A 56932-nucleotide genomic window follows, 5' to 3' on the forward strand; every position below is an offset into this window, starting at 1 on the left:
CAGCAGCGCTCCACCGCCTTCTCCAAGTCGGCTACGGCTCTCCAGCTCCTGATGAAATGCCTTCAGCCGCTGCGCGTCAAAAACAGGAGGAAGGCCCATGCGGTGCTGGATTCCCTGGGATGGATGGAAGTCCACTTCCGCCCGGAAAGACACCTCATCCTGACAGGACTAAATGAGGGAACCGTGCCGGAAGGCGGCGTTTCCGACCAGTTCATGCCGGAGGAACTGAGGGAAGCCCTGGGCATCGATTCCTTCAACCGGAAAAAAGCACGGGACAGCTTTCTGCTGACCGCCCTGCTCCACTCCCGGAAACGGGAGGGCAGCCTGACCATCATCCTCTCCCGGACCAGCAGCAAAAACGACCCGCTGACGCCTTCCTCCCTGCTCATGCGCTGTCCGGATGAAGAACTACCGCACCGCGTGGAACAGCTTTTCCGGGAAATCAGCGACCCGCCGGCTCCTCTTCCCTACAGGCGCGGACGCTGGTACCTTCAGCCCGAGGAAGGCTGGAAGGCCGCCACGGACATCGGCACGATGGCGCCTGGCTATAAAAACCCATGGAAGGAGAAGGGGCTGCCTTTTTCCCCCTCCGTCCTCAAAAGATTTCTTGCCTGCCCCATGCGCTTCTGGATGAGGGAAGCCCTGCACATGAATGAGGAAGAATTCCTTCCGGACAAGGAGGACATGGCCGTCAACGAATTGGGAACCATGCTGCACGACGTGCTGGAATGCTTCTGCCGGGAACACGCCGTCCTGAAAGACGGCATGGAGGCCGCCGCCCTTCAGGATACGATCACGGAAGTACTGGAAGAAACTTTCCGGAAGCAATACGGTTCCACTCCCCTCATGCCGTTGCAGCTGCAAAAACGCTCCATGGAGCAGAGGCTTTCCGTTTACGCCGTCCAGCATTTGCAAGACCTTCAGGACGGGTGGTCCTGCATCGCCTTTGAACATCAGGTGGAAGGCTGGTCACTGGACGGATTCCCCATGAAATTCCGCATTGACCGCATTGACCGCCATGAGGACGGGCGCATGCGGGTCATTGACTATAAAACCGGAGCAGCGGCCTCATGTGAGAAAAAGCATCTGGAAACGATCGGGCGTCCGGACGCCTTGTCCCTGCTTTCCCCCGGCCTGCGCCCCTATACCAGGCGCCAGAAAAACGGCAAGCTGGCGCATGCGCGCTGGAAGGACCTGCAACTGCCCGTCTACGTGCTGTGGGCCATGGAAACCTATGGAGGCCACCCTGCAGCAGCCTATTACTCCCTCCCAGCCAACCCGCTGGACATCGGCATCTCCTGTTGGGACACGCTTCATGATCCCCTGCCCGGCTATGAGGAATGCGCGCTGGACAGCGCACGCTCCTGGACGGTGGAACTGATGAAGCTCCTTCATGAAGGCCGCGGCCTTATCACCGCGGAGGAACTGGGGTGGAACCCACCCTCCTATGACGTATTCAAGGACCTCATGGCCTCCCGCCGGGAAAGCCTGCAGGACCTGCTGGGCCTCCATGTTACCCCCCATCTGCCTTTCTGAAATGTCCCGCCTGACCAACATGCTGATCTCCGCATCCGCCGGAACGGGAAAAACCTACCAGCTTTCCCTGCGCTTCCTGGGGCTGCTGGCCCTGAACCACGGCAACCATCCTGAGCGGCTCATCGCCATCACGTTCACCCGGAAAGCGGCCGGGGAGTTCAAGGACCGCATCCTGACGGACCTGGCGGCGGGGGCCACGGATGAGGCGGGAGCGGACCGGCTGAAAGAACAGCTCTGGACGGTTATCCGGGGAACTCCGGAGGAACCCGGCATCTGGCCCGGAGCGACGGAGGCATGGAAAGAGGAGAACCTGCACCGGGAACGTTTTCGCCAGCTGCTCCGCATTCTGGTGCAGAATCTGGCGCGCCTCAACCTCTGCACCATTGACAGCCTGTTTGCCCGGATCGCCTCCACCAGTACCTTTGAACTGGGCGTCAGCGGCTTCAGCATGATTGATACCACGGCGGAAAAACTGGCGCGCCGTGAAGCCCTGCTCTCCTTGTACCGGGAATGCTCCACAGACAAAGAACGGAGGCGGAGTTTTGAAGACGCTTTCCTCTCCGGAGCGGATTCCGACGCAGAAGCCGCAGAGGCGGAGGATTCCATGATGCGGCGGCTCAACACTTACCACGAACTTTTTCTGGATCAGCCGGACGCCGGAACATGGGGAAACCCCGTTACGCTGGGCTTTACGCCGGAAGACCTTTCCCCACCCATTCCTCTGGAACAGTTTGACGCCGTGCTGCGCACGCTGGCGTACCGGGCGCAGGAAGCCCCCGCGCCGGAAGGAAAAAACGGTGCTAAGAATAAGGAATTGTTCCTGCGTTTCCTGAACGGTTTTTCCCGGTACGCCCGGCTGGGCCGCGTGCGCTTCCGCACGGACGGAGGCTTCCCGTGGAACATTACCGTGGAAGAGGCGCGGGAAAAATTCCAGGATTTCTGGTCCCCTGCCCTGGATGAACTCATCCAGAGCTGGCTGAGGATGGAGGTATTGCAGGCGCTGCACCGCACCCGAGCCACGCACGGGCTGATAAGCCTTTTTGAAAGCAACTATTCCTCCCTGGTCCGCAGCAAGGGCAGATTCCTGTTCCACGACGTCACGCGCATGCTGGGGAACGGTGCCATTACGCCGGAACTCAAGCGGGACCTGCAATACCGCATGTACTGCCGCTATGACCACTGGATGCTGGATGAATTCCAGGATACGTCCCAGTCCCAGTGGCACGTCATCAAGCCTTTTCTGGATGACCTGACGGAATCCAAGGCCGGGAACGAAGGCAGCATCTTCGTCGTGGGGGACATCAAGCAGAGCGTGTACCAGTGGCGCGGCGGAGACCCGGAACTTTTCCGCTCCGTTTCCTCCCAGCTTCAGCTGGAAGAGCGTGGCATGTCCACCTCCTACCGTTCCGTCCAGCCCGTGCTGGATTTGGTGAATGACATTTGCGACTATGCCCGTACAGCGCCGGACTGCGAACCTACCGCCCTGGAACAATGGGGGGAATACCCGGAGCACCGGTGCGCTCCCCATCTGGAAAACCGGGCCGGCGTTTCCCAAATCTGGCAGACGCCCAAGGCGGAAGACTTCACGGCCAATGACCTGGTGTGCCAGACGGCGGCCGACATTCTGGAACGCACGGGAGCCCTGCGGCGCGGCCTGGAAACCGCCATTCTGGTCAGCACGAAAAACCAGGCCCTTGCCATCAAGACCTGGCTGGCGGATCACGGCATTCCCGCGGAAGTGTGTGACGACGTTCCGGTAGGCGTGGATTCCCCCCTGGGGAAAAACCTGCTGTACTTTTTCCGCTGGCTACTCATGCCGGGAGATCCTTTCACCGCCGGGCTCCTCACCCACTCCCCCCTTCAGCCCCTCATCACGCCGGAACGTCCGGAAGGCATGGATTGGAAAGGCTGGCGCCTTCTGCTGGAACGGGACGGCTATGCCGCCGTCATGGAGGAACTGGAACGGCGGCTGGCCCGGAGAGGAACGGAACTGACGGAATTCCACCGGGACCGCCTGGCCGTCTGGCAGAATGAGGCGGAACAAGTGGATGAAAAAGGCGTGTCCCTGGATGAATGGATTAAGCACATGGAAGACCTGACCCGCCGGGAAGACCCCGCCGGCGGCATCGTCCGCATCATGACCATTCATAAATCCAAGGGACTCGGGTTTGACATCGTCATTCTGCCCCAGATCGGCAGGGATGCTCCTTTTGCGGATGGAAGGCACCTGACCCACTTTGTCAAAAAGAACCGGGAAGGAGAAATAGAAGGCATCGTACTAGCCCCTTCCAAGCACGTCTACACGAACGTTCCGCAACTCCGGGAACTTTACACGGAATGGCGCGCCCGGCAGCAGTTTGACGGATTCTGCAAGCTGTACGTGGCGCTCACCCGTGCCAAGCGCGCCACCTACGTCATCCTGCCCTACCGGGAGGACAAGGGAGAAATAACTGCGGATTCCATGTGGAAAATCATCCGTTCCGCAGCCCAATCCAGCGGAAAAGGTACGGAAGACACGCTTCCGGAATCCGGAGCGGAATGCCTGTATTCCTGCGGCCAGGCCGGATGGTACGGAGAATTTCCCGAATCCGTACGGGAACGGACGGAGGAAGACATGCCGGAATGGCCCCTACGGCAACCGGTGATCAGGGAACGGCTCTCCCCCTCCGGACTGGCGGCAACGGGAGAAGCGGGCCATGAAGGAGAGCACGCGGCTGACGCGGAATCCGTTGCGTTCGGATCAGCCGTGCACGCCGTCTTTGAACGGATCACCCGCTGGAATGAAGCGCACAAGCCGGAATGGGCCCTTCATCCTGCCACGGAGGCGGAACGCACCGTGGCCGCCTGCATGGAAGAGCCCTCCATCCGGGAGCTCTTCACTCCCCCTGAAAAGGCATGCGTCATGAAGGAACAGCGCATTGAAGCCATTGACGGGAACAACTGGATTTCCGGCGTGATTGACAGGCTGGTCATCCATGACGGAAGCGTCTGCATCGTGGACTTCAAGACGGATCACGCGGATTCTCCGGAACAATTGCGGGAACGCCATTCAAATCAGTTGAACGCCTACGCCCGCATCGTGTCCAGAATCACCGGAATACCGCAGGAGCGCATTACAAGCATCATCGTTTCCACCCATTTGAAAGAAACTATCACCGTCTAAAAACCTGCTTCATGAAGGCCTGGGCCGTGCCGTTCCCCACACTGCTTTCCCAACCCCTCCGTCAGCATGATCATCAAGGCCAGCGCATTCCTGAATTGAAACGTTCCTGCAGAAGACGGCAAGCCGGAAACGAATCATTCTTTTCCAACCCCTCGGAATAGAGGAAACGGCTGAAAAAAAGCTGCCTCACACGAATGCGAGGCAGCCTGGAATAAAAACAGTTGAAATTTCCCGGATCAGGCCCTGCGCCGGCGCAGGCACAGAGAGGCCAGGCCAAGCAGGCTCAGCGTAGCCGTGGCAGGTTCCGGAACCTGCGTCAGGGAAAGGTAATTGAGGGCTGTACGGCCAAAACTGCTGGAACCATCCCCTTGAAGCGTGAGCGTGAGTGTGCCGTCTTCCCCTACCGTGATGTGTTCCACCGTGGAATAAAGTCCTTTGTTGGCGGAAGAGTTAGAGCTGTTTCCAGCATTTCCGGGAGTCAGGACTCCGGAACTGTCTCCCGTCGTCATGGAAAGCTGATTCCACTCTCCGGAGGCGTCCGTTCCAAAATTTGACCATGTCGCATTGGAAGCGTCGGCGCCTCCGATCGTCCAAGTCTGGCTGGCAAAAACATCCTTGCCCGTGAAGCCGCCAAAAATGGCCAGAGAGTATTCCCCGGCGGCAAGACCGGTGAATGTCACCGTAAAGGAACCGGAACCATTCGTCGTTTGTGTTAAAAGCCCATCCCGGAAGCTGTCTCCCAGGGAAAAAGGCAGGCTGCCGCCAAAAGCGTTCTTCCAGCCGTTTTCTTCCCCGGTCGTCTTGGTCGTGGTATGACCGTCATCCCCCACAGGGTATCCGGCAGTGCTCCATCCCAGAGTGACGCTGCCCGGCATCGTGCCCAGAGCATCGGTGGAATGATCGTAATTCATATTGAGAGCTCCGGATGTCGTGGCGTCATCACGCCCGAAATCAATTTGCACAGTCGCCGCCTGCACTGCCAGCAGGGAACTTGAGATCAGAGCTAATGAAAAAAGAGTTTTCTTCATGGCAAGACACAGTAAACCGGATCAATAATCCGGTGAAGGTGCATGCTTTTCAGATTAAAATATATATTATTTATAATAAATATATTACATGTATTCGTTCTCTCATAAATATTTTTCAATACAGGAAAAATAAAAAAGATATGTTATTTAATTTTCAGTATTTTCATTGACACCGGATTATTGATCCGCAAGCCCCCGTATCTTCATCAGTATTCAAGTAAAGAAAAACATTCCTAATCTAACGATTCCTGGGGCCTTCTTTCAGCCTCCCGGTTTTGCCGGAACACGGCCGTTTCAAGAAAACGGCCTCTTCCCAACGAGGCCAATCAACTCTCCGGCACAGCCACCCGGATGCTTTCAATTCCCAGATAACGGGCTATGGAGTAATTGATGAATTCATCCGGATCCCCGCTGCCCATGCGCCACATGACGGAAACATAGGGCGCCAGGGGAACGGGATCATAAGGAGGGACCACAATATTCCTTTTTCCCCGGGCCAATTCATGAAGGATCAACACTTTACGTTCCTCGCACTGGCGGTGAATGCGTGGAAAAGCATCCAGATACCCGGCGCATACCCACAAGGCCGGCCCGGCCGCCGCAGCCAGCAGGCAGGCAGGAATCCAGCGTTTCTGGGTGGAGTCCATCCACACGCCGTACAACCCCAGCATGCCTGTCATCAACAGCACCGTGGCGGAAAACATGGCATGCCACGCGGGAATCACGCGCACAAAAAAGCAGACTGCCATGGCATGAGATACCAGAATGAACAACAGGGAAACACACAAGCGCCTTCCGGAAACTCCCTCCCAGTTTCGCCACCCTCTTTTCCACGTCAATACAAGCAGAACGGCCGCCACCACAGCCAGCAGGACTTTAGGCAGCAGCATGAACTCGTAAAAGGCATTCATCAGTTCCGGAATAGCGCCCAAACGTTCCGCCCAGGTGTGAAGAACGGCAGCGCCTCCCGCCGTTTCCGAATGAAGGCGCACTTCGTTGCCGGGAGCCAGCAGCAGACAGACTGCGCCCAACGCATGGAAACCCCAGCCAATCAGGAACCAACGGGGAAGAAGCACCCCCTTGTAACGCGCATGCAGCCAGTACAGAAACAGCATGCCCAGGGAAGCGGGCGCCTGGTTTTCATTCGTCATGCCGGCGGCAAAACCCAGAATGCCGATCCAAAGCCAGGAAAGGGGCCTGTCCTGAATCCGGGACGTTCCGGCCCACAAGCCGCGGTACAGGCACAGAAATCCCAGCCAGACGGCGGCGGACCAGGCGTAATTCGTTCCGCCGGACAGCCAGAACATCGTGATGCCCGGCCGGGAGGAGGAGGTAAGCAGGAGGAGGGCGCCTACGGAAAACAGCAGGACGTCCCGCCAATCACCCTCATTCACCCTTTTTCCCCGCGCCAGGTAAAACATCATCAGGGCCAGGGCGAGAATCACGAAAGGATTGATTGCCAGGAAAAGCCACTTTCCCGCCGTGGCCGTAAAAATAGCCAGGAATTCCCCCAGGCGCGGATTCCAGTTCATGTACGACCACCAGCACCGTTCCAGTACCGGCTGGAAGGAAAGACGGTGGTCCGCCCCGAATACGGAATGCATGAAACTGTCCCCAGTGAAGGGAGTCCACCAGGTGAGCAGCATGGCGTAAACGAGGAGCGCCAACACCACCGTCCGGAACAGGAACCGCACCGTCAGTGACTGCTTCATGGAATCAAGCCGGAGATGAAAAGCGGCACCGCGTTTAATCCGTCACGGCCTTAAACACCGGGGCAGGAAGCTTATCCGGCTTCTTGCCGAAGAAATCCCCTACGTCCTTGAACGTCACGAACAGGAAGAAACCCATCAGCAGGAAGACAAAGCCGAACTGGACGAATTCCAGCACCTTCACGTTCAGGGGACGCCGGAATACCAGCTCAATGGTGTTCATCACCACATGGCCGCCGTCCACCACCGGAAGAGGCAGGATATTCAGGATAGCCAGGTTCACGTTCAACACCACGGAAAACCACAGGGCCAGCTTCCACCCGTCTTCCAGGGAAAACATCTTGTAAAACTGGTTGGCAATTCCCACGGGGCCGGAGAGGTGCTCCACTCCCACACTGCTGCCGGGAGCCGCCACCTTGGCCAGGGTGTCCCCCATCCATTTCAAGCTCTGTTTAATCTGCGCCCACGGAGTGGGGTGAACAGTGACGTCACGGCCTGCGGAACTCAGGTCCCAGGTCACCCCCAGGATGGGCTGGGCTCCCTGGAGAAGAGAGCCGTCCGCGCCGTTGTGCCAGTTTTCCGGAAGCCTCCCCTGGAGGCTCACCTGCCTGGCGCCCCCGTCAGCGCCCGTCACGTCCAGAAGAAGGGGTTCATTCTTCTTTAACAGGACATCCAGCGCCGCAGGGCTCCAGATGCGTGCTCCATTGGCGGCCGTCACCACATCGCCCGGCTTCAATCCGGCCAGGGCCGCCGGAGAATTGGGAAGCACCTCCCCGATGACGCAGGGCATGGCCTGCATCAGCCCCACCTGGCGCATGCCGGAACGCTGCCACCAGGATGTTTCCGGAATACGGAAACCGCAGGGAATATCCATTTCTCCTTCATGCCCGGGCCTCTGCACGGTAAAAACAATTTTATCATGCTCGCCCAGCATGATCAGCTCCCGTACGCCCTCCATATTGCCCGCCCATTTATTCACGGAGCGGCCGTCCACCTTCACAATCCTGTCACCGGGCAGGATGCCGCATTGAGCCGCGGGGCTGTCCGGAGCGACGAAGCCAACGGTCGTCACCGCCATTTCCACATCCGGCTTGCCTACCAGCCAGACGGCTACGGCAAAAAACACGGCCAGCAGGAAAGAGGAAATGGGACCGGCGGCGGCCACAATGATCTTGTCCAGGGGAGTCACGGGCTTTAAATCCTTGGGAAGCTCCACTTCCCCTTCTATGGCTTCCATCGGAGCCATCTGCGGCAGGGAAACGAAGCCCCCGGCGGGAATCCAGCCCAATCCCCACTGCACGCCGTTAATGGTCTTTTTCCAAATGGGACGGCCAAACCAGATCTGGAACCTGTCCACATACAAGCCGCGCCAACGGGCGGCGAAAAAGTGGCCCAGTTCATGAACGAAGATCATGAAATTAAACAACAGCACCACGCCAAAAATGATGCCGATGGTAGTAAGAACGGAAAGAATGTTATCCATGGTAATGATTGGGAAGAAGTTTATATCAACACGACCTGACGCTCAAGCTTCGACCGTGCCATATGGAAAACAGGCAAGTCCGTCTGCCGGCGGCTCAAGGCTGTTTTACACCGGTCTTGCGGGGAAGCGGCCCTCCAAGCCCGATCTTGCAGTCTACGGGAACAATCGCCGTTTCCACATTGGTCTTGTACCTTAAACGTACCCGCACCTTCTTCCAATCCGCGGCGTTCCCGATGGTGAACATCTGGTCCCAGGACCGCTCCGTCCCTTCGGGATTAAACAAACTTCCACTCCCGGAAGAACAGACGTTTTTCAAAGGGATTCCCTGTTCATCCACCAGTTCAAAACAATCCAGCTCAAACGGAGTTCCCTCCACTTCCAGAGAAATCCTCATCCCTTTATCACCCCTTAAATCCTTTATGATCAACCGGCAGAATGGAATATCCCCGGCTTCTGACACGTCAATACCGTCTCCTCCTGAGGGAGGGGCTCCCGGCACGGGAATTTGCAGTTCAGCCCCCTTCTCCAAGGGCAATTCATACACGGGACTTTCCCGTATGGTCGCCACAGGTATGCGCAGCGTTCCATGGATACGCAGCCATGTCGCGCCAGGAGAAGCGGATTCAGCTCCCTTCCCCTGGAGCAGAAGGGAGGTCACTCCCTCCCTCAGGGAAAACGACGGCAGCCACGTCAAATCAAACGCGACCGGAGACAAAACGCGCCCCGTGGAATCCTCCACTTCCAGCGTCTGTTTTCGCATATCGGCCGCACCTCCGAAAACAGCAGGTTTATTTACTGACAGCTCAACATCAAACAACATTCGTGCAGGATTAATCTTTTCCTCCTCCCGGTTTTCGTTTTCAATCCTCAAGCGGATCAATTCCGCCATAATACCCCGGTTGGTATTCCCATTGATCCTCTCGCAAACGGAAAAGGACGTACCGGCGGACCTGGAAGCAGACTTGGCGACTCTGACATTTTCCTTCATGAAGCAACCTGCCAGTGAAACCTTCCCGTCCATCACAGCCTTGCACTTCTTCAAGCCCTGTGAATACCTGATCCATGCATGAAGCTCCCCATCCTTCACCTTCTCTATCTCCCAAGACCTGCTCTGCTTTCCCCCCCCCCAATCTCTCACAATCACCGGATCACCATCCTTTGTTTTCAATTCAATGTTACGGATGCCCACGGGAGCCTTCGTCTTCACTTCAAGCTCCAACACCTTCTTACCTTCCCCACCACTATCTTCAGCATAGGAAACGTCCCTGTATTCCGTCACCACCAGCACAGCCTCTACATCCTCCGGGGAGCCGTCCTTCCCCAGAGTCGCTTCTTTCAACACAAGAGGCACGGAAAACCCTTTAAGAATCTTTACTACAGCAGGTTCCGTCACAGCTTCCCGCTTGGAAACAACAAACGGAACTTCCCCCTTTACCCTCACCCATTGTGATCCGGCGGCGGGCAGCCAGCCGAGCGGAGATAAGTACACACGGTTTGTTTCCTGGTCAACCACCCAGGATTGGAAGTGCACTTTCGCGGCTTTTCGACCCACGGAGTCTTCCACCGTCACACAGGCAGCAGTATCTTCACACCAGTCAATATTCCAGCCGGGAATTCCGTGCCCGACTCCGTTTACCCTGATCATCCATTCCCCATTTTCCATCAAAGTTTTTTTCTGCAATTCCAGATTTTCCACATCCAGAACATAGTCAGGTGGTGACAGTTCATCATCAACCGGAGAGGAACACAAACCGGAAAAACCGGTCAGGGCAGACAATAACAGCAGCGCGGAATTTTTCATCACAGGATATGTTGAAGATAAAAATTAAAAAAACGTAATACAAATAGCAACAATATACTTTATCAAGGAGGAAGCCGCGGTTTTCCAGAATCCTCAGGCAGTCCGGAACTTTGAAGCAAAAGCCACCAAAATCATTCAATCTTAATGTATTACATCTGCTTTACAGCAGAAGGCCTCCAAGTCCGATCTTGCAATCCACGGGCACATCCACCGTTTCCATATTGGCCTTGTATTTGAGCCGCACCCGAAGTTTCTCCATGCCGCCAGTATTCCCGATTTTAAAAACCTGATGCCAGGAGTATTCCTGACGATGAAGACTGAATGAGGATCCGGCTCCGGCAGACTCGATGTTTTTCAGGGGAACACCGTTGCCGTCCACCACTTCGAAACACTCCAGGTCAAACGGCACGCCCTCCACTTCCAGGGCAACTGTTACCTGCACGCCTCCATGTTCCTTCTCTTCCACGTTTTTCAAACTCAACTGGCAGGTAGGGATATCTCCTACAACCGCTACATCATGGCTATCCTCACCGGCATCAGCCATCCCCGGCACGGGAATCAGCAATTCAGCCTTTGGCCGCAACGGCAATTCATAAACGGGGCTATTCCGCAGAATGGCCACAGGCACACGCAAGGTTCCTTTGACACGTAGCCATTCCGCTCCCGGGGAAGCCAATCCATGACATTCGCCGGAAAGTCTGCTCCATGTCATGCCCTCCTCTCCGGTCCGGGAAGACAGCCATGCCAGGTCAAACACGGCCGGGGGCATGACATGACCCATGGAATCAATTATTTCCAAATTTTGTTCCCTCATATCGGGATGACTTCCAAAAACAGCAGGCGCCTTTACTGCCAGATCAAGATCCATCCATATGGAATCAGCACCGGAAGCCAACGCATCCCGGTTTCCAACACTTAAAAGGGACAGCCCTGCCGAAACCCTTTTTCCATCCTTGTTCACCATATCGGAAAAAGGCTTGGCGGCATCATCCGTAACTGGCGTTCTTTGAGCGGGAGACTCGCATTTGTCATTGAATTCCGAGCCATCCTTCCCCTCAAAAAATCCGGACAGAGATGCTTTATGGTCAATTGAAATCCTATGACGCCGCAGGTCCTGAGAGTATCTGACCGACACTTGCAATTCCCCCTCCTCCACAGGATCAATAGCCCATGTCCGGATCACCATGTTGGGCCCCCAGCTCACCGGCTCCGGCTGTTCCGGGAGTATTTCGTCACGGTTTATATCAAAATCCATCAAAAAATCAATAATCCTGCCAAACCCCAACATTTCTCTTATACCTGGAACACTCTCCCCCGTCATTACCGGCATTCCTTCCAATGTCTGCAATTCAAAATCACAAATGCCTACCGGCACATCCGATACTAATTTCAGAATCAATTTCTTTCTTTCCCGCCCCTTTCTGGAATACTCGTCGCCACAGTAATCCTCCACCACCAGCTCCGCCTTCACCTCCTCCGCCCGGCCATCCTTTCCCATTCCCGCATCTTTAAGCACCAGAGGTACGGAAGCACCTTTTACAAGCTTTACCTTCACGGGCTCCGTCACAGCCTCCCGACAGGAAATGACAACCGGAACCTCCCCCTTCACGTCCACCCACTGTGCCTTGGCGGACGGCAGCCATCCCCGGGTATCCATACGCCCGAAAATCCTGCTCTCAAGATCCAGAACCATACACTTCACCTCAGGGGCCTTCCGGCCCTCGGAATCCTTCAGGGTCACATGGACAGGCTCATCATGGCAGCAATAAATCTCCCAACCGGGTGCCTGCGGCACCAGCCATCCCAGCAGCATGTTCCACTTTTGCTTTTGATCCTCCGGGCGGCGTTCCCCCTTCAAAACCATCTGCTTCAACTCCATGCGCAATGGAGGCGGTGCAATTTCTTCCCCGGGAGGAAGGGCACCCAAACTGGAAAAACCGGAAGCAAGAGACAGCAGCAATAACAAAAAAGGAATTCTCATGAGAGGAAAAACAATACGATAATTCATCAACAACATTTAATCAACAATACAATAAAGCATATATTATCCAGGACACGATACATCACTTTTTCATTATCTGAAGCGTCCCAGATCCCAATAGCCACCCCCTCATGCTGGACTAAGGTTTCTTTACGGGAACCGCCGCAGGCAGGGGGCCTCCCAGGCCAACCATGAAATCCACGGGCACGTTCACCGGTTCCTTATGGGCCTTATACTTCAGGATAACCCGGAGTTTTTCCGTTCCCGAGGCGTTCCTGATCTTAAAATTCTGATCCCACCACCATTTGTTTTTTTTCGATTGAAGCAAGAGACGGATTGGGAAAGATTCAACATCCTTCAAAGGTATTCCGTTTCCATCCACCAATTCAAAACAATCCAGGTCAACCGGCCTCCCCTCCATTTCCAGGGAAACCATCACATGGATATCTCCGTTTTCCTGTTCTTCCACATCTTTCACACTCAACAGACAGGCAGGCAGGGCTCCGGAAGCTGTCACATCATGGCCGTTCTTATCGGCATCAGGCATTCCCGGCACGGATATTTGCAATTCAGCCTTTTTCCGCAACGGCAATTCATAGACGCGGCTATCTTGAACGACAGCTACAGGCACGCGCAAAGTACCTTTGACACGCAGCCATTCTGCTTCGGAAGAGGCCGGTTTCGGCCCCTCTCCGCTAACGAAAACCAAATCCGTTCCTTTCTCTGTAGGCCGGACACTCAGCCGTGCCAAATCAAACACGGCTGGCTCCAGAACATGCCCCATGGAATCCGTCACTTCCAGACTCTGTTCCCTCATATCCGCACTCTCTTCGAAAACAGCAGGCCTTTTTACTTCCAGCTTTACCTTAAACCTGATCCGTGCAGGTCCGGAACCATCCCACGGCATAGCGCCGCTTTCAATACTCATGCCGGCCAGTTTCGCCATAACGGATTCCCCTCCCTTTACTGCCGGAACAGTGCCCCCGGGAGAAAGTCCCGACGGAATAGCGCGGGCAGAATGCACCGCTTCACAGGGCTTCACTCCATCATGTGGATCACAACCGTCTCCGCCGCAGGAAAAACCGGCCAGTGACACCTTGTCATCAATTACAGCACTGTACCGTTGTAAATTCTGTGAATACCTGACTGAAACCTGAAGTTTTTCATCCTTTACAGGATTCATCACCCATATCCTGTCCATCATTCCCATATCATACTCATTCGTCGCACCTACGGGTATGCCGTCCATGGTCTGCAGCTTAACACCGCGAATACCTGCAGGCCCGGGCGCCTCTACTCTAAGACCCAGCATCTTTTTACTCTGTACCCCGCTTTTCCAGCTTGATCCGACGTTCGTAACCTCTTCCACCGTCAAAGTTGCCTTCACGTCCTCTGCCCCGCCGTCCTTCCCAATACCAGCGCTTTTCAATACTACAGGAACGGAAGCACCCTTCTCAAGTTTCACCGTCACGGGATCCGTCACAGCCTCCTGGCGGGATACGACAAACGGAATCTCTCCTTTCACTCTTATCCACTGCACGCCAGGCGCCGGAAGCCAACTTCCGGGACTCACTCGCAAGACCTTCTTACGGACATTAGCCCGGAAATGGGAACGTGCATCCCAAACCTTGCCTCCCGCAGAATCCTCCATGACCACCCGGGCTGATCCATTTTCACACCAGTCAATCCTCCAGCCCGGTGTTTCAAACACCTCCCACCTTAGCATCATATTCCACTTTCTCCTCAATCCTTCATCCTGGGGAAAAAATATCCACTTATTGTGGGAAACCTTCACTGACAGCCCCACATGCGGACTCTCCTTCATTTCCAGCGTTCTTATCGCCAGCTGTAAAGGAGGCAAAGAAGCATTTTCTTCCCTCACGGAAGAACACAAGCCAAAGCCGCAAGCCACGCCAACCAATGACAACAGAGAGAGAAACTTCATCATAGGATATGTTGGAGTGTTAGCACAAATACTTTGAAACACAAGAAGAAATAACATTTTCCATAAAACAAGACACCGGACACATAAGAAAAAAATGAGCTCAAATCTTCCTCGCTCAGCACCCCAATAAATAAAAAATCTCATGGAGGGCAATCATGAAATTAAACGCCATCATCAGACATGGAACATCATGAAAACGATTGTAAAGGGAACATACGTGAAAAATAATTATAAAATAATTTTGTTCAATCCACTTTGATTGCAGAATTATTGATGATAATTCCGGACAATAACAAAAAAGGCAATAACAGCCCGGAAATGGCAATCTTCATCAAACAGCCTTCCCCTTTTCCTGGCTGTCAGTCTGAACAAGGCATCCAATAAGGGGCCGCGGCCCAAAAGATATCCGAATTCCCGCCTTTTTCCGGTACAGGCAAACATCAACGGAAGCAACACTTCTCCCGGAGAATGAAAAGCTGATGAAAAAGATGGATGTACCGGACACCGCCGGACAGGTATCCGGAATCACTGCCCGGTTCCACCATGAACATCTGCAACCATCTCCGCCATATAAACAAAAACAGCCCCGGAAGATGATCTTCCGGGGCTGTTTTTGTTAATGTTTACTGTACAGATGACTCTGCTGCGTCTTAGGCGCGGAGAGCGGCACCATCCTTGGCTTCAATGGCCTTCTTGGCTTGCGCGAAGATGGCGTCAAAAGCCTTTTCGTCAGAGACGGCCAGATCGGCAAGAACCTTGCGGTCCAGGTCGACGTTGGCGGCTTTCAGGCCTTCCATAAAGCGGGAATAGGTCAGACCGCGGTCGCGGACGGCAGCGGAAATACGGGCGATCCAGAGACGGCGGAATTGTCCCTTCCGGCGCTTGCGGTCGCGGTATTCATACTGCCAAGCCTTGTAAACGGCATCCTTGGCGTAACGGAAGAGTTTGCTGCGGAATCCGCGGAAACCCTTGGCACGCAAGAGGATGCGCTTACGGCGCTTGCGAGAGGCCGGTCCATTAGTGGCACGTGGCATAGCTTATTTCTATTTCTATCTTGAACAGACTGTTCTTCCTCACCTCCCTGCAGTCTCGCCTGTTCTTATCTTCTCATCGGAAGAAGGCTGCATGAAGGCCCCCCGTTCAGCGGGGGGAAAGCTCGGCGTTGGTCGAGCGTTTTCGCGGTTTAGGCGAAAGGCAGGTTCTGCTTGACTGCCCAGACTTGCGTTTCGTCCACCAGAGCCACCTTGCCAAGCTGACGCTTGCGCTTGCTGGATTTCTTCTGGAGGATGTGGCGCTTACCCTGTTTACGGCGCAGTACCTTGCCCGTGCCGGTAACCTTGAAACGCTTGGCGACTGCCTTGCGAGTTTTATTGATACCACCTTTGCGGGTCATGGTGGAAGGAGTATAGGCACCAATCTGCCCTTGGCAAGTGGAAAATAGCTCTGACGTCATTTTTCACGGCTTCCGTAAATAGAAGACTTGCAGACAACGTTCCCACGGGATACTGCGCCAGGGAACTCCACAGGCCTCCACGGCAAACAAACTTGAACCGGGCAGTAGAGAACTTTTTTTCCTGAAAGCCGGCACATCCTGACGGACATATGAATTGCAACTGCCGCACAGGCTGTGCAGCGCTTCCCGACGGTAAAATGAGAACGAAGCCTATTTTTCCTTACCGCCGCCGCGCAGCTGCCGGATGGCGTCCCGGATCAGGGCGGCGCGTTCAAACTCCAGATGGGAGGCGGCTTCCTTCATTTCCGCCTCCAGCCTGGCAATGCGCTCTTCCAGACCATACCCGGCTTCATCTTCCGCCACACGGAAGGATTCTTCATCTTCTTCCGCATACAGCTTCAACTGCCCCTGCTCCGACCGGCTCACGGTCTGCGGAACAATGCCGTGCTCCTGGTTGTACTTCTCCTGGATGCTCCGGCGGTAGTCCGTCAATTCAATCAGCCGCTTGATGGAATCCGTCATTACATCCGCAAACAGGACGCATTCCCCATGCAAATGGCGCGCGGCGCGGCCCGCCGTCTGCACCAGGGAGGTCTCATTGCGCAGGAAACCTTCCTTGTCCGCATCCAGAATGCACACCAGGGAGACTTCCGGCAAATCCAGGCCTTCCCGGAGCAGGTTGATGCCTACCAGCACGTCAATCCTCCGGGCGCGCAGGGCACGCAGGATTTCCACGCGCTCAATGGCGTCCACATCCGCATGAATATAGGAAACCTTCAACCCTACTCCCTTCAGGTACTCCGTCAGGTCTTCCGCCGTCTTCTTGGTCAGCGTCGTGACCAGAACGCGTTCATTCCTGGCAACCCGGTCGTTGCACAGGGCGATCGTCTCGTCGATCTGCCCTTTCAGCGGGCGGATGGTGATCCTGGGTTCCAGCAGCCCGGTGGGGCGGATGATCTGTTCCACAATCAGGGGAGTGGAACGCTTGGTAGGGTCAAACTTCTCCACGGGTTCCGTGGACGGGCTGGGAGTGACGCGAATATCCTTGGGGGAAGTGAACAGAATCCCCTTGAACCCCTCCGGAGCCTTTTCTCCGGACCGGGAGGCACGGCGTACGGGAATGTAAGTCTTGTTATCCGCACGGCAGTTTACCAGTTCAAACGGTCCCGGCGTAGCGGAGGCATACACGATCTGGTTCTGCCTCTCCATGAATTCATGAAACTTCAGCGGCCTGTTGTCCAGCGCGCTGGGGAGGCGGAAGCCGTGCTCCACCAGGATGTTCTTGCGGCTGCGGTCTCCTTCGTACATGCCGCCCAGCTGCGGCACAGCCACATGGCTTTCATCAATCAGGGTCAGGGAATCCTTAGGAAAGAAATCCAGCAGGGTGGACGGGGAACTGCCCGGAAGCCGGCCGGACAAATGGCGGGAATAGTTTTCAATCCCCTTGCAGAAGCCCAGCTCTTCAATCAGTTCCAAATCATAATCCGTACGCAGTTTCAGGCGCTGCGCTTCCAGAAGGCGGCCATGCTTTTCAAACCATCCCACGCGGTCTTCCAGCTCCTCCCGGATGGCTTTCAGCGCCGCGGCCCGCTTTTCCGGAGCGGCCACGTACTGCTTGGCCGGGAAAAAGGTGTAGCTGCCCAGCCGTTCCCGCACGCGTCCGGAGGTGGAATCAATCAAGGAAACCCGTTCCACCTCGTCTCCGAAAAACTCCACGCGGATCGCCTCTCCCTCCGAATAGGCGGGAAACACCTCCACCACCTCCCCGCGCACACGGAACGTGCCGCGGACAAAGTCAAAATCCTGCCGCTCAAACAGGCGCTCCACCAGCTGCCTCAGGAACACGTCCCGGTCCATGATGTCCCCCTCGCGGATGCGCAGGGTCAGGTTCCGGTAGTCCTCCGGCGTGGACAGGCCGTAAATGCAGGAAACGGACGCCACCACAATCACGTCCCGGCGCGTCATCAGGGAGTTCATGGCGTTGAGGCTCAAACGGTCCAGCTCGTCATTGATGGCGGAATCCTTTTCAATATAGGTGTCCGAACTGGCGATGTACGCTTCCGGCTGGTAGTAGTCAAAGTAGGAGACGTAATAATCCACCGCGTTATTCGGGAAAAAGCTCTTCAGCTCCGAGTGAAGCTGCGCGGCGAGCGTCTTGTTATGGGAAATCACCAGCGTGGGCCTGTTCATCCGGGCAATCAGATTCGCCATCGTGAACGTCTTGCCGCTCCCCGTCACCCCCAGCAAACCCTGGTGCTTGTTGCCCGCCTCCAGGGACTTGAGAAGCTTGCCGATGGCCTGCTCCTGGTCGCCGGAGGGCTTGAAGGAGGAATTCAATTCAAAAGACGACATACGCGATGCCGCCAGTATAATCCACCCGCCCCGCCGGGCTAGGACAATGTTTGACAATTCCCCCCCGCTGACCCAGTATATGCGGCATGTACATTCCCACGCAGGAAGAACGGTATGCAAAAAAAGGGCTCGTCTCCCTGATCCTGTGCGTCGTGGTCCCCTCCTGCCTGTACGTGTCCCTTTTATCCAAGCAGTTGATGATGGTGCGCGGGCATGAATGGGAAGCCATCATGAAAATCTTCATGGCCTTCACCTACCCTCTGGCAGCCCTCTTCGCCATGACGGGCATTCCGTTCTTCTGGTGGTCCGTGGGCATCTCCCTGGCGATTCACGCGGGAATCGTTACCTGGCTGAAGATGGCTCCCCGCCTGTCTCCCAAGAAAGCCATCTGCATTGCCCTGTGCGTGGGGATGCTGGATTTCCTGTTCGTGAAGCTCTTCCCCTTTCCCGCGGAAATCATGAGTTGAACCTGTTTTCCGGAAGGCCCGGAATATTCCGCCGGACGGTTCAGGACTGTTTTTTAGTCAGGACGGTAATCTGTTTCCTGATCTCGCGCGCCGCCTTTCTGGAATCCGCCTGGTAGGCTTCATAAGTGAAGCACTGCGCCCCGGAGCCGTCGCTGGCGGTCAGTACCAGCTTGGGATAAAACTTTCCCTTCTGCAGGGCGGCTTTCACCGCAGCGGACACATGGGCAGACTTTTTGCCGCCCTTCACGGGAAGGTAAACCAGCACGCACCGCTTCCCGACAGCCTCAAGAAAACCCTCCGACGCGCCGGCAGCCAGCGGGCATGTGGTGGCCGTGTTGGTGTAAAGATAAGCCACAGGCTTCTTTTGCTCCTGCGCTGTTTTCATCGCCTCTTCCATCCGGTCCAGGGTAAACGCGCTTTTGGGAAGCCTGACATCCGCCCGGGATTGGGGGAATGCAGCCAGAAGACAGAAACTCAACAGGGTAATTGATATTTTCATAGGCTTTCACCATACGGATATTCTACGGACATGTCAAAAGGAAACCCTTCTGTTTAATCTTGAACGCCAGGGCACGGTATGGCAGAGTGCGTCCACGCATTCGTCGCGCCTGTGGCGAAATTGGTAGACGCGCCAGACTTAGGATCTGGTGCCGAAAGGCGTACAGGTTCGAGTCCTGCCAGGCGCACCATTTATCCTCCCTTGATGTTAGATAATCAAACAGGATTTCCTGTTTGGGGTAAAAAATGAGAGCAGTTTCATGAAACGGTCTCAAGCCGCGGCCAAGGCATCTATACTTCCAGGCTGACTTTAGCCTTATTGGGCAAGAGGGAGCTGTCATACAGCATCCCGTATCCATGTCCCTCTTGGGCGCCCCGCACTTCTATCTTAAAAAAAAATGGCGCCCGGGAAACGGACGCCATCATCATTCATTTGTTTACCTATCTTAGAATGTGAACCTGTATCCAAGATTGACGGCCCAGGGCCTGTCGTATTTCTCGCCGACCGACGCCTCGTAGTCCAGGTATACCTGGCTGCGCCTGGTCGTTTGCCACGCGACACCCGCGCCGGTCACGAACCGTACGCCGTCGGTGTTCGGCCTGAATTTGTAGCCCGCCATGGAAACTTCGCCCGCGCTGCTGCACTGCACTTCAAGACCCACTTTCGCGTAGGGCTGCAATTTCATGCCGTTTACGTCAAAGAGCTTCCCCATTCTCAACATGCCCTGGAAGCGGTAGATGTCCGAATCCGTCGTGTAAACCGGAACATTCGAGTTTTCCATGGTAAAATCCTTCGAGAAGACATGCAGGTAGGCGAATTGGACGCTGGGCTCGATAAACCAGCCTCCTTGATTGGAAAAGCATCTCCCGACTTCAAGCGAAGCTCCGACTGCTCCGTTTGAAAAATCGCCTTTTTCGTTCGTGCCATAGGAATCGAAATTACTGTCGAACCCCTGACCTTTGAGAACCAGATCGGAATACCAGCCGTCCGAGCGCATGTAAGTGGCGTATACGCCGCCGTAGACGGAGTCCGTTTCTCCCTTGCTGCCGTAGCGGTCGTGGAAGCGGCGCTGGGCGCCCTGATACCCCACGAATGCACCGAGCGCCAGCATATGCTTTTTATTGGACGGCGCGAATACCCAGTCACCGCCAATGTCCGATCCGTACTGGTATTCGCGGAAGTCGCTCATGCCGCTGATGCCGAGGCTGGCGTTCACCTGCGAACCGTAGCTGCGCACCCAGACATCAAACTCTCCGTTTTTCCGCTCACCGCCGAGCTTAAGTTCTCCCATGCGCTTGGAGAGGCTGTCAAGCTGCGAAAACCAGCCCATGGACATGGCGCCTATCGTATTGATCGCGGCTTTAGACGCGTCGGAATATCCGTTCGCGACGGCATTGAGGACAAAGCCGGAAGTGGCAGTGCCTTCCGTCAGCACGTAGTGCAGCACGCCGCCGTCAAAGCCGTTGTTGCCGTCTACCCATTTAAAATCGGGATCAAGCGCGCCTTCGATTTTGACGATGTCGGTGATCGTTTTTACCGCGTCACTGCCCGGCGTTGTATTGGTCACATAAAAAATATGAGTGCCGCTTGCGCCGCCCTGGATGTGCAATCTGTCGGCATTGGTTACGGGATTACCGTCGGCGGTTGACACTTCCATATAATAAGAGCCGCTGCCGCTGAGCTTGCCCGTAACCGTTTTGGTGAGACCGAGGTTTACAAAATCCAGCGCGCCGTAATTGGTGAAATTGCCGTCCGTCAGATGGTCGCCGCCGCTGGCAAGCTTAACCGTGCCTCCGCTTTCATTGGTCAGATTGCCGTGAAGCGTGTCCAGATGGTAGACGCCGCCGCTCTTGTTTACAAGGTCTCCGGTGTGCGAGCCTATCTTCGCCTCGCCGTAATTCTCTACGTCGCCACTGACGCTGTTTGCCGCAAACATGCCGTGGTTTTCCACAGCGCCCGTCACGTTGCCGCCTGCGGTAAACGCACCGGAATTCTGGAGGCTGGTGGTTACCGTTACATTTTCGGCGTTGAAGACTGAACCGGTACCGTTGTAAACGACGTCCGCCGCTACATCTCCGTTGACTGTAAAGACGGAACCCTGTCCATTGTAAACAGTGCCGTTGCCGGTAATTTCCCTCACAACCGCGTTTCCGGCGCCATTGCCTCCTTCCACGGCCAGCCACGCGCCGGAGGACACGTCTATGGCCCCGTCGCTTGTGAGGGCTTTAAAAGATACCCGGCCTTTGTTGATGTTCATGGCTCCATCGGATTCGATCTTCATCGAATCAATAGAGCCAGCCGCAATGTCACCACCGGACTGATCGGCGAAACGGAATGTCAGCACGCCTTCGTGCACGTTGATGTGACCGTAGTCAAACGCTTCCGTAAAGCCGAGCTCGCCCGCGCCTGTTTTCGTGAACGTCAGGCCGTCATTTCCGGTGATGCTCCCCCAGTTGGTCGTCACGCCCTCCGTGACATTGACAGAACCGTTCTGCCAAAGCTCCATGCGGCGAGCAGTGTCAAAGCTGGCCGAAACGTTCATGCGGCCACCGTTGAGAATCACCTGGCGGTTGAGCGAAGTGTCACCCAGCTGCGAGTTCTTCGAGACGTTCAGGATTCCGCTTTCAACCTGGGTGGTTCCCTTGTACGCGTTGCTGTCGTTCAGCGTGATTTGCGAAGACGGATCATCCGCTTGAACTCTTACGTACACATTTTCAGCCATTTCCAGCCCCATGTTGTTTTCATGGATGACAACATAGTCGTTGGAGCCTATCACGGTGCCTGTCCCCATTATGTTCAACCCCCATTCATTGGGGGAGCCCGTGTTGCCAAGGCTCAGGTCAAGCACTGTATCGTCCGCAAGGCTAACGGTATGGTTAAAAGATCCGGTGCCAATCATGTCGCGAAGTTCGAGTGTCCCGGCCGTTACGTCTATTCCGCCGCTTGAAGAAGCGCTTATGCCATTAAGGGCGTCGTTGCCTTTAAGCGTGAGAATGTCCGCCGCGGAACCGTTTTTGATCAGGGAGGAAACATTCCGCAGAGATCCGGCAACGGAGCCCCTGGCAATCGTCAGCTCGGAAGAGGACATATCCAGGATGGAACCCGTTTCCATCTGCAGGTTCTTGAAGCCTTGCGCCGTACCATTGTGACCAAGCATAAATGGGCGAAAGGGTAAAATGGTAATTATCCGAAAGGGTCAAACCTGAAAAATTGAAAGGGTCAGGAGTGGGGTTGTGACACGTGTCACTGCTTAGTGGAAGGAAGCGGCTCACGGGTGGAGAAATGCATGAGTTCCGCTTCAAAGTGGAGCGGCACGTCCCCGGTGGGGCCGTTGCGGTTTTTAGCTACATGCAAGTTGGCTTGTCCGGCCAATTGTTGGCGCTGATCCTCGTCTTCCGCGTAGTAGTCGGAGCGGTAAAGCAGGCCGATCATGTCCGCGTCCTGCTCAATGGAACCGGACTCCCGGAGGTCAGACATGCGCGGAACGCCTACGCTATTACCCGTGCGCGTCTCCGGGCCACGGTTGAGCTGGGCCAGGACGACGACCGGAACCTTGAGTTCCTTGGCCAGGGCCTTGAGTCCAGCGGAGATTTCCGCGACTTCTCGCTCGCGGCTATTGGCCGCCTGTCTGGACGTGGAGCGCATCAATTGGAGGTAGTCAACACCGATGGCGGCAAGTCCTCCCATATCCCGCATGACGCGGCGGGCCTTGGCGCGTAGCTCATTGATGGAAATGGAAGCCGTATCATCAATGACCAGTTGAGCCTCCCCAAGCTCACCCACAGCCCGCTTGAAGTGCTGCATCTCCAATTGCGTGAGGGTGCCGCGCCGGACAATCTCTCCGCGCCGGACGCCGGAACGGGCGAAAAGAAGGCGTTCCACAATCTGGACGGCGGGCATTTCACAGGAGAAAAGCAAGGTCGGCTTTTTCTCATTGAGTGAAATATGCTCAATGATATTGAGAAGAAAAGAAGTCTTCCCCATGGAAGGACGGGCGGCAATGACGAACATGTCCCCAGGCTTGAGGCCATTGCTCTTGCGGTCCAGTTGGTCAAAGCCCGTGGAAAGTCCCTGAATCTGCCCCTTGCTGGCGATGAACTGCTCAAAGTTGCTCACCGCCTCCCTGACAAGGACGGATAGACTTTGGACGTCCTTGTTATCCTTGGCCCTATTCCTTATCTGGAAAATATGAGTTTCCACGGAGTCCAGCAGTTCCGCCACGTCATCCGGATTGTCAAAGGCCTGCGTCATGGACTTGGTGGCAATGTCGATGATGGAGCGCAAGAGGGCCTTGTCTTTCAGCGCTTGTAGATAATGCTCAAAAAAGGCTCCCGTGGTGGTGAAGGTGTACAGGTCCGCCAGTCCTGCGCTCCCGCCTACGGCGTCCAACTGGTGCATGTCATCCAGGGCTTGGGTGATAGAAATAATGTCCAGAGGCAAATTAGCGTTATAGCGGGACAAGAACAACCTCCACAACACTTGGTGAGCCGGGATGTAAAAGAAGTCATCAGACACGCCAAACGTGACGGCTTGGGGCATGTAGGTAGCCGGGTCCATGGCCAGCAAGGCAAGAACGCCTTTTTCCGGTCCTGGGGCTTGGGGAATATCTCGGAACTCGGCAGGAGAAGTGGATGCGGTATCGTGGAAAGAAGTCATAAATCAGTAGCGGCGGAGGGTTGGCGGAAGGTCCGCGGCGGCTCGGCGGAGGTTGAACATAACCGTCGCGCGAGTAAGAGAAGGAAAGGGAGAACAAACAGGGTTGCCCGTGGTGACAACGTCAAATCTGCGTGCATAGGTGCCAGTCGTCGCCTTGCCGCCACACTGCCACCGCCACGCACTGAAAAGCCCGTCCCACCGCTCCGGACTCCATGGGTAGTAAATCTTGCTCCCATCGTAGTGATCCAGGATATAGCGGCCAATGGTAATATCCTCCGGGCATATGGCCGATAGAGGGGCATCCTGCATGATAACGGAAAGCTCCCTGGCGATATGGCCCCGTAGGGCATAACAACACCCATAGGCGGCTTGATAGTCGGTCCCGCATGCGGAAAAAGGAATCTCCGGATTGTCCAGCATGGGCTGAAGCCAGGAGCGGCCAATAAGGGCCGTATCCGGGTCAACCTTGAGGATAATGTCATCATCCTGCACGCCGCAACTTAACAGGGAGAGAATCCCCCTGACGGCCTCCGGACCGTTGAGGTTGCGCCCGCGCTCAAAATCCGTCGTGACAACGTCACAGGAACAGGCGTCCCGGCACTGGTCCGGCATCGGATTGTTACCATCATTGGCAACGATAATCCGGGCCTCCGGGAAGGTCTGCGCGGCACACGCCACACACTCCACGGCCTCCGGTCCGTTGCCGGAATAGGCAGGTATATATATAGTAATCATAAAATTTACTCGGCAGGTCCTGGGGCAAAATAGGTGCCTGCGTCAAAAATGCAGTAGACCGCCCCCAGGGCATACTGCTTGACGGTACCGTTCGTATCCACGTCGGCTAAATGAAAGGCGTATTGCCCCTTGATGCCCGTTGCCTGCGGAGAAAGAATAAAGGGAGTAAGGGTTGCAATGCTGGGCTGGGATGTGGACAAATAGGAGGACTGGAAGACGCCCCACTCGTCGAATTGAACCACCAGCCAGACCGCGCCGGATGTCGCCACATGAGAGACCCAGCCGTCCGGGCCAGCCTCCAAGGCCGCGGTGCAAAATCGCCCCTGGAAATAAACATGGCCGGGCCGCACTTTTACCGCTGTAACTTTACCCGTGGCGTCTTTTTCGACCTTGACACGGAACCCTTCGTTGCCATCTTCTTTGGCACCGCCCTCCTGGGCGTCTCCCCGTGCAAACAGGCAATAAACGGCACCCAGGGCATATTGGCGGACGGAGACAAGCTGTACGTTATTGCCGTCTAAAGGCCATGGTTCCGGCAAAGATTGAACCTTGGCAATTTTGAAACTGTACGCCGCGCCCTCTTCTTCATCATTTCCGCTATCATCCTTTTTCTGCTTGGTCGCTTTAGCCGGATTTTCCTCCCCTTTCTCCGTCGCCAGGGAATGAGATTGATACGAACCATCGCTGTCAAGAGTTACATTGAGCCATATATCCCCCTCGGCGGCGGGTGCCTCCTCCCAATCTCCGGTCCCCTCTTTTGCAAGCTTGCCCTCTACATAAATATCCCCTTGTCGGACATAAGTCTTGTCAGCGGCTCCGTCCTGGTCAGGGACGGAAAGCACCCGCCAGCCCTCCGACCGGGAACCGTTGGCGTAGGTAATGCATCCGGTTAAAAAAGACGTATAAGTCAGGTCGTCAATAGCGGCCCCGGACCCGCCGTCTCCGGCAACGAATTCACCAAGCACCATGCGGACTACCTTGCCGCTTGGCAACTGCTCCTTGGTAGAAATTTTAGCCTCCGTGATACAGTCATGTTCCTGATCACCGAAAATTAAATCCAGATAAACCTTGCCCTTTTCCGCTTTAAGCCCAGGGTAAGGAGTTGCGGTTATTTTTCTGCCGTCGATATCTGGAATAACGAACCGACATCCCCCAGCATGAATTTCCACGACACGGCCCGGATTAAAGTAAGCCGTCCAGGTATCCCCCGTCTTGGTCATGGACCGCAGGGAAAAGCCGCCCTTATCGTCTATATACCGTCCACCTGCCCAGCATCCGGAGGACGGAAGGGAAGGCAGCATGCTATTAAAATCCGATGTCCTTTTAAGGGCATCTTGAATAGCATCGACACTGTTGTTCCAGTTTTCGGCAGTCAAAACGGCGCCTTTATTCTTTCGAGGGAGTTGATACATATCAGCCAAACTTTACCTTGGACCATAACCCGGAAAGGAAATTAAGTTGCGTAACTGCTTCCCCATTACGACTGATCATACATCCATCTGTGCAGATCCAAGTGTAGCCATCCGGCAAGTTGGGCAGTTCTTCCCTTGTACTAATCTTGCCGACTTCGCGGGCTACATCCACCTTGTTAGGGATGGTCAAGGAGTATTGCTTGCGTTTGTGTTTTCTTTTATACATGGTCTTATCCATAAATTTCTTGGTCCCAGTTCCCGCCTATGTAAGTGATTTGCGTGACCGTCTTGCCATTGCGGCGGGTTACACCTCCGCCCGCACAAAGCCAGACTTGCCCGTCCGGCAAGTTGGGCAATCCGGCCCGCGAAGAAATTTTGCCGGAATCGGAAATATCCACCTTGCTGGGGATGGTAAGGCGGCACTGGGTATAGGCGGCCTTGTAGTGAGTCTGCCCGCGCAATATTTTTGAAAGAAGAGTAGGAGGAACTTTTCCGTTGAGTTTTTCCGTGAGGCTGACTCCCTTTTCATCGGAGAGCTGGCCGCCCATCAGAGCACACAGGTCTTTAAGAGTCGTGTTGTCCAGGTTGTCCACGTCTCCCTTGTAGAGCTTGCATTGCGTGATTGGTTCATCGACTAGAGAAACGGTTACTTCGCACTCCCGGCCATCGAATTCAAAGGACGGAGGATCGGGATCATCCGGGTTGTCCGGGTCCGAGGGATCTTCGACCGTGGCGGAGTAAGTCAATGTCACAAAATCAATCTTGTTGCTTTCGTGGGATTCGATGCTTATGTCCGTTAAAAACATTCCCTGTTTACTGGGAATAGAAGAGGTCGCATTAGCCGGGGAAAAAATATGAGATACCAAGTCACGCCCTTCCCCAGCAGGGCACATGTAGTATTCTACGAGGGACTTGCTTTCATAGGTCTCTTTATATTGAGAGGGCTTGTACCACGTCAGCACTCCTGACGGTAGCTTTCCTAAAATGTCGTTGTTCATATCATCCTAAAACAGCCAGGGCACCGCCCTGTTTTTGCAGTAGTTTGTTGAGTAGTTCGTTAGTTTTTTTCTGTTCCGCAAGTTGTTTTTGCGGGACGTTTTCCGCAGAAAGCATCATGCGGCCATATCCCCCACCGCCCACCTTGGCCAGCGATCCGGCCAGCACGGTTTCCCAGTTGACTTTAATTTTAGGGGTATCGTCATCCGTCTTCTGGCGCTTGGGTTTGCCTTTGGCAGCATCCTCCTTTTCTTTGGTCGCGCGGGCTGCATCCTGTTTTTCAATCGCCCCCGTGATGCGGTCGCTGATAGATGCCATTTCGGCTTTGATGCCGGAGGTATCCATGACATCAGCAGCATTAGAAAAACCTTCTGAAAAAGCATTTTGCAGGGCGGAGAAGTTTTCGGAGATTTGGCTAAGAATGCGGTCGCCGTAGGAATCAATGAATGCTTTCCCTGCTCCGCTGGCTTGATCCATGCCTTTATTGGCGTCACGCTCGAACTCACGGGACAAACCACGCATCCAATTTGCCTCGTCTCCTAGTCCTGGTATACTGTCAAGCAAACTGGCAACCCCCTCGGATAACAAGGCCAGCAGGCCATTAACGGCCATCCTCATGACTCCGATGAATGCGTCTCCAACCATTCCCCAGAAAGAAGCATCCGTCAGAATATCTAAAATCATGACGCCTTGCTTAAAAGCCTGAACAAGATATTGAGGAATAGCCTCACAAACCCCCATCAGGGTGCGCCATAAAAAATTCGTGCTCTCCTGGAAGGCCAGAGTCAAGCCCAGTTTGGCCAGATTCCAGGCCTCTCCTTGACGGAAAGCCTCAATCATGAACCGCATGGCATAGGCGATGGTTTCGCCGATTTCCCGCGCCTTGTCAGCCATGCTTTCAATCGTGCTAATACCGTCATCCAGCAGAGGCTTGAGGGCGTCAATGATGGGTTCGCCGAAACTGGCCCGCACCTTGGCCCAGTTATCGCTTAACGTGGACATTTTACCGTTCCAGGTCTGGCTTTGCAGCTCCATCCCACCGCTAAATTTGCTCATCTCATCCGCCGCTATCTGCCATACCTCAGCCCCCTTTTTGCCTTCGGATTGTAGCTTTTCCAACTTTGTGCGAACATCAGGAGAAATGACCCCCAGTTCTTGCAATCGCTGCATGGCCTCGCCAACTGGACGCCCGGAATCCAACCCGGAATATAAACGGCCAATAGTGACAGCCATTTCTTCAATAGGCTGATTCACACCAGAGGCAACATCACCAACCAAAGTCAACCCCTGGCCAGTGGCTAAAGCTCCATCCGTTAATGATTCCAACGTGCGTGACGCCGCCGCAATGCCGGGCAGTTGAAACGGAGTGTGCGCCGCAAAATCGGCCAGTTCTGCCATACGATCCTTGGCAGCCTTAGCCGAACCAAGAATCGGAATAAAGGCCGTGGTCATCGTCTCACGGTTGGCCGCCTCACCCACGGCCGCCTGGGCCTCGCGGAATGCCGCACCAATCCCCTTGACGGCCAGGGCAGCCCCGGCCACCGCCGCACCTACGGCCGCCATGGACCCCACGCTGAAAGCCTGGAAACCGCCCAGTGACGCCCGTGCCGTGCCAAGCCCTCCGGTGAATCCGGAGGAATCAAGGTCAAGTCCGTAGTCGATACCCTTACTCATGAGGATTGTAGATTGATAAGCAGTTGACGTTCCAGAAGGGTGAGACCGCCGCCCTTGGCTCCATTGCGCTGGGCGATGGCCTCGCGCAGCACAAGCGCCTGGGGCAATGGTGTGGCCAGCACGTCGGCCAGCGGCCAGCCGTACTCGCTGGCCAGCAGGTCAACCAGAACCAGCCACCAGCCCACGCCGCTGCACGTTATGCTGTCGGCGTGGGCATCGGTTTTCCCGCGCCGCTGGCCGGGGCAAAGGACCGGGCCAGAATGCCCCTGATATTGGATGCCGCGGCCGGAATGACGGAGGGAGACAACTTGTCGGCGTATGCCTGCAACTGTGCATCAAAATCGCCGGAGTCCAGAGCGAGCCGGAAAGCCTGCTTGTCGGCAAGCAGCCAATAGACCGTGGACATCTCGCGGAACGTCGGCGCAGCCCCCGCAGCGATAAATCGACAGCCCGCTGTCTCCAACAAAAGGACGTCGCCCAGGGAGAGAGTATTGCCAGCAGCAAAGGCGTCTTTGACGGCGTCAGGGATAGAGGCGGCCGTGGCGGCCACTACATTGGATGTATCGTCAGGATTGGACATGCCGCCATCCTGACACGAAAAAGGCCGCAGCACGGATGCCGCGGCCTGAATGGCAAATCATGCCTGCATGAAATAATCAAAAAACGCCACGGCGGCGGGGTCACTAATCAGCAGGGAAGGATCGTCATCAGGTGTGAACGTGCGGAGGGCTCCCGTGCCGTCCTGGCGGGCCTCAATCCGCAAGGATACCTTGTCCTTGCCCTCCATCTCTACCCACACCTGGGAGGCTTGCCAGTCCTCTCCCTTAGCCTGGATTGACGAAGCAAGCGCGAGGTAAACCTTGGCCTGCTCCTCCGGCAATTTGTCGAGTCGCATCGACTCGCGGTAGCTCCAACGGTCCGACTTAGGACCGACAAAGCGTATAACCCCAGCGAGCGGGCCAAATTTGGCCTCTGCTTCTTTTTGGCGATCATAAATAATATGGATTAACATAATTTATATATATAGTTGCGGTTAATTGAGTGGTATTGCTCCTGCATAGACTTTTCCCCCATCGGTGGTGATATAGAGGGTAGTTGCGTCCTTTTCCTCCAGCGCGGCGTATTCGGCATCGGACAGGTCTGTCCTCACCTTGAGCCAGCGGGCATCACCTTCCGTCATGTTCAGCAACGAATTACCCGTCAGCCCAATATCGCCCGCCATTGTTTTTGTCAGGGAGGTATAGGTCTTCATGCCGACTGACAGGCACTCAATACTAACGTTCCGCCTGCTCAAAGTATTTCCTATAAACATCTTGCCCGAAGCGATAACCAGCCGGCCTTCTGTGTTGGAAGATGAAAAAGAAATGTACCCATCAGCTGTTGAGAAGCCTTTACATCTAATATAACTGCTCGACACGCAAAGTTTATCCATGGTAATTTCCCCGGAAAACGTCGCCGGGCCGTTAACCGCCAATCCACCATTAGCCAGCAACGGGAAATCTGTCGCCACGCGAGGCTCCCCTGTCTCTGGGTCATAGTCTAAGGCCAACACAACAGACTGGAGGCTAGGTTCCAAGAACTTGAAATTCCCTACTAGGTTTTCGGGCAGGGCTAAATACTTGGTATCCCCTCTCAAGTTCAAAGATGCCAGGGAGGTATTGGAGTTGTTACTTATCCCCAGGTACTCTCGCGCCCCGCCATCCCTAATTATAATGGTAGATTCGTCCGGGGAATCGTAATATCCGCGTACATATCCGCCGGGCAGGCCGTCAGAGCCATAAAGCCCTAACTCTCCTCCTACATTAAGCCCCCCCGTGAGGATGGATTGTCCCGCTACCGTTAGAGATTGCGCCATTGTGACGCCATAGTCAAATGAGGCTGGTCCGTGTATATCGGCACGTTGCACAGAGATATTAGCCGTAATGACATTCCCCAAGGTACTAGTGTTGCTTGTCGCCGTGAGCCCTCCGTCTATAGTGACCGATCCTTTAATGGTTTGATTCCCGGCCCATTCATTATCTAATTCAACTCTTCCATATCGGGCATTGAGTTGTTCTTCGGTTAATCCGTCTTTCCCGTCCTTACCGTCTTTCCCAGGCTTGCCTTCCGGCCCGGTTGCTCCGGTTGCTCCGGTTGCTCCGGTTGCTCCGGTTGCCCCCGGAGGCCCCGGAGGCCCCGGAGGCCCCGGTGGTCCGGTCAAGTCTTGCTCAACCATATGCTTGGCCTGTGAATAGGCCCACCACGCCAAGTCGACGGAGTCCACGGTCACGGTTACGGCGTCACTGACGCGGACAATCATGCGGTGGGTAGAGGGGTTGCCTGCGTCTCTTGGGTCCACTCTATCTGACACGGTCACAAGACCGCGCAGGATGCGTTCCCGCGGGGTTTCAGGCGCGGCCTGCATCCAGAGTTCCCAGGCCGCCATGCCAAGCGGCTGGCCTGGGATATGCACCGTTGCCAACCCGGCCGCTGCATCCGTCACGGTGACGGACAAATCGACGGCGGAAGGGGAAGCGGCAGACTTAATGCTGGCCGCCAAGTCGTACCCGGTCAGGTCGATGGGCTGGGCGGCAGCGTCCTGGACGACCAAGGATACGTCATAAGCAGTCTCTTTGGCCAGGGCAAGGTTGGCAACGGCGGGGGTCATGGCGGGCGCTATTTTGATGTAGTGGGAGACGAGTTGGACGCAGGTGCAGGGCTGGGCGTCATGTCGATGGCCGGGTAATAGGTCAGTTCGATGGTGTACTTCTGGGCGTCTCCCTGGGCGCAGGAATCATCCATGTCAGAGACGATCATATATTTGCCGTTAAGCTGCACGATGTCATCCAGGGCGGGCACGGGCAAAGATGATACACTGCTTCCCTTTTTGCCTCCGCGGAGCACTTCAAGGGAGTAGGTTTCTTTGCCCTGATAGGAGACGCGCGTGCCGATTTCGCCGTCCTGGTCCGGGAATTCAGCCACGGTCTTGGAGGGCTTGCGTTTCAGGGATGTCAGCACGCCCCACGGGACGGTTGTTCCGGATGGAATGCCGAAGGCAATGTCATTGCCTTTGATGATGTAGGTATTTTCAGCCATAGATTTGTGGATTGGTATTTATCAGATGATGATATTTGTGGATTGGTATTTATCAGAATGAGTTTTCCAAGCAGGTTACATCCACCTGCATGGACCAGATGGCCCGGCAGGGTGTGGAGTCGAAAGCAATTTGTTGAGGGGTGGCCGCCACGGGCTTGACAAGCACGCGGCCGGACTGGCCAAGTTCATGCCAAGTTAGCAACTCCAGCAATTTGTCCACCATGGCGTTGGCCGTGGCCATGTCGCCACCTGTCCGGCCATAAGCAGCAGAGCCGATGAACAAGTTAACTTTGCGGGTGATGATCGCCTTGACCGGGACACATCCCTGGATGTCGTGGTCCATGGTGAGCAGGTCAGGCATCACAATCACGGCCGTGGACGGATAGGAGTGCAGCTGGCGGATGGCCTCTTCCAGATCAACACCGTTGAAGGTCTCGACGGTGTCGGCAATTTCAGCCGCCTGGATTTCCTCCACAAGTGCAGAGAGCAGCCATTGAGTATCGGTAAGCATGATATTAACGGATTTTGCGGGTTGATCCCCAGCCCATGTTTCCCTTCCCGGTATCGGATGATCCGGCAAAGCGCCCAGCCCGCACGTCGTCCAACGCTTTCAGGGCGTTTTCATAGGCGGTTTTTTGTGCGTCGGTCGGCTTGTCCAGCAGCTTGGCCAGATCGTACACGGCCAGATCACGCGCCAGCTTGGAGGCTAGGGCGGCCGGGATTACCCGGTTACCGATGTAGCCGTCCACCGTGGCGCACGCCTGGACCATGACAACCACAACGGGATCTTCCCCGGCTGGGGCCTGGGCGCGGATGTCGGCCAGTTGCCGGGCGGGCATGGCCGCCAGCAGGTCGGACTCGGTGAGCATGGTTTTCATGATGGAGGGGAGAAGGTCCGGCGCGCTGTCCCACCAGCTACGCCGGACCAATTATTACTGGGTTAATTTACGCGCCCGCGGATGGGATGGCGGGCATCAAGATAAGAGCCTCCTTGAGGCCCACGGAGGCCCCGTAGTAACACTCAAAAGTCATGAAGTGCTTGCCAGCTCCGGACGCATAGTGACGGCGGTAGGACATGGTGATGCCCGTGTCCGGGTCCGTGACGGTGCGGCAGTCCAGATAACCCTTGGGGTCGGACGGGATGACCGCCCGCGTGGCGACGGCCAAGGCGGCGGGGTGAACAATGAAGCCGTTGGGGGCGGCGGAACTGGCCGGGAGGATGGTTGATTCAATCAAATCAAATCCCAGCAGGCGGGGAATGATGCCGTCGCGGACATACTCCGTCCCGCCGTAAGCCAGGGCGGAAGCTACCTGTACGGACGTATCCTCGGCCAGGGCCATATAAGCGGACGGCGAAGGGAAATAAACGCGGTTAGTCAAGGGGACTTTCAGCTCTCCGAATTTAGCGCGCGCCAGAGAAAGCAACTGCATCATGGACATGCCAGCCGTTGCCGCAAGCGTGGAGGGATAGTTCGCCTTGGTGATATTGGCAAACACTCCTTCAATTACCTTGCTGGCGACGGCGGCCCCCATTTGCCCGGCAAAAATGCTCAAGCTGGCGGAGGAGGATTCCATGAACTGGCGGTCGGTCAAGCCTACCGTTGACTTGGCATAGCCATCCATGGTGACTGTTACGGCCCCCAGGGTTCCGGTTTCCTTTTCATAGGAGTTTTCTTCGTCGGATGCCGACAGGGAACCAATTAAGGGCACTTTCAGGGATGCTCCCTTGTTGACAGCTTCTTTGGAGTAATCAGTGGAGAATTTACCAAGAGGGGCAAGGGAGTTTTTAAAGGCTTCCAGCCCCCTGGTGACGATGATGTCATCGTTAAGTTTTGAATCAATAGTTGTTGGCATACTTATATATAGTGTGTGGTTGGTAATTGGGGGGGGGATCAACCGCGGGCGGCGATCAAATCCTTTTCATTGGCCTTGAAAAAGGCGAGACGTTCTGCCGGGTCGGTGATGGATGCATGCTTGGCCAGCAGCTTTTCCCCGGTAAGTTTGGTCCCATCGCCGTCCTTGTTGTCGCCAGCCTTGTATTGCTGACTAAAGACGGGATTGACGGGCAGCTTGGCCAGGAGCGTTTCCGCCTTGGGATCGGTCAGGATCATCTCCTTCCAGGAGGCTTTCAGGTCCGGGGTGATGCGGCCTTCTTCACAGGCTTTTTCCACGGTGGCGTCAGCCGCCTTGGCCTGCATGTCGGTGAGGGATTTTTTCAATTCCTCGTTTTCGGTTTTCAGGGCTTCAAGCTGGGCTTGCAGCGCCTTGATTTCTTCTTCGGTCATGGTTGTATTTGCGGTTTGGGTTTGGTTGGCGGGGACGGGATTGCCGTCTTTGGCGCCAAGAAGGGGTGCGATAGTTTGGAAGGCGGCGCGATTGACCAGCCCTCCCATGTTGATGCCAGATCCAATGATGCGGCAAACGCCGTCTTCATCAGGTTCAGACGCCTTAAAGATAGGGGAAAAACGGCGGTAGGATTTACCTTCTACCTTGGCCTTGCCTTCTGGCGTCCATTCGATTTCCGCGCGGATGCCGCCCGTCTTAGGATCGTCTCCGCCCCAGTAGATGCGCTTGACCCATCCGGCGGCATCGTGGTCCTGGTGGTCATAGTCGATATAGGGTTCATCCATCAGGCCATCCGCCGCTCCCTCTTGGAGCTTGCGGCGCAATTCCTCCACGGCTTCGGCGGCGGCTGCGTCCACCAGGACGGTCCTTTCGACCACCTCTCCCTTATCATTGCTGGGGTGGATCGTGTGCTTGCCGGGAGGCATCCATTGGATGTCGTCTGTCCCGGCCAATGTCGTGTAAAAGGCATGCTTGGCGTATAAGATCATGCCGCCATCCTTGCATAATTCAGGCCACGGCACGGACGCCGCGGCCTGATTGCTCAAGATGCACCCTTTTGACGGTCCAGCCAGATGCCCACCGCCCGGCCAACGGCGCTTCTCATTTTGTCGTCAGGCGGCAGGGCGGCAGGGTCTTTGGGGATGCGCTGGGATTTTTTCAGCACATAGATGGTCTTACCCTCTAAGGCCAGGGCCACCGGGCGGCGGCCGTCAAAGACACAGCGCAGGCCGCTGATGGAGCGCGGGCTTTTCCCATGGCCTTCCGGGGCCACAGGGATGGCCAGCATCCTGGCCTTCTTGGGCGTAATGGTGGCGCCATATACATGGGTGGCCACGTGGGGATGCCGGATGCTGACCACCACTTTCCCGCCCGTGGATACGGGGACCGAACAGGCGTTAGCAACCGCCAACCAGAAGTTGGTGCGGGCACCGCCCAGGCGGTTGGGCGTGGCGTTCTTGGCCCGGAAATGGCTAATCAGGGCGTTACGCATGGCCATGCCCGCAATCTTGCGGACGGCCGGGACACTGCGCAACAGGCGCATGAGGTCCGGGGTTACGTCGTCCCGGACCAGTCGGAGGTTGAGGCTCATGTGGTCTTTTTGTATTGCCGTTCTATGTCTATCTTCCCCACGGCCATGGCCGTGCCCATGGCATCTTCCAGGGCACTGGCCAGGGCGGACGGATTCATCAGTTTCACCAGCCGGAGGGGATCGGAGGCAAAATCTTCCAGGAGATGGACAAAATCCTCGTCGCTGACGGTTTCGTCCGCCGCCGCCCTGGTGAGCTTTTCAAGCTCCGCCCTGGCCTTGCCCAGCCATTCATCCAGCACGGCGGGCAGTTGCTGGCGCACGCGGTGCTGCAGGTGTTCTATTTGTGATTCACTCATTGGCGGCTTCTTGCAGTTTCCCCATGTAGTAATCCCGTGCCTGGGCGGGCATGCGGTCCAACGCTTTGGCCATCATGGCAGCCGGGTTGGTAGCCGGAGGCGTGACGAGCGTTGCCCCCGGTTCCGGCCGGGGTACCCCCATATAGGAATAAGCGTAGTCCTCGCTGACGGGCAGCCCGTTGCTGATCATGGATGCCAGGGCCAGGGCCTTGGGATAAACCTTGTCATCCGACTGCTGTTCGAACAATTCGTCCTCGTCTCCGGGTGCCGGGGCTTCGATGGTTTCATAGACGTATGATTTGGACAGGGGGATGCCAGCGGCCAGGATTTTGGTGATGCGGTCCACCTTGGCGTTGGGATCGTCCACGGTCTTGCTTCCTGGGTCGTAGTAGGGATAGACGGCGTCTTCCCCTGCGTCCCCGGTATTAAGTGCATACACGGAGGGCAGCAATTGTTCGTTGAGAATTTCCGCGAGCCATGCGGCTGCTGCGTTGATGATGTCGCTGCGCACGTTGTAGTGCACCTCTCCAAGGGCGCGGCTTCCGGCTTCGCCCGGTGACGAGGTCAGCGTCTGGCCCAGGATCAGCAGATCGCAGGCCGTGTCCGCAAGGTCGATTAACTGGTGTTGCGGGTTGTCCGCCCCCTTGTTGCTGGCCTCCTTTAGTTCGACGTTGGCCCCTTGGGGCACGACGGCCCAGGCCGCGCTTCCCATCAGTTCCATCATCTCTTCCAGGCGGTCCTTGATACTTGGGTCGCTGGGGTCATAGGTTGCCCAGCGCATGGGCTGGCCAAACAACTGGGCAAAGCTCAACAGCCAGTCGCGGCTGAAATTGGCGCAACACCAGAACCACGCCAGGGAACGTAGCAGCGCCCCGCCGCTGGGATGGCCAAGGCTGACGTTGTTAATAGCCACCAGGAATTTATGCTCCTGTATGTCGCCCAGGGTATCGCTTCCAGGGGAACGCAAGCCGAACATCCCGGTTTCCGCGGTCCATCCGTACCAGCGGGGATGGACGCGGCGCGTCTGGCGCGGAAGCCATGCCTGGGGCATGTGGCGGCAGCCCCGGACTTCCCAGTCGATTTCCCGGACGGATACACCAGTAAACCAGCCGTCCAGCAATCCGGCAACCGTGCCGCGCCAGCCCTGGCCGTCCATCCGGTAGTCGCCCTTCATGCCGTCGCGGGTCCGCTCCGCAAGGTGGTTCAGCAGGTCCATCTTCTCCGGGTTCTGGATGTTCCAGACCAGATCGCAGACGGCGTTTTTCAGCTCCATCACGTTTTTAACGAGCCTTGGCCACGACTGCATCATGAGTTCGTAGAGGGCGTGTTCTTCTTCCGGAGACTCGCCAGAGAGTGCCCCGGTAAGTACGCGCTCCACGTATTCCGGCGTGACCCAGGAGAGAGAGGGCATGAGCCATGTTGAACGGGCGGAGGGCAGCACGATGCCGTCCCAGACCGACCCGCGGCGCTGGGAGGCGTTTTTACGCGCCAGGATTTCCTTGACGGTCATTGCCCCGTCTTTGGCGGACAACGCGCTTTTAGGGGGTCCGCCGTGGACCGCGGAGGCATGTTTCAAATTAGGTATGGTGGTCATCGTCTTGTAGGGGTGTAGGTTCTTCTTTTGTGGCGGTATTTTCCGCGGCCGCCGCCCATGCTCACGCCGTCCAGGGCTTCCTTGGTCCAGACTCCTTCTGCGGCCTTGGCCGTGAGGGCATCCAGCGCCAAGGCCAAGGCCCAGAATAAGTCGGCGTGACCGCTTTCCGTGCGGTCGGCTCCATAGCTCAACTTGCCCGTGTCGGTGTAGCCGCGTTCAATGGCGCAGATGTGTTCCTTCAGCAGGTCGTGGTCCGGGATCAGCAGCTTGCCGGATTCCATTAACCGGGCCACGTTGGTGGCCAGGGCTTCTTTCACTGCCGGAGTAAAAACGACGCCGCGGATTTTATGGCCGTTGCGGCGTAGCTTGGCGTCTTCGACGTACTTGTCGCCAATGCCCGTCTGGTCCAGCTTGGCCAGCCTGACGCAGTCGCAGGCCGTGTAGCGGTCAAGTTGCCTGTCACGGGATACCCAGGAATGGTCTTCATGGTAATAGACAAGGCGGCAGACATAGCGGTCCTGGACCTGCTGCACGCCGATATAGCAATGCTTGTCCGTCTTCCGCGCCACGTCCACCCCCAGGCCCACGGTGCCATCAATGTCTTCCAGGTGGGCGTCCGCGCTGGCCAACTTGCTGACGGCGTTGTTGACGGTTTCCCAGGAGATGAGTTGCCCGGCCTGGTCCTGGGCGATACACATGTATTCTTCCAGGTAGTCGGCCTCGCAGAAACACTTTTTGCGCTTGGACTCAACAAATGATTCCCGCGTCCAATTGCGGCCAGTCTTGACATTAATGCGCTCCAGCAATCCCTGGTCGATGGCATCTTCCAAGGTTACTTTGTAATGGCTCCATCCCATAGGATTGCCGTTGACTGCACCCTGGCACAAGCTATAGAAGACAGTTTTTTTGCCGCGGTGGGTGGAGATGATCACACGCTGGCCACCCCACTGGGTACAGGCGGAGGAAACTTTGAGCAATTTTTGCTGGTCTTTGTGTAAGGCAAATTCATCCAGCACGACATTGCCGCGTTTGCCCGCCAAGCGGTTGGGATTGCTGGACAGCACATGGATCGTGCGCCCGGTGGCGAATTTGATTTGGAAGATGGTGTCGTCTTCGATGATTTCCTTGCCAAGTTCATAGGCTCCTATGGCGTAGATGTCCGCCCACTTTTTACAGTCGGCCAAGGTTTGCTTGGCGTTGTCCTCGTCGCAGGATAATATATAGGTGTCGTATTTGGCCCCCTCCTTGATGGAGTACCGCACGAATTTGAGAGCCGTATATTCGGAGTAACCAATCTGGCGGGATTTCTCCACCAGGATTTCGTCCGATTCATCGTCCAGGAATTCCGCCTGGAACTGCATGCTGCGCGGGTCTCTCATCCGCTTCGCGGTCTTGATGACAGTGGCCTTGCTCATGGGGTCAGATCAGGTTCATGGCTTTTTCGATTCGCGCACAGTCCTCTGCGGTCAGCCCGGTCTTGGCGGGCTTTCCGGCGTCTCCTTCGGCGGCTGCTTCGCGATCCTCTCGCCGGATGTCGGCCAGCTCGCGGCGCATGTTGACCAACATTTTCATCAAATCGAAAATCTTGGCGGGCTTTTCGGCGATCAGGTCTTGAATATTTCCTGCATCCATACCCGCCAAGGCGGCTTCCAGCATATCCATAGCTGCGGCAAGTCCGGCTTCTGCCGGGCCACCTTCCGCCTTGTATTTGTTCAATAGGTCGATTTTCCACGTATAGGCGGCTCGTGCCTGTTCAAGACGTTCTGAACGATCCAGCCATTCCCGGTGTGCGCCCTTGCGATAGTTGGTGACGTTTTGCGGAGTGATGCCAGGATAGCCAGCAGCGTCGCACAGGGCGGCCACGTCACGCCACGTTCCACCATCTGCCAAGCATCGGCTGACGGCATCCTGTACCTTGGCAGGCATGCGGCTGATGGCCGCGCTGGCGGTTCGTTTAACCATGGGCGAGCGCCTCCTTTCCTCGGTCAAGGATGATCCACCTACTACCAAACGCAGAGGGCAGGCGGTGGACATATCCCAGGGCTTCCAGGGTTTCCAGTTCCGCGGCCGCCTGCGTGTGGTCAAACCCGGCCAGCCGGATTTCCGTTTCAATCTTTCCGGCCGCCGTGGGCAGCGCGTCCTGCGTGGCCAGATATTCGAGGATGATTTGACGTACTTTTTGGGCTTCGGTCATGACACCATCCTGACACAAAAAAGGCCGCGGCACGGATGCCGCGGCCTGATGGAGCAGAGATACCTTTAGATTTAGAGGTGGGAGCCTTCCAGCCTCCCGATGGCACGGTTCAAAGTGGCAAATTGTTCGTGTGATTGTTCACGCATTTTGATGATTTCTTCCACGATTTCCCGCTTGTCCGTTTCACGGGCAGCTTCCAGGGCTTCCAGCCTCCGGCCATGTTCATCAAGACGGTGATGCAGTACCTTGATGTTGTCCATGGTGGCGCCTTGCTTGCCTTCGATGACTTCCACGGGCTGGTTGTTGACATCTACTTTTTTGGGTTTACCCCTGTCTTTCATCCGCGCCCAGCCCTGCAAGGCGTTGCCAACCATGGACAACACCATTAGTCCTTGCCACAAGAATTCACTGTTTTCCATGGTCGTCAATAGTTGGCAATACCAACGGCAATAGCTGCACAGAGATTATCGGCATGTTCCAGGGCCGTTTCGTAGTCGTGGTCATTGTCGATAAAAAACGGCTCGACGATGACGCAGGGGGCCACGGTGCCGCGCAGTTGTGCGCCGCCGCGTTCCGTCCCGGTGATGGGCTTAATGCCCCGGTCCGGCAACCCCAGCGCCTTGACCATCTGCGTCTGGATGCACTGGGCCAGACGCTTGCCGCGTGGCGACGTGTGCCAGTACAAGGTTTCCGTCCCGGAGGCTGTGCCGTTGAAGGCGTTGGCATGCAAGGCTACAATCACGTCGGCGTTGGCCTCGTTACAGGTCCGCACGCAGGCAGTCATACCCGTGCCGTTTCCGTCCATTTCCCGGTTGACTATCACCGCGGCGTGTCCATATCCCCGCAGGTAATTGGCAAGCCGTGGAGCAAACGTACTCCAAAAGCGGTACTCGCTGATATTGTAAGTCCGGTTCTCGGCCCCCGGAGCGGACGGGCAATGCCCGATGTCGATACATACTTTCATGGTCATGTTTCCTTTCTATGTTCCGGGCGGGCGATCCCCCGCCCGGAACGGTTGGGTTACTTAGCGAGGTCGGCTTGCACGACGGGCGGCACTTCCGTCACGGGCTGGGATTGGGACCACGTCAGCGTGTGCGTGTTATTGTCCCAGATCAGTACCTTGCCATCACGGGTAACGGTGTATTGCCCCTGCTTGATGCTGATGCCTGTACGGCCCGGAGGATCGGCCTGGGCCGTAGATGTACAAGACACCTGCGTCAGGCTCATCCAGGCGGCCAGCGCTCCGATGATGGCCCCAGCCAGTACCTTGGCCCAGTTGGACGGGATTTTCAGCGCCGTGAGGATGCGCGTGACGATTCCGGTTGCTTCTTCCTTGTCTATGCTATTCATTTTCTTCCATATTGTTGGTTGATGTTATGTGTTAACGGAGCTTCACCATGGCACAAAAAAGGCCACAGCACGGATGCCGCGGCCTGAAAGGAAGAAGTGCGATTTACTAATAATTTAGATTATATGGTTTAGGCTTCTCTCCTATGCTTTTCATATAATCTGACCGAGCCCTATACCCGGCACGCCATCCAAAATAAAAACCATCTGCATAGTCTTCATTACCGTTGCCTAAAATGGACCCATGACGTTTCAATTCAGTATATTCTCTCATCGGCCTACCTTCTGACGCGGCTGTTTTGCCAACTAAATAGCCGTTATCATAGCCCTGATGGTATTCCTTACTCTTTTCCTTCTTTTCAGGGTGGGATTTTACCTCATTCGGACTCTCTTGATTTTCTTCCAATTGGACCTGCTGTTTTTTAGCAATTTCTTTTCCGCCTCCGCGTACAAACAAAAAGCTTGTAACTAAGAATCCTAACACAACAAAAATCAAACATCCTAATTTCTTCATGACCTTCTTTTAAAGATTTGGTCAACTGACGGCAAGTCCTAAATCTTCCTAATCCAGCTCACCATGGAATCTTTGAGCAATGCCAGCTTTTCTTCTGCCCGTAACGCGCGATCACGCCAGATTTTAACAGCGGAGTCAGGGCCATCTTCTTGCATCTGTAACAGGATGGATAGCACTCTATTTCTCACGACGGGGGATACATCATCCCCCCTTTCCAACTTAGCTATGCAAAGCACGGTACATCCGGATAATTCCGCGACGTTGGACAATGTAAGATGAGTTTGTTCTCTTAATGTTTTGAAATTGATGTTGTCAGCCATAACTCCAACATAGAGAGTATTATGACAGATGGCAACATGGCATGGCATACTTTGTGACACGTGTCACAACCGATTTTATAATTGTATATTGATAATCAATATACAATTATAAAAATACCTGTTTACGCGCTAACAGTTATGTTAAAATTTTTTTAGCCACCCCTGCATGGCAGATTTGAGTTGAGAAAGTTTTTCTTCTGCTCTTAAGGCTCTATCTCTCCAATGTTGGATTTCAGTCTTATCTCCTTCTTCTGTTTTTTGTAAAAGAAGAGAGAGAATTTTATCTCTTAGACGTTTACTTCCTATATTGTTCAGCTCTAGTCCATTAATGGATGCAACGCTGTAACCGGATAGTTCTGATAACTGGGAGAGAGTCATTCCAGATTGCTCTCGTAGAGCCTTAAAATTTACGAAATTTGTATTTTTCTCTTGCATGTTTACGAGAATTGTATTACGAAAAATGTATGTTAGCACGCGTACACGCCAAGATCAATACTCAACTCCCCCACGAAGTGGAGGTTGCTAGGCAAGAGTTGAAAGCAAAAGGGTGGTCTTATCGCTCTGCCGCTCTTTTCCTTGGCGTTCATTATACTCATTTGGCCCGAGTTTTAACTGGTACCCGTACAAGCCGCATCCTCCTACGCCGCATCCATGCCCTGCCGCATCGGCGTCACACCTCCACCAATAACCATTAATCATAATATCATAATGAACAAAATAATAGAAGATATGACCGCCAAGGCCATGGAACAATCCGACCGGGAGTGGAAAGCAAATGCTCCCCGGCTTGTCGTCAATGGGAAAGAATACGTAGAGGAATGGTACGCCTATGAACTATTCTTCCGGTTGAAAGCGATCCTGCTCGTGACATCCAATTTTGATCCGGGATTAAACCCGGCCAGAATCCTTGAATACCGGAAAGGATTGGCCAATATCGCCAAGCACGGTGTTCCTAACCCACAAGACCTACCCAGTCCTGATCGCCATGAATGACCGTCAACTCGCCTCCGCCCGCCTGGATCGTGATGAAAAGCTCAACGCCCTGTACGCCGCCAACGGCGAACAAGCCCCGTTGCCTCCCGTCGAATCCCCCCCGGCTCCGGCCGGATGCCGCAAGGCATTAAACGGCTGTCTGCTCCTGGCTATTTTATGGTGGGTAATAGGCTTCGCTATTTACGGATTTTACAAGTTCCTTACAGCATGAAGGAAAAAATCAAAACCCTGCTCCTGGGCCTGTTCGCCATAATCATCTTTGCAGCATTTGCCGCCATACTGGTGGCTGCTGCGATAGATGCCCTCGTGCAAGCCCTGCACTCTGTTAACACTCTGTAACCCATGACCGACGCCGAATTTGACAACCTCCCCGCGGAACTCCGCGCCGTCTGCCTGCTCCGCCTGTTGCGGCGGCCCGTGGTCCGCCGCTGGGCACACCGTGAATTCGGCTTTCCCCTCACGGGTCCGCTCACGTGCAGGCAACTGGCGGCGTGGTGTGGCGTCCACGAGGACACCATCCTGGAGTGGGAGCGCCAAGCCCTACTCACCCTGCGCGGCACATGCCGCCGCTCCGGCCTCACGCCGGAGGCAACCCAAGAACTCAAACACTAAAATATTATGGCTAAAAATATAGCAATCAAAGAAGAAGACGCCATCCGGAACTATGCGGCCGGAGCCAAGCGTGACCTTATCTCCGCATGTGCCAATGCCCTGAAAGCCGGGGCCTGCATCGTCGCCCTGTCGGCCCGTGCCAAGACCTCCGTCAGCGGCATCATCTCTATATTAGAGGTAGACGTATCGCGCCGGACACTCTTCCGCTGGGCCAATGCCTATAGCACGGCCTGCAAAATCCTGGACCTGGATCACTTCCCATCCTACGGCGATGCGGAGTGGGATGACCACCTTGCCGCCCTGGACAGTATCGCGGCCAATATGAGCATCAGCCGCCTGCAACTGGGCGCACCCGCGGAAGGATCGGACATCGCCCGCTTGGATACCCTTCAAACAGCCACCGAAACTGCGGAGGACGAGGAAGAAGAAACCATTTATGCCAACGCTCTGGAAAGAGTGGAAAAAGGAGAATGGACGCTTATCCAAGCCATGCGCGCGGTAGGTGGACAGAAAGCCAAGGATGTGGCCATTGAGCGCCGGAAAGACCCGGTTTATATCGGCATCGATCCGGAAAGCAAGAAGCCCGTCGGCATTCTTCCCAAGGCCGTGTCCAGCCTCCGGACGGGATTTGAAAACTGGGATGCGTTCGATGGCGAAAGCAAGCGCGTGTTTGCCTCCCTTTGGAAAAGCGTGTTGGACTCCGCGCCGGAAGACCTGGAAAAATACCTCTAACCCATTGCCGCCATGGACCACGACGCCCTGATCGCCAAACTGCAAAAACTCCTGGCTCTCGCCCAGCGGGGCGAGGGAGGGGAAGCCATCAATGCCCGTGCCCTGCTGGACAAAATGCTTTCCCAGTACGGGATTGACGAGGCCAGCCTGACCGACATCCGCACCCTGCGCTACGCCACGGACTACGATGATGAGCAGGAACTACTCATCGTCGTGGCTAGCTACGCCCTGCAAATCCCAACCGCCCAGGTGCGGGCGGAAGTAGTAACAAAACAGGACGCCCTTGGGCTGGACCTGGCCATGAGCGTGGAGCAGCACGGGCTGGTGGCCTCCCTGTTCGAGCATCACCGCATCAGTTTGGAAAGGTCAATCAAACAGCTGGAAGTGAACCAAGAAAAGCAGAAGGAGGCCATGCGGGAAGAAATCGAAAAACTGACCGCCAAAGTCCGGACGCTGAAAGCCATCTTTGGCAATCTGGCCCAATCCGCGGCAAAAGCACGGCAAAGCATCCTTTGCGCCTACGTTAATCTGAACAATCTGGTGGACTACACCGGATGGAGCAACGCCAGCACGGATGGAGCGGATGCCATCTTTTCCGCGGCGGACTCCTGCGTCCGCCTGGACCCCAACACTAAACAACTTCCCGGCCAGCGCCTGGGTGATTAACCTCCATGAGCCGCTATTTCATCGCTATCCTTTATATTGCCGCCGTGGCCTGCCTCTGCGTATCTCTGGCATTACACGACAGTCCGTTCCTTGCCTTTTTCCTGGCGCTGTTTCTTTTGGGTAACATATCCATCAAACTTCGTTAATTTCCCTATGGCCATCCTTCCCGACAACTCTTTCAACGCATTTTCCGCTGACGGCTCCGGCCGCCGTGGCCGTCCGCGCCAGATCGACCTGACCGATGACCTCAAGCGAGAACTGGCCAGCCTGTACCTGTCCACCAACGCCACCCGCAAAAGCGGCAGCATGACGATTGCCTGGGACTTGTTCACCCAGGCGCACCCGGAACTCGCCTGGGACAAAATGGCGCGGTCCTCCAAGCATACCCTCCCGGCCGTGGCCAGGGAGGTGATGCGGAACGCCCGCCCGCTGGTCGGCTTCCACCGGGGCGGGGAACGCAAATTAAGGGAGGCTTCCTATATGCCGGGCCTCCTGCGCCGCAACCTGGACGGGAGCCTCTTGCGGGCGGGACAGCGTTTGTCCTGGGATGACGCCACTATTAACATAGGGGTGTGCGTTCCGTGGCCCTGGCGCATCTCCGGGGACAAATGCGCGGAAAAATACGGTTGCCGCATGGGACGCTTCCAGCTTCTTGTCTGTCATGACGACGCGACAAGCTTCGTCCCTACTTACTCCTATGTTATCCGGTATGAGCAGACCTACCGCGGGGAGGACGTGGCCGGGGCCATGATACGGACTTGCCGGGACATTGGCATTCCGGACGCTTTTGTTTTGGAGGGCGGCGTCTGGAAAAGCGACCGCGTTCAGCGATTGCTGGACGGCCTCGGCATCCGCCACATTGACGCCAAGGGCCGCCCGCAGTGCAAGCTCGTCGAAAACTTCTTCAATCGTTTGTGGTCCGTGCTTTCCTTGTTTCCGGGACAAGTGGGCCGCTTCCGGGCAGAAAACAAGGCCATGAGCGAGAAATACGTCGCTTGCCGCAATGGCCGCCAGGACCCGCGGGGAGTTTTCCCTACACTGGCGGAGGCCCTGGAAGCTATCGACTGGGCGATTAACTACCTCAACACGCACCCGGTAGAGTCCCGCGAGTACGGCAAGTGGATTCCAGCGGAACGCTGGGAGGCAGACCTCAAGGAGCGGCCCATGCGCCAAGTTTCCGCCGACTTTTCGTGGCTTCAAGCCCCCGTTATTGTCCGGCGCAAGGTGGTCAAGGGGACCCTCCGCGCCACCGTTCCCGGTCCGCTGGGCGTCCCGCAACGCTGGCATTTTTCCGCGCCGTGGCTCTGGCAACACGAGGGGCAAGACCTCATGCTTCACTTTGACCCCATGGGAGAGTGGCCCCTTCAGGCCGTCGTGACCGTGCCGGGGAGTGTCAAGGTGCTGGGGCAAGCCTCCTGCACCAACCCGGTCAGCCTGGGCGGAAGCGGGGAAGACATGGGCCGCCAAATCCGCGGCGTCATGCGGACGGAATACCGCCTCTTGACCTCCACGGGCAAGACGGGCCGGGAATCCACCCTCCGCGGCCTCAACGGCCAGACCACCATTTCCCAGGGCGTCAACGTGCAGGACGGCGGAGACTCCGCGGAGGACGCGCAGGAATCCAGCGCAACGCCCGCCAAGGTGCGCCGCTACAAGATGGAGGACCCCCTTGACGGAGCCGCCAAAAAGGACAGCCGGTTCTCCACCCCTCAACCCGTCACCCCTGCCACGCGGGACGACTTCGCCGCCCTCCGCCGCCGCGCACGGCAGGCGGAACAATCAACAACACTTAACTTCTAATTTTTTTCCAAAACCATGAACAAATATGAATTATCAAAACACCCGGACGTGTTGCGTCTGGCCCGCATGCAGGAGGACCTGCACCTCAACGACAAGGATTTTTGCCGCCGCATCGGCTTTGCGCTGGCGGCGTCCTCCTGGGGCAAGATTAAAGCCGGGACCTGGTCCGGCAATTGTGGCCGCGCCTTGCAGGCCGTCCAGCAGGCGTTAGCCTCCGGTCCTGTCCGCCAGGACGCGCCGGGAGTGGAAGGGGACACGGTTCTACTACCTCATGTTTCCCTGGCCGCCGACGCCGTTTCCGCGGCGGCCTTGACCAAGGACGAGCACCGCTTGGTCATCATCGTCGGCAAGACGGGGGCGGGTAAATCCAAGACGGCCTCCTATCTTGCGGGCAAGTTCGGGGGTACGCTTCTCAACGCCGCGCCAGCGTGGGAAAAAAGCTACCTGCACGCCCTGACCTCCATCGGCGCGGGTCTTGGCATTGGCACTTCCTGGCGGTCCGCGGGGGCCGCCGAACGGGACATTCTCCAATCGTTGCAGGTGGCCCCCCGCCTTATCATCATTGACGAGGCCAACCACTTCAACAGGGCGACCATCAACTTTCTTAAAACGGTTCTCAACCTGACCCGGTGCGGGCTGGTCCTGCTGACCCTCCCGCACCACATGGCCCGCATGTCATCGGACAGCCGGGAGGAGTTCCCCCAACTGCTCCGGCGCAGTATTGCCATTATCCACATTCCCTCCATTACAGGGGAAGAGGTGGCCGCCATCCAGCGTGGACTCTACCCCCAGGTGGAGCTGACCAATGCGGCCCCTCTCTGCACCCTCGCCAACCAGTTTCACAACCTGGACACGGTCCGCCGCGTTCTGGACGAGATTGACGCCGGGCAGACCCCGGAAGCCGCCGTCAAGGCGGTCCGCCGCCAGATTCAAGCTATCAGCCAAGCCGCCAACTAATCATGACCGCTTACGCCAACATGGACACGGAAACGGCCGCCCAGTTTGTCAGCATGAGCCTATCCTCCTACGGCAACCTGCCTTTTCAGATTCTCTCGCCGACGCCTCATCCGGGCAAGATCGGTGTCAGGCTCCACCCTGACGAGCGGTACTGCATCGTGGATGCCGTGGGGTTCCTTGACTATCTGGACCAGCAACGGCCCTCCCTGGACAAGCTCCGGGATATGTTATCCCTCAAGCGCCGCCAAAACATCAAGCGTCATCTTTCCTGATTGACATGATCACACTGCCGGACCCCATGCCCTTTTCTGATGCCCTCAACCACCTGCGCGACAAGCAGGCGGTCGGCTCCGCCATGGACACGGCGGCGTGGCGTGAGGTTCCGGCAGCCATCCGCACCAAGGCGTTCTTCTCCGCCACCCTCACCTCCGCCCAGGTAGCCCGGAGGATGCAGGACTACATTGACGACTTTCTTTCCCAGGACCGGGACGTCAATGACCGAGGGCAGGAGTTCTTTTCCTCACAGGGCCGTTCTGAATTCGTCGCCAAGTTCCGCCAGATGATGATGGACGAGGGATTCGGCAAGGTCTTGCCGGATGGCAGCATTGACCCGGACATCAATGATAACGACCTGCGCGACCTCCGGTCCTGTCGCCGACTGCAACTCATCTTTGATACCCAGGTAGAGCAAGCCAACTCTTACGGGCAGTTCTTAGAGGGACAAGACGAAGACATCCTGGACATTTGGCCATGCTGGAAGTTTGTGCGCGTCCGCCCGGTCATGTCTCCCAGGCCCTACCACGATGCCGCCCTGGGGCAGATACGCCGCAAGGATGACCTGGATTTCTGGCTTTCCCTCAATCGTGATTTTAACGTGCCGTGGGGTCCGTGGGGCTTCAACAGCGGATGCGGCACCGAGGACGTGGATCGCGATGAGGCGGAGGCAGCCGGAGCCATCAAGCCCACCGACAAAGTCAAGCCAATCGTCAAGGATTTCAATGATCGCCTGCAGCAATCCGTGGCGGACATGGGGCCGGATGTCCGTTCCTGGATCAAGCGCCAGCTTGGCGACATAGTTACGATCCACGGGGACAAGGCCGTCTATAATAAGACGGCGCCGTCCCCGGCTCCCCGGCCTGATGCCGTTCCGGCAGCACGCCCGGCCAAGACGCCGGAACAAGTCCACCAGCAGCGCCAGCGCATTGGCGACAAGATTGCCGCGCGCCAGCAACGGCAATCCGCCGACCGCGAGCAGATCGCCAAACGGTTGTGGGATGACTTTGCCCAGCGTAGGGATGCCGTGCTGAAGCCGCTAATTGACCGGGCCAAAGCCGCGGAAGATCGTTATTTTGCCACGTTGACCCAGGACGATTTTCGCGCCTGGGATGAGGCGGCGGAGGCCTTCAAAAAAGCGCGCGCCTCCTGGGTGCCGGGTGGCATGTTTTACAAGTCTGCCATTAAAGATATACAGCGCCAAGAAGCGCAATCGTGGACCAGGACCTACCGGGACAGCATGCGCTTTCTGGCGCTGGATGGGGTAGTCATTCCCAAGGATAAGCGCGGCACAATTCCCGTGTCCATGGTCAAAATAGATGCACGCTACAATATAACCCCTGCAAGGCCAAAAAAGGTATCTCCCAATGTTCAACAGGGACTGGACCTTGCCCGCTCCATCGTCGCGGCCGACAAGTTGCCACCTTCCCTGGGCGTTCATATCCTGCAAGATTCCACCACACGCGCGTTTCAGCATCTTGGCAACATCAAGGTTTCCTCGACAAGCACGCCGGGTACCATTGCGCACGAGCTAGCACACGCCATTGAGCACAACCGCCCGGACATCCTCCGTCAGTCCGCCGCTTTCCTCTATGACCGTTCCCAGGGAGAGCCTGCCAAAAAGCTGAAAACCCTGTATCCTTCCAGCAATTATCCTCCCCACGAGATAGCGCTGGAGGACAAGTGGGCGGCAAAAGGAGGCAGTGCCTATACAGGCAAGCTTTACTGCCCCGGATATTATGCCAGCATGGGGCGGGATCAATTCATCTCATCTGTGCGGGGCAGTGAGATTCTTTCCATGGGTATCCAGCGCATGTTGGAATCCCCCGTGGAATTCCAACGCAACGATCCGGATTTTTATCAATTCATCAAGTCACAACTATCATGATTCTGACCAAGTCACAACTCGACCGGATCACGGCTTTGTTCGAGGCCCAGGAGCTTCCGGACACGTTCCCGGATGACGCCGATTTCGAATTCATGGAGACGATTGCCGGAGACATGACGCTTGATGACTATCTCGCGTTGCCGGAGGCGGCGCGCCGGAAATGGTGGATCAGCAGCGAGATTGACGCAGTCCGTCCCCTGGGATTCACCGACCTGGATACGGGTGAAGACCTCTACCAGACCGGGTTCTATTTCGAGCCTGTAGCCCCCAACATCCTTGACCGTATTTATTAGCCATGACCAAGAAAGCAACGCAAATCCCCCTTCCTCTGTCCTATCCTGATTCCGGCAAGTGGTTTGTTCCCGTCAAGCGCATCAAGATAGACGACCGCACTTGGGCCTTGCGACTGGGGCAGCCTGTGCAGCTTGGTACCAGCTACGACGTGGCGGAGGCAACAGGCGTCGGCCGCAAAATCCTCAAGCGGCTGGCCAGGGCCGGATTCATCCAGGAGATGCGGCCTTCTCCCAATGTCTCCATGTACTATTACACGGAGGTGCTGGACCTGATGGAGCGCACAAGGCAAGACCCTAATTTCTGGACGCAAGTCCGACGTGACGCCTACCTTAAAGGCTCGCGGGTGGAGGACGCCTCGGCCCTCTAACATTTTTGACGGCGGCCTTTTCAGGCCGCGCCGTCCGTGTGCCGCCGCCTGATGCCCTAGGGTGTGCCCATGTTCACACATGACCCTATTGTCTGCGGGGATTCTCTCTCCCTCATGCGCCAGCTTCCAGGCGGTTCCTACGATGCCATTATTACCGATCCTCCCTATGCTTCCGGAGGGTTGACAACAACGGAGCGCAAGGCCTCCCCGGCGCGCAAGTACATTTCACGGGGCAGGCTTCCTTCCTTTGATTTTGATACCCGCGACCAGCGTTCCCATTTCATGTGGTCGGTCATGTGGATGACGGAGGCGTTACGCCTGACGCGCGAGGGTGGCTGGCTGATGGTGTGTTCGGACTGGCGGCAGCTTCCCACCACCAGCGACGCCTTGCAGGCCGCTGGTTGGACGTGGCGTTCTCTTGTTACCTGGGACAAGACGGAGGCATGCCGCCCGCATCAAGGCATGTTCCGCAATCAAGCCGAGTTCGTCCTGGTGGCCACGCGCGGCAGCATCGGCCGGGAGCAGGACCGCCCGCGCGTGTTCCCGGCAGGCGTCTTCCGTCATTACCTCAAGCCCGGCGACAAGTTTCATTTGACGGGCAAGCCCGTTCCTCTGATGGCCCATCTGATGGAGGTTCTGCCTCCCTCTTCCGTCATCCTGGACCCGTTCGCGGGCAGCGGCACCACGATCGTGGCAGCCCGCCAAGAGGGCCACACGGGGCACGGCATCGACGTTTCCCCCGTTCATGTCCAGATCGCCAGGGACAGACTGGCCAATCTCGCCAACTGACCGCGCAGGGTTGGCGATGGTGCCGCGGATCGCTCGCCGGGGTGCGTTTCCCTACATGTTTGTGACACGTGTCACACCCCGGTTCACCCTTTCAGATGGGCACCAGTCCACCCTTTCATTTTTTCCGGATTTACCCTTTCAGGTATTTTCCACATTCCCCAGCCTTCCGCGCCCGCTCATCCCCTGTGTTTTCAAGCACTTTCAACCTCTTTCAATCCAATTCCACCCTTTTCCATGATTTATGCTTGGTCACACCATCATTCACATTCCGGATTTGCGCGTCCTTGGAAATGCTTACTGTGCCTGCCGTCTGAAGGGAATTCTCTTTATTGATCAGAACATCGCCGCTTCCCACTGAGAAGTTGCCGGTCATCGTGGAAATTTCATTCAATAAGAGACTTCCTTCTCCGGTTTTCACCACATGGCCCCCTCCCGAAAAGCCCCCCAATGATATTGCACTTCCGTCAGAGGAGGAAAATTCAGCATTCGCCCCGGCCGCCAATATCATGTTTCCGGATAAGGACAGGGATGACTGATTTTCAGCGCTGATTTTCGACACTCCTTCCATGGTGATGGTGCCGGCGCTGAGACTGCTCAGGGAGAAATCTTCAGTACCTCGTGAGAGGAGGCCGGCGCCGTTCTTGAGTATCAACGTCCCCTCGCCTTTTATCCCAAACTCGGCATTGTCTTCCAAAACAAGGCTGCCTCCCCACACCGTCATATTGGCGATAATTTCGCTTTTGACCTCGGAGGAACCGGCCGCAAAGTCTTTACCCGAGAACACAACCTCGCCCTCCGTGGCCGTGGCGGCAGACGTTCCGTTGACATTGATGGTGGTTGTATTACCGTTATAGGAGGCAATCGGGTCGTAGAAATATATCGCTCTGCCGCCGCCCGCGGTGAGGTTGAGCGTTGCGGCATGGGAGCCGTCATTGATATAAATGGAGTTGGCCGTACCGCCGATTGGATTCAAGAGGTCGCTGAAATCGACACCCTGTTTATTGCCTCTGAACGTTATGTTGCCATTTGCGGCATTCAACGCAAGAGCGCTTGAGGCAACATCTGCTTCCAGATAAATGGCGCCTCCGGAACCGCCGGCAAGATTGTTGGTGAAACTGCTGACAGCACCGGCTTTGATGTTGACGCCGCTTCCGGAATAAATTGCGCCGCCATTTCCGGTTGTCGCCCTGTTGGAGTCAAACACCATGGCCTCCGCAGAACTTATTTCCACACTTCTGCCGGCGTAAATGGCGCCGCCATTGCTGCCCTGGCTTAGTCCGGCAATGCTGTTGGAATCAAAAAGGATACCATCCGCAGACGTTATTTTTACATCATAGGAAGCATAGATGGCGCCGCCGTCCGAGCCGGCGTTATTGTCCGTGAATGTGATCTTGCCGCCGGCCTGCGTCGTTTCAAGCTCGGCAGAGCTATTGGTGTAAATCGCACCGCCGCTCTCGGTGGCTTTCAACTGGTCAAACCCCAATCCCTGCGCGGCTTTTATCCTGACCGATCCGTTTAAGGAATAAACGGCGCCGCCCGTGACGGCCGCCGGAGCAGTCGAGTCCGTCCTGCCGAATAACACGTTGCCGCCCGTAGACGTCAAAATCGTATCAGTCCTCGAAAAAATGGAACCGCCATTGCCTCCGGCCGTGTTGTCCAGAAATACGATGTCACCCGAGGACTTTATTTCCGCCCCATAGACGCGCAAGGCGCCGCCGTCCGAACCGGCGTTCAGATTCTTGAACTCCACTCCCTGTGCACCATCCACGGTGACTCCGGTGGCGTTTGTGTAAATGGCGCCGCCTTGATCGGCTGCCGTTACGCTGGAATCACTCATGCCGAACGACACTTTGCCGTCCGTGGAGATGATGCTTACCTTGTCGCCACTGTTGATGCTGCCCGACGCATTGATGGAACCGCCAAGGCCGCCGGCCTTGTTATCCAGAAACACGATGTCGCCCGAGGACTTTATTTCCACGGATTTACTTCCTATCGCGCCGCTGTTAGAGTTCGCCGTGTTGCCGGTAAACGCAATCCTGCCGCCGTCTCCGACGGCCTCAATGATGGCTTTCTCGTAGGCAGATATCGCGCCGTTGCTTCGGCCGCTTTCGTTTCCTTTAAATTCTATGCTTCCGTTGGCGGAATGGACAATTACGTTGCCATTAAATGCGTTCAGCGCGCCGCCGGAATCACCTGAAACCCTGTTTGATTCAAACAAAATATCGCCGGAGGACTCAATTGTCACATGATAGGACGCCCATATGGCACCGCCCGAACTAAACGCTTCATTGTCTTTCACTTTGATGTCATGCCCGCTCGTCATATTGACCGACCCGCCATTAATATATATGGCGCCGCCATAAGCGGAGCCATATGGGGCCCTTTCCGCCTCCGCCTTATTCCCGCTAAATTCCACATTGCCGGCAGCAGTTATATTCACATCTGATACGGCTGCTATGGCGCCTCCGGATCCCTTGGTTGCTACATTTCCGGTAAACGTAATCATGCCGTCGGATTCAAGCGTAACCCCTCCCATGGATGAGATGGCGCCGCCGGAACCGGAAAGGGCCGTATTTGAGTCAAACGAAATATTGCCCTTGCCGCTGGTGATCACCACATCATCTCCCGCCCATATGGCTCCGCCTTCCATATTGGCGGCATTGTTGGTAAATGTCACATTTCCCTCGGCGGCGGTGATGTTGACGCTGTTCGCGCTGTTGATCGCGCCGCCATGGTCCGCCCCCGTCAGGTTGGCAAACGCAGAAGCCGCACTGCCTTGGAATTCCAAATGAACATAGTCTGAAGCAAATCCGCCGCCGGTGGCATCGGTGAAGTCGTATGTTTTAACTCCCGACGGACTGCCCAAAAACACTACTTTTGAAGTGGAGTCGGTCATCTGGATCGTGCTTGCAGTGGGAACCCTGTTGAGAACCGTCAATGCGGAATTCTCTCCTATGGTGACAGTGCCTGCAATTGACGAGCCCACATTCACCCCCGATATGTCCAAATTCGAGTTATTGAGCGTTATGCCGCCTGTAATGTTCAACGTTCTGGCACCTGTCAGCACAGTAACACTTGAAGAATAAACGGACAGGGAGCCGACGTCGATGTTGTCCGAATTGAATTCAACCGTTCCATTCCAGGACGAGAATATGGCGTTGTCTCCGGCTGCAAAGGTTTGGGATGCATTCCAATTTGGGGATGAGTAATCCCAGAGGCCGGAATTGCTGGTGACGGACCAGGCTTTATCAGCCGCCTGCGCGATGCCGCCCAGCGCGAACGCCGAAGCGCAAAAGGCGGTTAATATTGTCGTGTGTTTTGGATTTATTTTCATGAGGGATACTTTTGGGGAATTATTAGGATTAAATTGACTTCTAATCCATTGATTGTGATGTGATGCCAAAGGGTTTTACAGGGAGGGCAAGCGACAAGTCCGCCCCAAGGAAAACTTGAGGCGGCACATAAAAACATATCCGCAAAAAGACGGATGCGCTCATGGAAAGTCCCCGGGAAAAGGAAAACGCTTGCATGGAATCTCTCGAAAATTTGATACGGCCAACCATACGAACATGCTCAAGCATCCCAATGCATCCCATGCCGGGTGCAGACAACGCAAATAAATCTCCATGAGAGGAAATCATATCGATATGGCTAATTGGTCATATACTATCGGGTTGATAGACATAATCGAAACCCGCGTCAAGCGTATTCTCACGCTGCGGCGTGACGGGTCCGTGTCAATTTTGTCACTTTAATTCCACCTTCCTCGATACCTTCCTTGAAGCTCAAAAACCGAACGCGCCTATCACCGTATCATGGGTTGATGGGGTTGGGAGATCCGCAGCGAGGAGGAGATCTTCATCAAATTTCTTGCAAAAGCGGGCGTGAGCTTCCGGCCATGACCCGCTCCACCGGATATTCCCGCTTCAGGTTTTTCAAGGCTTTTCGAAAAACAAGAGACCAAGGAAGGGAAAAATGCTCCGGCAACATACCATCCACGGATTGATGTTGAATTCGTTGATACACTTCAAACGCTTCTTCGTAGAAAGTAAAGAGCCCATGCCATTGCCGATTTCCCGGCATATCGCGCATCAGCTATTCCTTCTTTCTCCGGGAAAAAGAAGCATGAGAACCATCGTGTTTTTTTCGGGATCTTCTTACGGTTGAAAGGATCCCATGCTTCATGTTCATTGATAAACCCAAAGAAAGAACAGTAATTTAACTTATTGATAATAAAAATATGGCACCAACCCCAAGATCTGATGCCTGAAGGCGTGCGGGGTCGAGCCCCGCCAGGCGCGCCATCCTTTCTCTCCGGCCCATCTTCTTTCAGCTTGATCATCCCCTTAGCCGGAGGGAAGATGGCAGGCAAGCTCCCATCTTCCCATGAAAACAATCCTGCTTGTCCCCCTTCTCCTCTGTACACTTCCGTGTCCGGCCCGGCAAACAAAAGACAACCTTCCAGAACAGCGTGAGATCAAGGTGCGTACAGACTGCTTTTATATTTCGGAAGATAATGCAAAAGAGGGAAAACGCGGCATCACCCTGTTTCTCCAGTCCTTCCTGAAAGGCAGCGGAACGTTTACTGAACGGGAAGGTCCCCACCAGCTGACCCTGTCGGACCCGGAAGGGTCATGGAGCGTTCCGCTTGATACGGAAATGAACACTGATCAGCATGAACCGCTTGCCGCCAAATTGTCGCAAATGCGCCTCCCTTCTTTTAATCCCGGAAAAGGAATCAAAAACTGGTGCGTGAGGCTCACTTCCCCTCCATTCCACCTGCCACCCTCCACAACGAAATTCAGAATCAGGGGGCATCTCGTTTTCTACCTTGCCAGACAAATCCATACGCTGCCGCCTTTCAACCTTCTCCAGGAAGGAAAGGGACGGACGCAGGATATCCCTCTCCCCTCCCTGGAACAAGGTGAAGGGGACCTGGCCTTTTCCGATACCCCGAACACCGCCACGTTCACTTCCTCCACCCCGTCTTCGGGCTGTGCGGACATGACGTTGAAGTACGATCCATCACGGTTCCAGTTTGCACAATTCCTCCTCGTAGACAAGAAGGGGAAGGCCGCGGAGGCCACTCCCGCCCGGTTCTCCTTTAATTTCAACGATCAGGGGCATCAGGAATATATCTTTAACCGGCAATACTATTCAAAACAGGATTGGAACCTTCTCCAGGTAAAACTTTTCTACATCAACCCGGAGGAGATGCGGCGCGTCTCGGTTCCGGTGGATATGGAAATAGACCTCGCGCGCAAAAGCCCTCCTGTCCGCCATTCCCGCCAGGAATTTACCGTCCTGCCCGCCCCGTCCTCCGTTCCTTTCATCCATGATCCGCGTCTGCCGGAGGAAAAAGTGCGGTTTGGGCTGCATTACTTCCATCAAAACCAAGACTCCGGCTCCAGCGGGCATTCCCTGGTTTACGACGGACCTTTCACCAGAATTGATTTCCGGCCTGAAACGCCGGAAAACGGGCCTGTGGCCATTAGCATTTCACCGGAAAATCCACTAGCCCTGAGGGGAAATGAAACGTCATCCCCGGTTCCCGCCGCCGCTTCCAGCCATATGAGCTTCTCCCCCTGGGAAAAAGAAATCCCTATCCCCATCCTGAGCCTGAACATCCCGGATCTGCTGCCGGAAACCTCTTCCTGCTGGACTCTCTCCGGAACGGCAAACATGATCATGGCCAGCCGCGCCTGCCGCATATCCTTCCCGCTTCCCACCGTCATGGGAAGCACGGTCACGCTCCCTCTTCAGGATATTCCGGGAATCAAACTGCCGGATGACGCCAAGGCGACGCTCACCGTCGCCGACATGAAATCCGAATCCTCACAGAGTTCCCTCCTTCTGCATGTCCGCAGCACCCTTCCTTCCGCCTGTTTCGGCGCC

The 56932-nt window shown here is 55.9% G+C and carries 58 protein-coding genes and 1 tRNA gene (2 of these 59 only partly in view); 19 read left to right on the plus strand and 40 right to left on the minus strand.

Annotation, left to right across the window (positions count from 1 at the left end):
• Positions 1-1536, plus strand: partial view of a PD-(D/E)XK nuclease family protein gene (locus tag LIO64_RS08865; protein WP_290549082.1) — the 3' portion only. 1338 nt of this gene lie to the left of the window's left edge; the window shows 1536 of its 2874 coding nt (coding positions 1339-2874); the start codon falls outside the window, past its left edge; its stop codon occupies positions 1534-1536.
• On the plus strand, positions 1511-4699 hold the full coding sequence (locus LIO64_RS08870; RefSeq protein ID WP_290549083.1) for a UvrD-helicase domain-containing protein: 3189 nt from the start codon (positions 1511-1513) through the stop codon (positions 4697-4699). Before LIO64_RS08865 ends, LIO64_RS08870 begins: the two co-directional genes overlap by 26 nt.
• 236 nt (positions 4700-4935) lie before the next feature.
• Here LIO64_RS08870 and LIO64_RS08875 read toward each other — a convergent pair whose 3' ends face one another.
• From LIO64_RS08875 to LIO64_RS08915, 9 genes are all read right to left on the minus strand, one after another.
• A complete protein-coding gene (locus tag LIO64_RS08875) occupies positions 4936-5727 on the minus strand; it encodes a PEP-CTERM sorting domain-containing protein (protein WP_290549084.1) in 792 nt (263 codons plus the stop codon).
• A gap of 326 nt (positions 5728-6053) precedes the next feature.
• On the minus strand, positions 6054-7439 hold the full coding sequence (locus LIO64_RS08880; RefSeq protein ID WP_290549085.1) for a DUF6056 family protein: 1386 nt from the start codon (positions 7437-7439) through the stop codon (positions 6054-6056).
• A gap of 34 nt (positions 7440-7473) precedes the next feature.
• Positions 7474-8919: an RIP metalloprotease RseP gene (rseP, locus tag LIO64_RS08885; protein WP_290549086.1), complete on the minus strand. Its 1446-nt coding sequence runs from the start codon at positions 8917-8919 to the stop codon at positions 7474-7476.
• 94 nt (positions 8920-9013) lie between these two features.
• Complete coding sequence (locus LIO64_RS08890) at positions 9014-10720, minus strand: hypothetical protein (protein ID WP_290549087.1); 1707 nt, start codon at positions 10718-10720, stop codon at positions 9014-9016.
• Positions 10721-10880: 160 nt separating this feature from the next.
• Complete coding sequence (locus LIO64_RS08895; RefSeq protein WP_290549088.1) at positions 10881-12191, minus strand: hypothetical protein; 1311 nt, start codon at positions 12189-12191, stop codon at positions 10881-10883.
• A 649-nt stretch (positions 12192-12840) separates the two neighbouring features.
• Complete coding sequence (locus LIO64_RS08900; RefSeq protein ID WP_290549089.1) at positions 12841-14790, minus strand: hypothetical protein; 1950 nt, start codon at positions 14788-14790, stop codon at positions 12841-12843.
• Positions 14791-15296: 506 nt separating this feature from the next.
• On the minus strand, positions 15297-15680 hold the full coding sequence (gene rplT / locus LIO64_RS08905) for a 50S ribosomal protein L20 (RefSeq protein ID WP_022396602.1): 384 nt from the start codon (positions 15678-15680) through the stop codon (positions 15297-15299).
• A gap of 149 nt (positions 15681-15829) precedes the next feature.
• Positions 15830-16039: a 50S ribosomal protein L35 gene (gene rpmI, locus LIO64_RS08910; RefSeq protein WP_012420592.1), complete on the minus strand. Its 210-nt coding sequence runs from the start codon at positions 16037-16039 to the stop codon at positions 15830-15832.
• Positions 16040-16309: 270 nt separating this feature from the next.
• On the minus strand, positions 16310-18451 hold the full coding sequence (locus LIO64_RS08915; RefSeq protein ID WP_290549090.1) for an excinuclease ABC subunit UvrB: 2142 nt from the start codon (positions 18449-18451) through the stop codon (positions 16310-16312).
• Positions 18452-18537: 86 nt separating this feature from the next.
• Between LIO64_RS08915 and LIO64_RS08920 the strand changes: the two genes are divergently transcribed.
• A complete protein-coding gene (locus LIO64_RS08920; protein ID WP_290549091.1) occupies positions 18538-18918 on the plus strand; it encodes a hypothetical protein in 381 nt (126 codons plus the stop codon).
• Between the two features lie 40 nt (positions 18919-18958).
• Here the strand turns inward: LIO64_RS08920 and LIO64_RS08925 are convergent, their stop codons facing one another.
• A complete protein-coding gene (locus LIO64_RS08925) occupies positions 18959-19417 on the minus strand; it encodes a hypothetical protein (protein WP_290549092.1) in 459 nt (152 codons plus the stop codon).
• A gap of 105 nt (positions 19418-19522) precedes the next feature.
• Here LIO64_RS08925 and LIO64_RS08930 point away from each other — a divergent pair.
• A tRNA-Leu gene (locus tag LIO64_RS08930) sits at positions 19523-19607 on the plus strand.
• A 255-nt stretch (positions 19608-19862) separates the two neighbouring features.
• Here LIO64_RS08930 and LIO64_RS08935 read toward each other — a convergent pair.
• The 27 genes from LIO64_RS08935 to LIO64_RS09065 all read right to left on the minus strand — a co-directional run bounded on the left by LIO64_RS08935 (position 19863) and on the right by LIO64_RS09065 (position 42101).
• The gene (locus tag LIO64_RS08935; RefSeq protein WP_290549093.1) at positions 19863-22574 is read right to left on the minus strand and encodes an autotransporter outer membrane beta-barrel domain-containing protein; all 2712 of its coding nucleotides are present in this window, start codon (positions 22572-22574) and stop codon (positions 19863-19865) included.
• Positions 22575-22660: 86 nt separating this feature from the next.
• Positions 22661-24073: a replicative DNA helicase gene (gene dnaB / locus LIO64_RS08940; protein ID WP_290549094.1), complete on the minus strand. Its 1413-nt coding sequence runs from the start codon at positions 24071-24073 to the stop codon at positions 22661-22663.
• 3 nt (positions 24074-24076) lie between these two features.
• Positions 24077-24808 carry a hypothetical protein gene (locus LIO64_RS08945; RefSeq protein ID WP_290549095.1) on the minus strand — a complete coding sequence of 244 codons (732 nt, stop codon included), beginning with the start codon at positions 24806-24808 and terminating at the stop codon, positions 24077-24079.
• Positions 24809-24813: 5 nt separating this feature from the next.
• Positions 24814-26220, minus strand: a complete 1407-nt coding sequence (locus LIO64_RS08950) for a hypothetical protein (protein WP_290549096.1) — start codon at positions 26218-26220, stop codon at positions 24814-24816.
• Between the two features lie 230 nt (positions 26221-26450).
• Complete coding sequence (locus LIO64_RS08955; RefSeq protein ID WP_290549097.1) at positions 26451-27218, minus strand: hypothetical protein; 768 nt, start codon at positions 27216-27218, stop codon at positions 26451-26453.
• Between the two features lies 1 nt (position 27219).
• Complete coding sequence (locus tag LIO64_RS08960) at positions 27220-28890, minus strand: hypothetical protein (protein WP_290549098.1); 1671 nt, start codon at positions 28888-28890, stop codon at positions 27220-27222.
• On the minus strand, positions 28887-29075 hold the full coding sequence (locus LIO64_RS08965; protein ID WP_290549099.1) for a hypothetical protein: 189 nt from the start codon (positions 29073-29075) through the stop codon (positions 28887-28889). Before LIO64_RS08965 ends, LIO64_RS08960 begins: the two co-directional genes overlap by 4 nt.
• 11 nt (positions 29076-29086) lie before the next feature.
• A complete protein-coding gene (locus LIO64_RS08970) occupies positions 29087-29470 on the minus strand; it encodes a hypothetical protein (RefSeq protein ID WP_290549100.1) in 384 nt (127 codons plus the stop codon).
• A 57-nt stretch (positions 29471-29527) separates the two neighbouring features.
• Positions 29528-29902 carry a hypothetical protein gene (locus LIO64_RS08975; protein ID WP_290549101.1) on the minus strand — a complete coding sequence of 125 codons (375 nt, stop codon included), beginning with the start codon at positions 29900-29902 and terminating at the stop codon, positions 29528-29530.
• A 21-nt stretch (positions 29903-29923) separates the two neighbouring features.
• On the minus strand, positions 29924-31537 hold the full coding sequence (locus LIO64_RS08980) for a hypothetical protein (protein WP_290549102.1): 1614 nt from the start codon (positions 31535-31537) through the stop codon (positions 29924-29926).
• Between the two features lie 8 nt (positions 31538-31545).
• A complete protein-coding gene (locus LIO64_RS08985; RefSeq protein ID WP_290549103.1) occupies positions 31546-31965 on the minus strand; it encodes a hypothetical protein in 420 nt (139 codons plus the stop codon).
• A gap of 52 nt (positions 31966-32017) precedes the next feature.
• Complete coding sequence (locus LIO64_RS08990; RefSeq protein ID WP_290549104.1) at positions 32018-32476, minus strand: hypothetical protein; 459 nt, start codon at positions 32474-32476, stop codon at positions 32018-32020.
• A 4-nt stretch (positions 32477-32480) separates the two neighbouring features.
• Complete coding sequence (locus LIO64_RS08995) at positions 32481-32843, minus strand: phage protein Gp36 family protein (protein ID WP_290549105.1); 363 nt, start codon at positions 32841-32843, stop codon at positions 32481-32483.
• 67 nt (positions 32844-32910) lie between these two features.
• Positions 32911-33819 (minus strand): hypothetical protein, encoded by a 909-nt coding sequence (locus tag LIO64_RS09000; RefSeq protein WP_290549106.1) that lies wholly within the window; start codon positions 33817-33819, stop codon positions 32911-32913.
• Between the two features lie 38 nt (positions 33820-33857).
• A complete protein-coding gene (locus tag LIO64_RS09005; RefSeq protein ID WP_290549107.1) occupies positions 33858-34856 on the minus strand; it encodes a phage protease in 999 nt (332 codons plus the stop codon).
• Positions 34853-35401 (minus strand): hypothetical protein, encoded by a 549-nt coding sequence (locus LIO64_RS09010; RefSeq protein ID WP_290549108.1) that lies wholly within the window; start codon positions 35399-35401, stop codon positions 34853-34855. Before LIO64_RS09010 ends, LIO64_RS09005 begins: the two co-directional genes overlap by 4 nt.
• Complete coding sequence (locus LIO64_RS09015) at positions 35398-35697, minus strand: hypothetical protein (RefSeq protein ID WP_290549109.1); 300 nt, start codon at positions 35695-35697, stop codon at positions 35398-35400. The genes LIO64_RS09010 and LIO64_RS09015 overlap by 4 nt, the downstream gene beginning before the upstream one ends.
• The gene (locus tag LIO64_RS09020; RefSeq protein WP_290549110.1) at positions 35690-37291 is read right to left on the minus strand and encodes a DUF935 family protein; all 1602 of its coding nucleotides are present in this window, start codon (positions 37289-37291) and stop codon (positions 35690-35692) included. Before LIO64_RS09020 ends, LIO64_RS09015 begins: the two co-directional genes overlap by 8 nt.
• On the minus strand, positions 37288-38706 hold the full coding sequence (locus tag LIO64_RS09025) for a terminase family protein (RefSeq protein WP_290549111.1): 1419 nt from the start codon (positions 38704-38706) through the stop codon (positions 37288-37290). The genes LIO64_RS09020 and LIO64_RS09025 overlap by 4 nt, the downstream gene beginning before the upstream one ends.
• A gap of 4 nt (positions 38707-38710) precedes the next feature.
• On the minus strand, positions 38711-39253 hold the full coding sequence (locus LIO64_RS09030) for a hypothetical protein (RefSeq protein ID WP_290549112.1): 543 nt from the start codon (positions 39251-39253) through the stop codon (positions 38711-38713).
• Positions 39246-39485 (minus strand): hypothetical protein, encoded by a 240-nt coding sequence (locus tag LIO64_RS09035; RefSeq protein ID WP_290549113.1) that lies wholly within the window; start codon positions 39483-39485, stop codon positions 39246-39248. Before LIO64_RS09035 ends, LIO64_RS09030 begins: the two co-directional genes overlap by 8 nt.
• Before the next feature lie 71 nt (positions 39486-39556).
• Positions 39557-39904 carry a hypothetical protein gene (locus LIO64_RS09040; RefSeq protein WP_290549114.1) on the minus strand — a complete coding sequence of 116 codons (348 nt, stop codon included), beginning with the start codon at positions 39902-39904 and terminating at the stop codon, positions 39557-39559.
• Between the two features lie 5 nt (positions 39905-39909).
• The gene (locus LIO64_RS09045; protein WP_290549115.1) at positions 39910-40449 is read right to left on the minus strand and encodes an N-acetylmuramoyl-L-alanine amidase; all 540 of its coding nucleotides are present in this window, start codon (positions 40447-40449) and stop codon (positions 39910-39912) included.
• Between the two features lie 56 nt (positions 40450-40505).
• Positions 40506-40835: a hypothetical protein gene (locus tag LIO64_RS09050; RefSeq protein WP_290549116.1), complete on the minus strand. Its 330-nt coding sequence runs from the start codon at positions 40833-40835 to the stop codon at positions 40506-40508.
• 106 nt (positions 40836-40941) lie between these two features.
• Complete coding sequence (locus tag LIO64_RS09055; RefSeq protein WP_290549117.1) at positions 40942-41346, minus strand: hypothetical protein; 405 nt, start codon at positions 41344-41346, stop codon at positions 40942-40944.
• Between the two features lie 38 nt (positions 41347-41384).
• Positions 41385-41666, minus strand: a complete 282-nt coding sequence (locus LIO64_RS09060) for a hypothetical protein (protein ID WP_290549118.1) — start codon at positions 41664-41666, stop codon at positions 41385-41387.
• Between the two features lie 141 nt (positions 41667-41807).
• Positions 41808-42101, minus strand: a complete 294-nt coding sequence (locus LIO64_RS09065; protein WP_290549119.1) for a helix-turn-helix transcriptional regulator — start codon at positions 42099-42101, stop codon at positions 41808-41810.
• Between the two features lie 216 nt (positions 42102-42317).
• Here LIO64_RS09065 and LIO64_RS09070 point away from each other — a divergent pair, with 216 nt between their 5' ends.
• The 14 genes from LIO64_RS09070 (at position 42318) to LIO64_RS09135 (ending at position 51037) form a co-directional block, all read left to right on the plus strand.
• On the plus strand, positions 42318-42659 hold the full coding sequence (locus LIO64_RS09070; protein WP_290549120.1) for a hypothetical protein: 342 nt from the start codon (positions 42318-42320) through the stop codon (positions 42657-42659).
• Positions 42652-42870, plus strand: a complete 219-nt coding sequence (locus LIO64_RS09075) for a hypothetical protein (RefSeq protein ID WP_290549121.1) — start codon at positions 42652-42654, stop codon at positions 42868-42870. Before LIO64_RS09070 ends, LIO64_RS09075 begins: the two co-directional genes overlap by 8 nt.
• Positions 42867-42998, plus strand: coding sequence for a hypothetical protein (locus LIO64_RS09080; protein ID WP_290549122.1), 132 nt, complete (start codon positions 42867-42869; stop codon positions 42996-42998). Before LIO64_RS09075 ends, LIO64_RS09080 begins: the two co-directional genes overlap by 4 nt.
• Before the next feature lie 3 nt (positions 42999-43001).
• Complete coding sequence (locus tag LIO64_RS09085) at positions 43002-43271, plus strand: hypothetical protein (RefSeq protein ID WP_290549123.1); 270 nt, start codon at positions 43002-43004, stop codon at positions 43269-43271.
• Positions 43272-43277: 6 nt separating this feature from the next.
• A complete protein-coding gene (locus tag LIO64_RS09090; protein WP_290549124.1) occupies positions 43278-44003 on the plus strand; it encodes a hypothetical protein in 726 nt (241 codons plus the stop codon).
• Positions 44004-44015: 12 nt separating this feature from the next.
• Positions 44016-44669, plus strand: a complete 654-nt coding sequence (locus LIO64_RS09095; protein ID WP_290549125.1) for a DUF2786 domain-containing protein — start codon at positions 44016-44018, stop codon at positions 44667-44669.
• Positions 44670-44674: 5 nt separating this feature from the next.
• Positions 44675-44815 (plus strand): hypothetical protein, encoded by a 141-nt coding sequence (locus tag LIO64_RS09100; RefSeq protein WP_290549126.1) that lies wholly within the window; start codon positions 44675-44677, stop codon positions 44813-44815.
• 7 nt (positions 44816-44822) lie between these two features.
• Complete coding sequence (locus LIO64_RS09105) at positions 44823-46469, plus strand: hypothetical protein (RefSeq protein WP_290549127.1); 1647 nt, start codon at positions 44823-44825, stop codon at positions 46467-46469.
• Between the two features lie 15 nt (positions 46470-46484).
• Positions 46485-47426: an ATP-binding protein gene (locus LIO64_RS09110; protein ID WP_290549128.1), complete on the plus strand. Its 942-nt coding sequence runs from the start codon at positions 46485-46487 to the stop codon at positions 47424-47426.
• Between the two features lie 2 nt (positions 47427-47428).
• On the plus strand, positions 47429-47698 hold the full coding sequence (locus LIO64_RS09115) for a hypothetical protein (RefSeq protein WP_290549129.1): 270 nt from the start codon (positions 47429-47431) through the stop codon (positions 47696-47698).
• Positions 47699-47703: 5 nt separating this feature from the next.
• Positions 47704-49587 carry a hypothetical protein gene (locus tag LIO64_RS09120; RefSeq protein WP_290549130.1) on the plus strand — a complete coding sequence of 628 codons (1884 nt, stop codon included), beginning with the start codon at positions 47704-47706 and terminating at the stop codon, positions 49585-49587.
• Complete coding sequence (locus tag LIO64_RS09125) at positions 49584-49880, plus strand: hypothetical protein (RefSeq protein WP_290549131.1); 297 nt, start codon at positions 49584-49586, stop codon at positions 49878-49880. The genes LIO64_RS09120 and LIO64_RS09125 overlap by 4 nt, the downstream gene beginning before the upstream one ends.
• Before the next feature lie 2 nt (positions 49881-49882).
• Positions 49883-50248, plus strand: coding sequence for a hypothetical protein (locus LIO64_RS09130; protein WP_290549132.1), 366 nt, complete (start codon positions 49883-49885; stop codon positions 50246-50248).
• A 69-nt stretch (positions 50249-50317) separates the two neighbouring features.
• Positions 50318-51037 (plus strand): site-specific DNA-methyltransferase, encoded by a 720-nt coding sequence (locus tag LIO64_RS09135; RefSeq protein WP_290549133.1) that lies wholly within the window; start codon positions 50318-50320, stop codon positions 51035-51037.
• Between the two features lie 211 nt (positions 51038-51248).
• Here the strand turns inward: LIO64_RS09135 and LIO64_RS09140 are convergent, their stop codons facing one another.
• From LIO64_RS09140 to LIO64_RS09150, 3 genes are all read right to left on the minus strand, one after another.
• Positions 51249-54371, minus strand: coding sequence for a hypothetical protein (locus LIO64_RS09140; protein ID WP_290549134.1), 3123 nt, complete (start codon positions 54369-54371; stop codon positions 51249-51251).
• A 40-nt stretch (positions 54372-54411) separates the two neighbouring features.
• Positions 54412-54678, minus strand: coding sequence for a hypothetical protein (locus LIO64_RS09145; RefSeq protein ID WP_290549135.1), 267 nt, complete (start codon positions 54676-54678; stop codon positions 54412-54414).
• A gap of 220 nt (positions 54679-54898) precedes the next feature.
• Positions 54899-55129 (minus strand): hypothetical protein, encoded by a 231-nt coding sequence (locus LIO64_RS09150; RefSeq protein WP_290549136.1) that lies wholly within the window; start codon positions 55127-55129, stop codon positions 54899-54901.
• Positions 55130-55423: 294 nt separating this feature from the next.
• Here LIO64_RS09150 and LIO64_RS09155 point away from each other — a divergent pair, with 294 nt between their 5' ends.
• On the plus strand, positions 55424-56932 hold the 5' portion of the coding sequence (locus LIO64_RS09155; protein WP_290549137.1) for a hypothetical protein. Its footprint extends 225 nt past the window's final position; 1509 of the gene's 1734 nt are visible here — the first part of the coding sequence; it begins with the start codon at positions 55424-55426; its stop codon lies off the right edge, out of view.

Source organism: Akkermansia sp., from assembly GCF_020860705.1.
Taxonomy (GTDB): domain Bacteria; phylum Verrucomicrobiota; class Verrucomicrobiia; order Verrucomicrobiales; family Akkermansiaceae; genus Akkermansia.

What these genes read in the sequence shown, in the direction of transcription:
- LIO64_RS09065 (WP_290549119.1), bottom strand. Translation starts at nt 42,101, where the DNA reads ATGCAAGAGAAAAATACAAATTTCGTAAATTTTAAGGCTCTACGAGAG.
- LIO64_RS09080 (WP_290549122.1), top strand. Translation starts at nt 42,867, where the DNA reads ATGAAGGAAAAAATCAAAACCCTGCTCCTGGGCCTGTTCGCCATAATC.
- LIO64_RS09010 (WP_290549108.1), bottom strand. Translation starts at nt 35,401, where the DNA reads ATGAGCCTCAACCTCCGACTGGTCCGGGACGACGTAACCCCGGACCTC.
- LIO64_RS08945 (WP_290549095.1), bottom strand. Translation starts at nt 24,808, where the DNA reads ATGATTACTATATATATACCTGCCTATTCCGGCAACGGACCGGAGGCC.
- rpmI (WP_012420592.1), bottom strand. Translation starts at nt 16,039, where the DNA reads ATGACCCGCAAAGGTGGTATCAATAAAACTCGCAAGGCAGTCGCCAAG.
- LIO64_RS09105 (WP_290549127.1), top strand. Translation starts at nt 44,823, where the DNA reads ATGGCCATCCTTCCCGACAACTCTTTCAACGCATTTTCCGCTGACGGC.
- LIO64_RS09130 (WP_290549132.1), top strand. Translation starts at nt 49,883, where the DNA reads ATGACCAAGAAAGCAACGCAAATCCCCCTTCCTCTGTCCTATCCTGAT.
- LIO64_RS08875 (WP_290549084.1), bottom strand. Translation starts at nt 5,727, where the DNA reads ATGAAGAAAACTCTTTTTTCATTAGCTCTGATCTCAAGTTCCCTGCTG.
- LIO64_RS08890 (WP_290549087.1), bottom strand. Translation starts at nt 10,720, where the DNA reads ATGAAAAATTCCGCGCTGCTGTTATTGTCTGCCCTGACCGGTTTTTCC.
- LIO64_RS08935 (WP_290549093.1), bottom strand. Translation starts at nt 22,574, where the DNA reads ATGCTTGGTCACAATGGTACGGCGCAAGGCTTCAAGAACCTGCAGATG.
- LIO64_RS09145 (WP_290549135.1), bottom strand. Translation starts at nt 54,678, where the DNA reads ATGATTTCCTCTCATGGAGATTTATTTGCGTTGTCTGCACCCGGCATG.
- dnaB (WP_290549094.1), bottom strand. Translation starts at nt 24,073, where the DNA reads ATGACTTCTTTCCACGATACCGCATCCACTTCTCCTGCCGAGTTCCGA.
- LIO64_RS09090 (WP_290549124.1), top strand. Translation starts at nt 43,278, where the DNA reads ATGGCTAAAAATATAGCAATCAAAGAAGAAGACGCCATCCGGAACTAT.
- LIO64_RS09020 (WP_290549110.1), bottom strand. Translation starts at nt 37,291, where the DNA reads ATGACCACCATACCTAATTTGAAACATGCCTCCGCGGTCCACGGCGGA.
- LIO64_RS08955 (WP_290549097.1), bottom strand. Translation starts at nt 27,218, where the DNA reads ATGAACAACGACATTTTAGGAAAGCTACCGTCAGGAGTGCTGACGTGG.
- LIO64_RS09045 (WP_290549115.1), bottom strand. Translation starts at nt 40,449, where the DNA reads ATGAAAGTATGTATCGACATCGGGCATTGCCCGTCCGCTCCGGGGGCC.
- LIO64_RS09070 (WP_290549120.1), top strand. Translation starts at nt 42,318, where the DNA reads ATGCCCTGCCGCATCGGCGTCACACCTCCACCAATAACCATTAATCAT.
- LIO64_RS08920 (WP_290549091.1), top strand. Translation starts at nt 18,538, where the DNA reads ATGTACATTCCCACGCAGGAAGAACGGTATGCAAAAAAAGGGCTCGTC.
- LIO64_RS09015 (WP_290549109.1), bottom strand. Translation starts at nt 35,697, where the DNA reads ATGAGTGAATCACAAATAGAACACCTGCAGCACCGCGTGCGCCAGCAA.
- LIO64_RS09115 (WP_290549129.1), top strand. Translation starts at nt 47,429, where the DNA reads ATGACCGCTTACGCCAACATGGACACGGAAACGGCCGCCCAGTTTGTC.
- LIO64_RS08915 (WP_290549090.1), bottom strand. Translation starts at nt 18,451, where the DNA reads ATGTCGTCTTTTGAATTGAATTCCTCCTTCAAGCCCTCCGGCGACCAG.
- LIO64_RS08950 (WP_290549096.1), bottom strand. Translation starts at nt 26,220, where the DNA reads ATGTATCAACTCCCTCGAAAGAATAAAGGCGCCGTTTTGACTGCCGAA.
- LIO64_RS09095 (WP_290549125.1), top strand. Translation starts at nt 44,016, where the DNA reads ATGGACCACGACGCCCTGATCGCCAAACTGCAAAAACTCCTGGCTCTC.
- LIO64_RS09050 (WP_290549116.1), bottom strand. Translation starts at nt 40,835, where the DNA reads ATGAATAGCATAGACAAGGAAGAAGCAACCGGAATCGTCACGCGCATC.
- LIO64_RS09030 (WP_290549112.1), bottom strand. Translation starts at nt 39,253, where the DNA reads ATGGTTAAACGAACCGCCAGCGCGGCCATCAGCCGCATGCCTGCCAAG.
- LIO64_RS09150 (WP_290549136.1), bottom strand. Translation starts at nt 55,129, where the DNA reads ATGCGCGATATGCCGGGAAATCGGCAATGGCATGGGCTCTTTACTTTC.
- LIO64_RS09120 (WP_290549130.1), top strand. Translation starts at nt 47,704, where the DNA reads ATGATCACACTGCCGGACCCCATGCCCTTTTCTGATGCCCTCAACCAC.
- LIO64_RS08870 (WP_290549083.1), top strand. Translation starts at nt 1,511, where the DNA reads ATGTTACCCCCCATCTGCCTTTCTGAAATGTCCCGCCTGACCAACATG.
- LIO64_RS09140 (WP_290549134.1), bottom strand. Translation starts at nt 54,371, where the DNA reads ATGAAAATAAATCCAAAACACACGACAATATTAACCGCCTTTTGCGCT.
- LIO64_RS09035 (WP_290549113.1), bottom strand. Translation starts at nt 39,485, where the DNA reads ATGACCGAAGCCCAAAAAGTACGTCAAATCATCCTCGAATATCTGGCC.
- LIO64_RS09085 (WP_290549123.1), top strand. Translation starts at nt 43,002, where the DNA reads ATGACCGACGCCGAATTTGACAACCTCCCCGCGGAACTCCGCGCCGTC.
- LIO64_RS08925 (WP_290549092.1), bottom strand. Translation starts at nt 19,417, where the DNA reads ATGAAAATATCAATTACCCTGTTGAGTTTCTGTCTTCTGGCTGCATTC.
- LIO64_RS09000 (WP_290549106.1), bottom strand. Translation starts at nt 33,819, where the DNA reads ATGCCAACAACTATTGATTCAAAACTTAACGATGACATCATCGTCACC.
- LIO64_RS08960 (WP_290549098.1), bottom strand. Translation starts at nt 28,890, where the DNA reads ATGAGTAAGGGTATCGACTACGGACTTGACCTTGATTCCTCCGGATTC.
- LIO64_RS08990 (WP_290549104.1), bottom strand. Translation starts at nt 32,476, where the DNA reads ATGCTTACCGATACTCAATGGCTGCTCTCTGCACTTGTGGAGGAAATC.
- LIO64_RS08880 (WP_290549085.1), bottom strand. Translation starts at nt 7,439, where the DNA reads ATGAAGCAGTCACTGACGGTGCGGTTCCTGTTCCGGACGGTGGTGTTG.
- LIO64_RS09110 (WP_290549128.1), top strand. Translation starts at nt 46,485, where the DNA reads ATGAACAAATATGAATTATCAAAACACCCGGACGTGTTGCGTCTGGCC.
- LIO64_RS09075 (WP_290549121.1), top strand. Translation starts at nt 42,652, where the DNA reads ATGAATGACCGTCAACTCGCCTCCGCCCGCCTGGATCGTGATGAAAAG.
- LIO64_RS09135 (WP_290549133.1), top strand. Translation starts at nt 50,318, where the DNA reads ATGTTCACACATGACCCTATTGTCTGCGGGGATTCTCTCTCCCTCATG.
- LIO64_RS08995 (WP_290549105.1), bottom strand. Translation starts at nt 32,843, where the DNA reads ATGAAAACCATGCTCACCGAGTCCGACCTGCTGGCGGCCATGCCCGCC.
- LIO64_RS09060 (WP_290549118.1), bottom strand. Translation starts at nt 41,666, where the DNA reads ATGGCTGACAACATCAATTTCAAAACATTAAGAGAACAAACTCATCTT.
- LIO64_RS08985 (WP_290549103.1), bottom strand. Translation starts at nt 31,965, where the DNA reads ATGGCTGAAAATACCTACATCATCAAAGGCAATGACATTGCCTTCGGC.
- LIO64_RS09125 (WP_290549131.1), top strand. Translation starts at nt 49,584, where the DNA reads ATGATTCTGACCAAGTCACAACTCGACCGGATCACGGCTTTGTTCGAG.
- LIO64_RS08980 (WP_290549102.1), bottom strand. Translation starts at nt 31,537, where the DNA reads ATGACCCCCGCCGTTGCCAACCTTGCCCTGGCCAAAGAGACTGCTTAT.
- LIO64_RS09025 (WP_290549111.1), bottom strand. Translation starts at nt 38,706, where the DNA reads ATGAGCAAGGCCACTGTCATCAAGACCGCGAAGCGGATGAGAGACCCG.
- LIO64_RS09040 (WP_290549114.1), bottom strand. Translation starts at nt 39,904, where the DNA reads ATGGAAAACAGTGAATTCTTGTGGCAAGGACTAATGGTGTTGTCCATG.
- rplT (WP_022396602.1), bottom strand. Translation starts at nt 15,680, where the DNA reads ATGCCACGTGCCACTAATGGACCGGCCTCTCGCAAGCGCCGTAAGCGC.
- LIO64_RS09055 (WP_290549117.1), bottom strand. Translation starts at nt 41,346, where the DNA reads ATGAAGAAATTAGGATGTTTGATTTTTGTTGTGTTAGGATTCTTAGTT.
- LIO64_RS08975 (WP_290549101.1), bottom strand. Translation starts at nt 29,902, where the DNA reads ATGTTAATCCATATTATTTATGATCGCCAAAAAGAAGCAGAGGCCAAA.
- LIO64_RS08900 (WP_290549089.1), bottom strand. Translation starts at nt 14,790, where the DNA reads ATGAGATTTTTTATTTATTGGGGTGCTGAGCGAGGAAGATTTGAGCTC.
- LIO64_RS09100 (WP_290549126.1), top strand. Translation starts at nt 44,675, where the DNA reads ATGAGCCGCTATTTCATCGCTATCCTTTATATTGCCGCCGTGGCCTGC.
- rseP (WP_290549086.1), bottom strand. Translation starts at nt 8,919, where the DNA reads ATGGATAACATTCTTTCCGTTCTTACTACCATCGGCATCATTTTTGGC.
- LIO64_RS08970 (WP_290549100.1), bottom strand. Translation starts at nt 29,470, where the DNA reads ATGTCCAATCCTGACGATACATCCAATGTAGTGGCCGCCACGGCCGCC.